Source organism: Acinetobacter sp. YH12131, assembly GCF_013418635.1.
Lineage (GTDB): Bacteria > Pseudomonadota > Gammaproteobacteria > Pseudomonadales > Moraxellaceae > Acinetobacter > Acinetobacter towneri.
The window spans coordinates 1-50070 of sequence record NZ_VPBQ01000016.1; the positions used below are offsets into that span (position 1 = coordinate 1).

Consider the following 50070-nt stretch of genomic DNA (forward strand, 5'->3'; position numbering starts at 1 on the left):
CACCATCGTGAATAAGACCAATGCAAGTCTCCGTAAACAGTTGTGCTGGCGACCATAGCAAGAGTGAACCACCTGATCCCTTCCCGAACTCAGAAGTGAAACCTCTTCGCGCTGATGGTAGTGTGGGATTACCCATGTGAGAGTAAGTCATCGCCAGCTCATTATTCGAACACCCTCAACTCACGTTGAGGGTGTTTTTTATGGGAGAAAGAAAATATTAAGAAGAAAAGTAGAAAAAGAAAGGAAAATAAAACCATCTGAGGATGGCTTTAATTCAACGGGTATTGGCTACTTTATTAAGCTAGTAAGTCAAAATTAAAGTGCATCTTTTAAGTTTTTTTGGTGCTGTTTGACTTGTTTCGCGTAGCGTTTACCTTGCTTTTTCTTTTTTCGATTACTATTGTAGCCAGTAGGTCCCACATTGTAATAGGCCAAAGCTTTAGGCCATTTACCCGACTGATTTTTATAATGATTTAAAATAAATGTACCACAGTTGATATTGGTATGTTCATGGAATAAATCGCCAGGACAAGTCTGCTGCCAATAACGTGGAATAATTTGTGTGAACCCAACTGCACCTGAAGGTGAAACAGCATAGGCACGATAATTCGATTCTTGTCTAATAACTGCAGCGACAAGCAGAGGATCAACATTATGTTGTTCTGCACTTTGTACAATGATTGGTGCTACACGATTTGCTGTATCAGGATGCACAGCATAAGCCTTTTGGATCCCTGTAGAAAGTTTAGCTGAGCGTTTTGCAAGAGAACCACCTCCTAGTGGAGAGCAAGCTGCTAGCGTTAAAACAGTACAACCAATACTGAATATTTTTATAGATGGATATTTTCTAAAAGTATTAAAAATCATATTAAAACTATATCTGTCATTTTGGCGTATGTGAGTATATATACTGATTTTGAGGTGAGCGATTGACCTAGTCAAGCCATTCACAGATTTGAATTGTATCGTGTCAGCATAATACAGAGGTTTCGTTTTGTTTTATCGAATGATTGGATAAACCAATGGAGTCCGATCTATCCTTAGGTTTAATAATATGTCAAATTGATGACAAGTTTTTTATTTAATATAAACTATTGGAATAGAACAAATAAACTGCAATTTTAAGATAAAAGTACGTACAATATCGGCTTTTTAGCACTTTGAAAATTGCTTATTGCACAGGGAGTAAGTGTGTTAGAAGTCTTTGTACAATTATGTGGTGGTATTGGCCTATTTTTGATTGGTATGACCATGATGACGGACAGCTTAAAAGATATGGCAGGGGAAACCTTGCGTATTTGGTTGTCTAAGTTCACAGGTTCACCCATTAAAGCTGTGCTTTCAGGCATCGGTTTAACTTTAATTGTACAGTCTTCTACGGCAACAACTTTAGCCACGATTGGTTTTGTTAGTGCGGGGATTCTTACTTTTGCTCAGGCAATTGGTGTCATTATTGGTGCGAATATTGGCACAACCAGTACGGGTTGGATGGTGGCATTTTTAGGTGTTAAATTTTCCATCACCAGTTTTGCATTACCTTTGCTGGGTTTGGGTGCAATGCTCAAATTATTTAGTCAGGGGCGAGTTGCATTATTTGGAATGACATTGGCAGGTTTTAGTCTGATTTTCCTTGGCATTGATATGTTGCAAGTTGCCATGTCAGGTTTTGCTGAACGTGTCGATTTATCAGTATTTTCAAGTAGATCTTTGATTGCGCAACTCAGTTTGGTTTTGGTCGGTATTATCATGACCATTCTGTTGCAATCTTCAAGTGCTGCAATTACCGCGACCTTAGCAGCATTGGCCAGTGGTGCGATTGATTTGCAACAGGCTTTAGGTTTGGTGATTGGACAGAATATTGGTACGGTGGCGACAGCCATTATTGCTGCAATTGGTTCAACTGCAAATGCCAAACGTACTGCAGCGGTTCATGTGATTTTTAACATCATTTCATCCATTTTTGCTTTTATTATTTTAAAACCGTTATTTCTTGAGCTAACACAAAATCAACGTCTTATGGCAACATGGGACAATGTGGTGATTGTTGCTGCATTTCATACAGCATTCAGTATTTCTGGTACTTTGATTATTTTGCCTTTTATCCGTCAGTTCGAAAAACTGATTATGAAAATTATCCCCGATCAAACTCAATCGGTTTTATGTTATCTCGATCAAGCGAGTTTATCTGTGCCCGCCTTGGCTATTCATGCTGCATCAAAGGTGATTTACCATAGTTTGTATGACGTTTTGGTGATGCTAAAACTGGCTATCCAAGAGGGAAGATTACCTTCAAAAGTACGTTTATTACAGCTAGATGAAGTACTCATTCAAGTCCAACGCTATTTGGAAGAAATGTCGATTTCAGAAAATGAAGCCGATCAACAGCGTTTAATGGCGATGCTTCGTTTGATGGTGTATTTACGTGTTTTACGAAGTGATTTGGAAAATATTACTTTAGCAAAAGAAATACGCACCCAACCTGCAATTTATCAAGTTGGCTTAGATTTTGTACAAATTCTTGATGAACATCTAAAAGAAATGGATGATTTTGATGTGCATAAACATGTACTAAGTCTAAATACCGAATTATCTAATTTGAAAAAATGGACAGAAGATCAACGTGCCGAAAACCGTGAAAAAATGCTGCAATATATTGCCGTGAATCAGCTCAATGCTGCGACAGGTTTAGAGTTGTTGGCGGCACAACGTTGGTTGGATCGCGTGATTGCGCATGCACAGCGCTTAGCTAACGTGTTGGTTGAAAATTCACGTAAACCAAGTTAATGATTTTAGGCTATTTTTTCGATAGTTACTTTTATATTTAAAAATGGCCTAAGCGAATTCACTTTTAATCTCAATCAAGCGTATAATTTGAGCATCGTTTTTTACAGTATTTTTTCAATGACTCCAGCAGCTAAACTTTTAAAAGCCAAGAAAATTCAATTTTCTATGCATGAATATGAACATGATCATAATGCTAAAAGTTTTGGTTTAGAAGCTGCGGAGAAGTTAGGCTTAGATGTCACAGAAGTATTTAAAACTTTATTGGTCAGTGATGATAAGCATTATTTTGTGGCGATTTTACCTGTCCATTACCAATTAAATCTTAAAAAAGTTGCGGCTGCTTTTCAGTGTAAAAAAGTACACATGGCTGATCCTAAAGATGCTGAGCGTTTGACAGGTTATTTGGTTGGGGGCATTAGTCCAATTGGGCAGAAGAAACAACTGAAAACAGTGATTGATGCATCCGCTCAACAGCTTGCAACTATGTATGTGAGTGGAGGGAAGCGGGGATTAGATATTGGTTTAACACCAAGCGATTTGGCAAAAGTTTTAAATGCTAATTTTGTAGATATCGTAGATGCATGATATGTTGCAATTTACATTGAATGGCGTCCAAATTAAGCAATAAATAGGGTAATTAAAAACTCGTATTGATGATTTTTTAACAAACTAAATTTTATGTTATATTAGTGAAAGTCAAGAAATTCTGAGAGGTGCAGTATGGGTAAGCGTCTTAAAGACTACACAATCGAAGATCGAAAAGCTCGTCCAATGTGTCCAGCTAAACCTATTGACTTTGGTGATGATGAGACTACCAATCGCATTATGTTAGATGCTGCTAAACGTGTAATTCGTCGGCATAAAAAAGAACTTATTGCGCTTGCTCACAAATGAGTCTAATGCCCTCAACTTTTGTCGTTGCTGTCTATTTTGATATATCTTTATTACGTTATGAGGCAGTCATTTAGAATGACTAAATTTTCTGCCTTATGACTTAATATCAGCCAAAAACTTGCGAAATCTCTCTCACATCGCAAACATAGACGAATAGTCAGATGAAGTTTACAAAACTTACAAGAGAATAGTTGAATAATAATTACAATAATATATTATAAAAACATATATTGTTTTGGGTGTTCAAAATGCATGATTATCTGCTGGCATTAATCGGTGGTGGATTGCTTGGTCTTGCAGTCGTGGGCTATTTATATGTTCATGGTCGTATTGCAGGCATTAGTGGTTTACTGGCTCAAGTATTAAATCCGCAAACGCTGTTCAAAACGCCTGCATTGTGGTTTGTGTTAGGTATTTTCATTGTGCCTTTTTTCTATGGCATCGTGGCTCAACCTAAAGTTGAATTGAATGCAAGCCCATTGATGATGATTGTGGCGGGATTGTTGGTTGGTTTCGGTACTCGTTTGGGTTCGGGTTGTACCAGTGGACATGGTATTTGTGGCATGAGTCGTTTATCTAAGCGCTCCATTGCAGCAACAGGTACCTTTATGTTAGCTGGCTTTATTACCGTTTATGTTATCCGCCATATCACAGGAGCATTCTAAATGAAAAATTTCTTAGCCTTTGTTTTTGGTGGTATTTTTTCAGTTGGATTGATTCTTTCTGGTATGTCGAATCCTGAAAAAGTTTTAAACTTCCTCGATCTTTTCGGTACATGGGATGCAAGTCTGGCATTTGTTATGATGGGGGCAATTGCAGTTGCCTTTATTCCATTCCAAAGAATTATGCGTCAAGCTGAACCAAAAACCATTTTAAATGAACCAATTGATTTGCCTAAACAAACTCAAATTGACTCTAAACTGATCACAGGTAGTTTTATCTTTGGTATCGGTTGGGGCGTTGCAGGAATTTGTCCTGCGCCAAGTTTAACCTTGATTGGTTTAGGTTATTATCAAGCAATCTATTTTATTGTTGCGATGTTGGTGGGGATTCTCATTCATCGTAAGATTGCAGGAGCATAAGATGCACGCAGATATTCAGCATTTTTTTGATGAAAATACCAATACATTCAGTTATGTGGTGAGTGATCCTGCAACACGTCAATGTGCCATCATTGACAGCGTGTTGGATTATGACCCTGCATCTGCGACTACTTCAACAATTCATGCCGATGAAATCATTGCTTACATCCAAAAAAATGAATTAACGGTTGAATGGATTTTAGAAACGCATGTGCATGCCGACCACCTGACAGCTTCTCAATATTTAAAAGAGCAGCTGGGTGGTAAAATTGCCATGAGCCATAAAATTTCGATTGTGCAAGAAACATTTAGTGCCATCTATAACTTGGATATTAAATATTTCAATTCACACCAATCATTTGATTATCTGTTTGACGATCATGAAACTTTTATGATTGGTGAATTACAAGCCTATAACATCCCTACACCGGGGCATACGCCTGCTTGTTTAAGCTATGTGATCGGTGATGCTGTATTTGTAGGTGATACTTTGTTTATGCCTGATTATGGTACGGCGCGTTGTGATTTCCCGAAAGGCAGTGCAGGGCAGTTGTACGATTCTGTGCAAACACTATATGCATTGCCTGAAGAAACACGTGTGTTCTTATGCCATGATTATCTACCAGAATCACGTGAAAAATATGAACACGAAACGCTGCTCAAAACTCAAAAAGAGCAGAATATTCATATTCATACAGGGGTAAGCAAAGCTGAGTTTATTGAAATGCGAACCCAACGTGACGCCACTTTAACGATGCCTAAATTGATTCTGCCATCCATTCAAATCAATATGGACGCAGGTAAGTTCCCACAACCTGAGGCCAACGGCATTCGTTATTTGAAGTTGCCTTTGAATTATTTTAAATAAAATTTTAAGAAAAGTTCATCTTGTATGTTATTGCTTAGGTTTATACAAATAGCCTAAGCAATATTATAAGTTTCACGATAAAAAGCACATATAAAATTTGATTTATAAACTCAAAACTCATTAAATAGATTAATCATTTGTATTCAAGTTTAGAGTCTATTTTATGTTATTAAATTATCAAATCACGCAAAATCAGCCTGAATCTACATTGCCATCTTTGGTTTTTATTCATGGTTTATTTGGTAGTTTGAGTAATTTAGGCATGCTCGCACGTGCATTTCAAGAACAGCGCACCGTAATTCAATTAGATGTGCGCAATCATGGTAAGTCTGCGCATTGTGATGACATGAATTATGCAGCAATGGCACAAGATGTTTTAGAAACACTGAACAGCTTGAATATCAAACAGTTTTCTATGGTTGGGCATTCAATGGGCGGTAAGGTTGCAATGACTTTGGCGCCTTTGGCTGCCGAGCGTTTACAGCAATTGGTTTTATTGGATATCTGTCCTTTTGCTTATCCTGAAAATCGTCACGATCAAATTTTTACAGCTTTGTTTGCTGTGCAAGATGCACAAGTTGAAAGTCGCCAAGCGGCGATGGAAATTATGCGTGAGCATCTTCAAGAAGAAATGGTCGTGCAATTTTTGATGAAGTCATTTAGCAAAGGGCAATGGTTATTTAACTTAAATGCATTACGTGAACATTATGCAGAAATTTTGTCATGGCAGACGGTGCAGAGTAATGTAGATACTTTGTTTATTCGTGGTGGTAATTCGCCTTACATTGAAGCGCCTGAGCATTATGCCGCTATTCAAGCACAGTTTCCTCACGCAAAAGTTGAAACAGTTGCTCATGCAGGGCATTGGTTGCATGCTGAAAAAACCGCAGAAGTATTGGCATTAATGATTGAGTTTTTAGATTAATCTTGTCTAGTATTTTGCATCATTCGATGATCTAAAATGATCTCAGTTTTTAAATCAATTTTTAAACCAATACTCCATTTGGAGTATTGGTTTTTTATTCATACTGATCTGCATAGATGAACGGTTTAGCTTTTATTCTCAACAATAAAAAAGAGCTGACGTTGAATCATCAGCTCTTTATTTTAAACTTAAGCAACCTTAATTACTTATGCTTTTTCTTCTTCATTGCCAGCAAGTTGCTTTAGCAAATGCTTTTCAAGATAGTGAATATCCATTGCTTGTTTGCAGAAGTTTTTATCTTGCAGAATCAAGTCTTTGTGCAAAGGAATGTTGGTTTTAATTCCTGTTAAGATAGTTTCATCCAAGGCTTGACGCATACGCGCAATACTGGTTTCACGATCTTTACCATGCACAATCAGTTTAGCAATCATTGAGTCGTAATACGGCGGAATGCTATAACCTTCGTAGATGTGTGAATCTACACGAACACCTGCACCACCTGGGGCATAGAAGTGTTCAATTTTACCCGGTGAAGGTACGAAGGTGGTTGGGTCTTCTGCGTTAATACGACATTCGATTGCGTGACCACGAATTTCAACCTGATCTTGCTCAATGTCTAAACCTAGACCTGCAGCAATACGCAATTGTTGTTCAATGATGTCGATACCTGTCACCATTTCAGTTACAGGGTGCTCAACTTGAACACGGGTATTCATTTCAATGAAGAAGTATTCGTCATCTTCAAATAAGAATTCGAAAGTACCTGCACCACGGTATTGCATTAACTTACATGCATTAACACACGCTTCTAAAATATCGGCACGTGCTTGTTCTGGTAAGTTAGGTGCTGGCGCTTCTTCAAGCACTTTTTGGTGACGGCGTTGTAATGAACAGTCGCGGTCATAAAGGTGAATCGCGTGACCATTACCATCAGCCAATACTTGTACTTCTACGTGGCGTGGCTTTTGTAAGAAACGCTCCATATAGACCGTGTCATCACCAAACCACATTTCTGCATCACGTTGAGCTGCTTGAACTGATTCAAGCAAGGTGTCTACGCGCTCTACAATACGCATACCACGACCACCACCACCAGCAGCAGCTTTTACAATGAGCGGGAAACCAATTTCTTTGGCTTCAGCTAAAGCATTGTGCGGTGTAACGGCGTGTGCTGAACCTGGTACAGTTGGTACGCCAGCTTTACGCATTGCAGTAATTGCAGAAACTTTGTTACCCATTAAGCGAATATGCTCAGGGCGTGGACCAATGAAAATGAAACCTGAACTTTCTACAATTTCAGCAAATTCGGCATTTTCGGCAAGGAAACCATAACCAGGGTGAATGGCATCTGCACCTGTAATTTCTGCTGCAGTAATAATTGCAGGAATATTCAGGTAACTTTCACTGCTCGCACCCGGACCAATACACACGGCTTCATCACAAAAGCGTAAGTGCATCAGGTCTTTATCGGCATCTGAATAGATACCCACGGTTTTGATCCCTAAAGTTTTGCAAGCTCGGGTGATGCGCAGGGCAATCTCACCACGGTTTGCAATTAAAACTTTTTGCAACATTGTGAATCCCCGAGGTCTTAAGCGCGGTAGCGGAAGAGTGGTTGACCAAATTGAATCACTTCGCCATTTTTAACTAGAATTTCTTCAATCACGCCACTTTGAGTTGCTTCAATTGGGTTCATGATTTTCATTGCTTCGATAATGCCAAGCGTTTCACCAGCAGAAACAGTTTGACCCACTTTAATAAATGGTGCTTCACCTGGGCTTGGTGCTGCATAGAACACGCCAACCATTGGAGAAGTTTCAACAGCACCACGTGGTGAAGATTTAGGTGCAGATGGTACTTCTGCAGAAGGTGCAGGCATTGCAGGAACTGCTGCCGCTACTACTGGACTGCGACGAGTTAATGCAATCGACTGATCGCCTTCTTTAACTTCAATCGCTTGTAAGTCAGATTCAATCATCAAGTCGATGAGTTTCTTGATTTTACGAATATCCATGGACAGTATTCCTAGTTTAAGATTGTGTAGTAGGTTGAATTTTTTCAAGAACAAAGTCGAGTGCTGCGGCATAGCCTTTTGCGCCTAAACCGCAAATCACACCAATGGCTTTGTCTGATAAATATGAATGATGTCTAAACGCCTCACGTGCATGCACATTCGACAAATGGACTTCAAGAAATGGAATAGCGACCCCTAACAAGGCATCACGTACCGCAACAGAGGTATGCGTTAATGCAGCAGGGTTAATAATGATATATTGTGTGCCATCTAACGCGGCTTGATGAATTCGGTCTACAATTGCGCCTTCCCAATTACTTTGGAAAGTATCTATAGAAATTGATGCTTTTTGCGCTTGTGAAATGAGCTGTTGATTTATATCCTCAAGAGTGAGGTAACCATAAACTTCGGGTTCACGCTTTCCTAGCAAATTTAGATTCGGTCCATGAATAACCAAAATGGTCGAACTCATTCCGCTTGCTCCAATAAATAATTGCAATAATACTTTGCAAGATGTCTGCAAAGTTTGCTAATTATGGCATAAAATTCCACATTTTTTTTGTAATTTGTTTAATTTGACGTAGAAAGCGTGTGCCAAAATGAGGCTCTATAATGAAAACTTTGCAGGGAATTCGCAATGTTAAAAAATTACATTTTTAGTTTTTTTTGCTGATTTTTATATTCTAAAACAACTGACCAAATCTATTCATTTGTTTTCTGTAACGACTGATCAATCGAGTGACTTGAACTGGTTTGATTCGGAATGTCAAAGCCAGAAAACAACCAACATCAATATCGCATTTCTTTATAGCATGATATTTCGTTGCTGTTTATAAAAAATGGCGATTCCATTTTTTCAGTTCATTCAAAGTAGATGACCACACAAACTGCAGTGGATCATCTAATACGTTTTGTGATCATCGTTCAAGTGGTTATGGATTCGATAGAAAGATCATTTCGATAATAAGATATTTTAAAAATTCAACTTTATTTAAATAAAACATGAGCTTAAATGGAATGCTTTGATTGATATATTTATCTATATTTTAGTCTGGAATAGATGCTCCTACGCTGCGTATTATATTTTGAGTGGGGTGCTGTTGGTTTTATGTACACTTTAATTAAGTTGTAGATTGATCACAAGACCAAGCACATGCACGATCTGCACGGATATCTACCTCATTTAAAAATATGACGTGGTATCGAACAAAAAAACGGTGATGAAAGTTTCAGCAATTTTTTTCTAGCCAATGTTCTTCTACTCAATAGCCCGCAGCATCTACATCATAGATAAAATTTTAGAACGCATTGACCTTTTATTTCAAAAATCACCTTAAAAATGGCGTTATCGTAAAGTAGAGCAATATGTTCGGTATTGGCAAAAGTTAAGTGATCTTGTTCTGAATCTTGCTTTATTTGCTGTTAAAGCTCAGAAAAGCTTAATCCGTCTGTTGTTTCTCTGTTGCAGAAGGTGCTGCATCAAAACTGACAATCACTTTTAAACCTTGCGGTTGGTTAGCCTGAAATTGAAGTAGGTAGCCATATTGCTCTAATAATACTTTGACTAGAGTTAGACCTAAGCCATAGCCTTGTTTATGCGCAGATTTACGCCAAAAACGCTGAGTCAGAATGGTAAAATCATCTTCATTCAGGCTTTTGCCTTGGTCTGCAATGATCAATTGCAGGTCTTGCATATAAATTTGAATGTTTGGCGCATCCTCTGCATGCAAATAAGCATTTTGAATCAAGTTTTTCAGTACCATGTGCAACGCAGGCGCTGGAATATTAATGTGTTGTGCTACCAAACTCGCCCAATCAATCTGTAATTTCGCTGATAAATTGGGATATTCCACAGTCAGTTCCGACAAGACTGTTTCTAATACGCTACGCATATCTGCATGGCTATGTGCCGCTTGAATACCTGCTTCAGTTTGACTGAGCAATAACAGTTGTTCCAAAAGTTGTTGATAACGTTGGATGCTGCGTTCTGCGTGTTTTAAATTGTCGATGACTTTGGCTGTATCTTGGGCAGATGCGGTTTGATTCAACATCAATTGGCTCAGTTGCACATGCGTTTTAATAGCCGTTAACGGCGTGCGCAGTTCATGCGCAGCAAATGCACTAAAGTTTTTTTCGTGTTCCAGACTTTTATGTAGGCGTTCAATCAGCATCAATAAGTTATCGACAAAAGGCTGAATTTCTTTAGGAATTTTTTGTGATCTCAGTTCAATTAAATAACGAGAAGCTTCATCTAAAGATTGTTTTTTCTGAATTAAGTGGCGGGTGATGTGATCGAGCGGTAAAAACTCCAGACGGATAATCCACAAAATTAGCAAAATACAAATAATCAAAGTAAGCAGTAAAGGAATCAGTACCGACTGTAAAATTTGTTTAAGTAGGTTTTGCCGTAACTGAATTTTTTCAGCCACCACCACCTGAACTTCACCTTCACGCAGTACATAACTACGCCATTGCAGTCCATTTTCTGTCCATGTGCTGAAACCGACTTGTTGGTTTTTTAAATTTTTCGGTGCGCCTTGAGTGCGTGCAATCACATGCTGTGGTAATGAAACATCGGCACGGAAAATAGAGACTTCACAAGCAATTAAACTATGTAGCAAGGCATTTTCTGATTCGGCATGCAAACTTTCTGTGAGTTGTTCTAGGGGCAGTTGCTGAATCAGGCGGGCGACCATACGGGCTGAGGTAGAAAGTCGTTCATCCAGCGTATTTTGTAAGCGTTGTTCCAAGTCATGGTAGAGCCATGCAAAGACAATCACCCACAGCAAAATAAATGCACAGCTGATGGTCGATACCAAACGCCATTTCAGACTGTAGTTTTTCATGTCAGCAGCTCAGGTTTAAAGATGTAGCCGACACCACGCACCGTTTGAATAAAATCGGGGTGGATTTTATGCCGTAAATGGTAGATATGCACATTTAAGGCATTGCTTTCGATACTGTCTTGAAAGCCATACACTTTATCTATCAGTTCTTCATTTTTTAAGATTTGGTTCGGGTGCCGTAAAAAGGTTTCCAATAGGCTATATTCACGGCGTGAAAGCTGAATGTTTTGTGAATGCCAACTGACTTCTTGTGTATCGAGGTTCATGTGTAACTGACCACTTTGCAGTTGGTTCGATGAATAACCACGATGACGGCGGCTTAATGCATATACACGGGCAATCAGTTCATTTAATTCAAAAGGTTTAGTTAGGTAGTCATCTGCTCCTAAGTTGAGCGCCTGTACGCAGTCTTGAGTATGATTCCGCGCGGTTAATACCAATACTGGAATATGAATGGCATCTTTACGCCAGTTTTCGAGTAACTGTAAACCATCTTGGTCAGGCAGACCTAAATCGAGCAGGCACAGATCTACCGCACTATGACGTATGAAGTAATCGGCATCGCGCGCGTTATTCACGTGTTCGACTGAAATACTTAAAAATTCGAGTGCTGCCACAATACTTTGGGCAATATAAGGATCATCTTCCACCAAAACGACGAACATATTTGCTCCTATACCACAGTCAGCCCAATATATGACACATCTCGATCACGCCACAAATTTAGATTAGGCACCTACAATGCTCAAGTTTACAAAGAAAAATCTTTATTAATGTTCTCTTAATTTACACTTACCGATAATACAGTCAGTTTTTTAATTTTTAGTATAAATACATGATTTTTATTCGCGTCATTGCTTATTTTGTGTTGAGTCTGTGTGCGGTGTGGGTCAATGCTGCCAATGAATTTTTAGCGTCCGATCAAGCTTTTAAGTTTCAGACGACGTCATTGTCTGAACAAACGGTTGAACTGAAATGGGATGTCGCACCGCATTACTATTTATATCACGATCAATTCAAAGTCAGTCAGGCTCAAAAGCCGCTTGCTTTTAAATTGCCTGCAGGGCAGGAAAAAGATGATCCGACTTTCGGGCTGACACGTGTGCATTATGGGCAAGTGACAACACAGATTCAGGTGAAGCCTAATCAGCAATATCAAATTACTTGGCAAGGCTGCGCTGAAGATGGTTTGTGTTATCCCGTACAGCGTAAAACGATTCAAACCGATGCCGATGGTTTATTGCCACAGCATAATTTAAGTGCGGGCAAAGGTAATTTACTTCAGCAACTCAATCAGAATAATCAGGCTGCTTTAAACACTAACTTAAATGATGCAGATAAGCATCAAGCCAATGGTTCTAGTACACAAAAACAAGTTACGACAACTGCAAATACTGTATCGACAAAAGAACTCAAACTTGAACAGCAAACGCTAGAAAACAAAGCACAGCTTGCTGAAAATGCGGTTGCTGTAACACAAGCTGATCCTAAACTTACCCCTGAACCAGTAGAAAACGTTGATTTAGCAAATTCCTTAGAGATTGAAAATACAGATACGGCATTGACAGACAATACATTCGCTGCATCAGCCAATTCAAGCAATACGGAAACAGCCAGTAGTACGAGTCTGAATCAGCAATGGAACAATGATCAATTTTTCCTGAATTTATTGTCTGGGCAAGGGTTGTTACTGAATGCGTTTATCTTTTTAGGTTTTGGGGTATTACTGGCTTTTTTACCGTGTTCATTGCCGCTGATTCCAATTCTTTCTGGCATTTTGGTGCAGCGCAATACAGGCTATAAAGCGGCAGCAATTGCGATCACCTTTATCGTCAGTATGGCGCTAGTCTATGGCTTGATGGGCGTTGTTGCGTCACACATTGGTTATAGCGTACAGCGTTGGTTCCAAAATCCCGTAGTGATTGCAGTTTTTGCTATGTTATTTGTGCTCTTTGCTTTAAACCTGTTTGGACTGTATCAGTTGTCATTACCACAAGCAGTGTTACAGCGTTTAGATCGTATTCAGCAATATCAAAAAGGCGGTACTTTATTGGGTGCGGGCGTTATGGGGGTGATTTCTGCACTGATTGTCGGGCCATGTATGAGTGCGCCTTTAGCGGGAGCATTGCTGTACGTCTCACATTTGGATCAAGCAGCATTGGGTGGTTTATATTTGTTCCTGCTCGGTTTAGGTATGGGAATTCCTTTACTTATTGCCAGCGTGTTTGGCGCGAAATATTTGCCAAAGCCAGGTTTGTGGATGGAACGGCTAAAATTTAGCTTTGGTTTTATCATGTTGGCAATGGCTTTGTATTTTGCTCGTCCGCTATTTTCTGTGACTTGGTACTATGTTGCTTTTGCTGTGGTGTTATTTGCCTTCGCTGCATATTTAATTGCAATTTTGCGCCACGTGTTACATCGTCCACAGCGTTTTTCGTTATTGGCTTTGGTGGCAGTAATCGCCAGTAGTGGAATTTGGCATGTCAATCAGAGTATTGCCAGTGTCAATGCGCAGGTACAAGCAGACCAATTACAGCCATGGATCAAAGTACGCACAGAACAAGAGTTGAATGCAGCTTTGGCCGCACATGCTCATCAAAAGATTGTGATTGATGTCTATGCCGATTGGTGTGTGGCGTGTCAGCCGATTGAGCGTGATGTGATTCCTCGTACCGATGTGCAAGATGCTTTAAAGCATGTGGTGCGGATTAAACTCGACTTAACCGAACAGCATCCTTCACAAGATGCCTTATTGAAAAAATGGCAGATTTTAGGGCCGCCAACGTTGTTATTTTTGGCAGATCCACAACGGGAACAACGTGAATTGCGTCTAACAGGTGCTTATAACGCAGCGCAATTGATTCAAAATATTCATCAACTGCAAGAGGCTGCGCCATGATTCAATCCGCAGTCTTGCAGTTAGGCATGTTGATGATTCCATGGCCATTGGTGTTTTTATTGCTAGGACTGATTGTCGTCTTTGCAATGGGTAAATTTTTTCAGCGTCGTTATACATGGAATGCACAGACTTGGACAGGTTATCAGGATGCATTATGGAATGCGCTGTGGATTGGTGCTTTAGTTGGGCGGGCAGTTTTTGTGTTGCAGCATTATGAGCTGTACTTTGCCAACCCGATTGATATTTTAAAAATTCAGGACAAAGGCTTTCATCTGATTGCCGCAGTTATGGCAGGTGTGGCGTGGTTTGTCTGGAAAAATCGCGCTATTCAACGTGTTGTTCTGGCATGGGCAGTTGCGCTCTTTATTACAGTACAAGTTGTAGGTTGGAGTCTTATCCAACCTTTGCAGACGCAGCATGCCTATCCCAATCTAGTATTGCACAACCTAGCGCAACAACCTCAAGATTTAGCTCAATTTTCAGGTCAGCCCACCGTGATTAATCTCTGGGCGACTTGGTGTCCAGTTTGTCACCGTGAAATGCCTGTTATGCAACAAGCACAGCAAGATTTCCCTGAGGTCAATTTTGTATTTGCCAATCAAGGCGAATTTGCAGCAGAGATTCAAGCCTATTTACAGAAACATCGATTTCAGTTTGAACACGTGTTATTAGACCCTGCAGCTCGTTTAGGACAACACTTCAATATGTTCGGTTTGCCAAGTACTTTGTTTTTTAATGCACAAGGAGAATTGGTCGATCATCACATGGGTGAATTGACCAAGCCGATGCTGCAGCATTATCTGAAAAAAATACAAGCGAATCCATAAACGCGCTCTTAACGATTTGAAAGAAAACCCGCCGTGAAGCCAAAATTAAGGACAATCAATATGACATCTAACATCAAAAATAACATGCTGAAACTGGCGATAGGTATGAGTCTTGCCAGTAGTGTGAGTATGCTGCAAGCACAGGACAGCTTAAAACAGCACATTGAAAAAGAAGGTTTTAAGTTTGTGCAGCAAATTCAGGCACCTGCACAAATGACAGGTTGGGCAGGGCATATTGAACAAAGTCCTGCGACAGTGTTTATTTCCAATGATCAGAAATACTATATTGTAGGCACTTTGTTTGATGCACAAGGCAATAATTTAACCGTCGATGCTTTAGACCGTTATGTGAAAAAGTCGGTACTTGAAGATGTGTGGCAAAGTCTGGAACACGCTACTTGGATTCAGGATGGGCAAACCAGTGCTGAAAAAATTGTCTACGTGTTTTCAGACCCGAATTGTCCGTATTGCCATACCTTTTGGAAGCAGGCACGTCCGTGGGTAGAATCTGGCAAAGTTCAGTTAAGACATATTATTGTGGCGGTGATCCGACCTGAAAGCAAAGGGCAGGCCGCGACTTTATTAATGGCGAAAAACCCACAGCAGACCTTTAATGCGTTCCATCGTCAATACGGACAAAAAAAGCTGATCGAGCAAAAAACTGTGCCTGTACATGTAGAAAAAACCTTAGAACAGAATCAGGCACTGATGGATAAATACGAGTTCTTTGCCACACCTGTTGTGCTTTGGAAAAATAAACAGGGCGAATTACAGTCGGTACAAGGAATGCCAAAATCTATGAAAGATGTGTTTGAGTGATTTTAAAAATTTCCGAGCAAATATCTAACTGAATATTCAAATCTAAAGCGCAAAAAAGCTTGCTCTAATTGCATTGGAGCAAGCTTTTTGATGTAAAAGATTCAGTCTTTTATTTCTGAATACGAATCGCAAATTGAATCACATGAGATTTGCCCTGATGCAGTTTGCCTTCTGAACGCTCTACATCGCCCACAAAGAAATGAATCAGATGATCATGTTTGAAATGGCTTAAAAACTGGATAGGGTCGTACAGCATTTCTAATGCACGAGGTCCACCCGTTTTATATTCCAGCTGATTGGTCGAGTACAGTTCACCTACAAATAAACCGCCGTTGACCAATGTTTCACGCACGCCATTTAACACTTTTTGCTGTGTATCAGGGTTAAAGTGACCAAATACACATATCACGTTGTCATATTGATTGGTTTGCCAATTCACCTGACTTAAATCTTGCTTCTGGGTATTCAGACTTAGGCCACGTTGCTGGGCATAGCCTTGGGCTTTATCTAAAGCAACTTGGGAATAGTCCCACAAATCTGCTTTAAAAACTTGTCCCTTCGTTTGTGCTAACGCAGCCAAATATAACAAGTTACGGCCTTCACCTTCGGCTAAGCCTAAAGTTTTGCCTTGAATTGGCAGCTTTTGTGTAATCTCCTGAATGTAGGCATTGGCTTGTTCACCATAAATATGATCATGTTGGCTGTAGCGTTCATCCCATTCATTATGGATATTTGACATAGTTTTAACTCAGCTTAAATACTTAGATAAGGTTACTCGGCAGTAGATGGGGAAAACTCTTTAAAAGCAGCCACAGCGTTCGCAGCATACATCAGCGATGGACCACCACCCATATAAACAGCAATACCTAAAATTTCATTCAGTTCTTCAAAAGTCATGCCCATTTTGACCAAGGTTCTGACGTGAAAACCAATGCAACCATCACAGCGTTGCGCAACCCCAATGGCAAGGGCAATAAATTCTTTGGTTTTGGCATCAATTACGCCGTCTTTCATCGCAACTTGTGATAGGGCATTAAAGCTTTTAAGTAAATCGGGAGATTGTTCTTTAATGGATTTGATATTAGACGAAATTTCAGCAGTGAGTTCGGTATATTTCATGTTGTTTCACCATCAAGCAGATTAGAACCTAAAGACAATATACCATACATTTAAATATATTATGTTTGTATATATTAATTAGCAACTTTGCTTAAATTCAGTAAATCTGTATTTATAGCATTATCAATTCACCCAAATCACTTTATAATGTTGCCGCATATTCTGGAGTCGCTATTATACCGTTGCGATGACTTCAAACCTCATTTTTAAGTCTTATTCTCCCTCTTGATTCGGCTTATAAATCAATATTTTATAATTTTGTGTCTGAGTAGGCACATACAATAGGTGCCTGCATGGAAATTAAAGTCAATTATTTAGACAACTTGCGTCTTGAAGCTAAATTTGACGATTTTACCGTCATTGCCGATCAGCCCATCCGTTATAAAGGCGATGGTTCTGCGCCAGGCCCATTTGATTATTTCCTTGCGTCATCTGCATTGTGTGCTGCGTATTTCGTGAAGGTTTATTGCCAATCACGTGATATTCCAACCGATAATATCCGCTTATCTCAAAACAATATTGTCGATCCTGAAAACCGTTATAAACAGATTTTTAAAATTCAGGTGGAATTGCCTGCAGATATTTCTGAAAAAGACCGTCAGGGGATTTTACGTTCTATTGACCGTTGTACCGTAAAGAAAGTCGTGCAAACAGGCCCTGAGTTTGTGATTGAGCAAGTCGAAAGCATTGATGCCGATGCACAAGCTTTGCTGATGCCGAACTTGACTTCATCTCAAGCGACTTTTATTGCTGGTAAAGATTTACCGCTTGAAGAAACTATTGCCAATATGTCGGGTATTTTGGCAGGTTTGGGCATGAAAATTGAGATTGCCTCATGGCGTAATATCGTGCCAAATGTCTGGTCATTACATATTCGTGATGCGCAATCGCCAATGTGTTTTACCAATGGTAAAGGCGCAACCAAAGAAAGTGCATTAGCATCTGCTTTGGGTGAATTCATTGAACGTTTGAACTGTAACTTCTTCTATAACGATCAGTTCTGGGGTGAAGAGATTGCCAATGCCGAATTTGTGCATTATCCAAATGAAAAATGGTTTAAGCCTGGCCCAAATGGTGAATTGCCTAAAGAAATTTTAGATGAATATTGCTTAGAAATTTATGATCCTGAAGATGAGTTGCTGGGCACACATTTATATGACACCAACTCAGGCAATACTGAACGTGGTATTTGTTCATTGCCATTTGTGCGTCAATCCGATGGTGAAACGGTATATTTCCCATCAAATTTAATTGAAAACTTATATTTAAGTAACGGGATGAGTGCAGGTAACACGCTTGCAGAAGCGCAAGTGCAGTGTTTATCTGAAATTTTTGAACGTGCAGTGAAGCGTGAAATTATTCAGGAAGAAATGAGCCTGCCTGATGTACCGCAAGAAGTTTTGGCAAAATATCCAAGTATTGTGGCAGGTATTCAGGCTTTAGAAGAACAAGGTTTCCCAGTATTGGTGAAAGATGCGTCTTTAGGCGGTCAATTCCCTGTCATGTGTGTGACCTTAATGAACCCGCGTACAGGCGGTGTTTTTGCTTCGTTTGGTGCACATCCAAACTTTAAAGTCGCTTTAGAGCGCAGCTTAACTGAACTATTGCAAGGGCGTAGTTTTGAAGGTTTAAATGATTTACCACAGCCGACCTTTAGCACGAATGCGGTAACTGAGCCGAATAACTATGTTGAACACTTTATTGATTCTAGTGGTGTGGTGTCTTGGCGTTTCTTTAGTGCGCAGGCAGACCATGAATTTGTAGAGTGGGATTTCACCAACAATGGTCAATATAGCAATGTCGAAGAAGCTGAGGCTTTATTTGCGATTTTAGAAGAAATGGGCAAAGAATCCTATATGGCGATTTATGAACATTTAGGTGCAACTGCTTGCCGAATTTTAGTCCCTGATTATTCAGAAGTGTATTTGGTAGAAGACCTGATTTGGGATAATACCAATAAAGCTTTGCTGTACCGTGAAGACATTTTAAATCTGCACCGTTTGGATGATGAGCAACTTGAAGCTTTAGTTGAGCGTTTGGAAGAATGTGAGCTAGATGACTATACCGAAATCAAAACCTTAATTGGCATTGAATTTGATGACAATACCGTTTGGGGGCAGCTCACCATCCTCGAATTAAAATTGTTGATTTATTTGGCATTAGAACAGTTTGAAGAAGCTAAAGATTTAGTCGAAGCATTCTTACAATACAACACCAATACCGTAGAACGTGGCTTGTTCTATCAATGTATGAATGTCGTGCTTGAAGTTATTTTAGATGATGAAATGGATATTGCCGATTATGCTGTCAATTTCCGCCGTATGTTTGGCAATGAACGTATGGATGCAGTCATGGGTTCTGTTGAAGGCACAGTACGTTTCTATGGTCTAGCCGAAACCAATATGCAGCTTGAAGGTTTAGATCGTCATTTACGTTTAATCGACAGCTACAAAAAACTGCATAAAGCACGTGCCAAGTTTGTTGGGCTGAATAAAGACTAATCTTGCAGAAGTAGAACGCTGTTCTGATTTGAATCACCGTCCAAGAAAAAGACTCGGCTTTAAAAGTCCGAGTCAGGTATTATGGCAACAACATGGTGTTGCATTTCAAATGCTATCTAAGATTTGCTGTTGCTATAGGAAAGGCAAAATAATAACCCTCGTTGTTGAGGGCTATTTCATTTAAGCGAGATGGTCACGAACAAATTGAGGATCTAAAATAAACAATTTAATCAGTGATTGAGCTGCTCCTGAAGGTCTTCTAACACCTTGCTCCCAAGATTCCAATGTACGTTTAGAGATACCTAAAATTTTAGCAAATTGATCTTGAGTGAGTTCAGACTTTCTTCGTGCTAAAGCAACATCTGTTTCATTGATCACAGTTTTTCTTGCTGCGTTATTAGCAAGCATTTGTTTAACGCCTTCTAATAATTCAACATTTAAGTCTCGTTTTGCTTCTCGAGCTTCCAATTCTTTGTCACTTAATAAACGACTCATTTCAGTAACTCCGCTAATTGTCTAAGTGTCTTTTTCTCAAGTTGGGTAATTGTGTCTTTACTATATAAGGTCAATAACCAAATTTCGCCATTTGCTAAACGGTTGTAATAAATTACACGAACACCACCTTGTTTACCTTTACTCTTTCCACCCCATCGAATTTTACGAACGCCGCCAGTACCAGGTTCTACATCTCCTGCTGTAGGGTTCTCGGCAATGAAAATTTTAAAGTCATTGTATTGTTCTTCAGTCCAATAGTAGGGATATTCATTGGTAAAAAAGTAGTCTCACAGATGGTATACATCAAACACCTTTATACTACTTTGTAGTGTTTAATTGTATACTACTTTGTAGTACTTTTAAGCATTAAATTAGGTCTCATATTGTGAGCTTTTTTAGCCCAATCAAATAACTGCTAATCACCAAGCGCCAATAAACCTTCCCAGCTAAAATAATTCGGGCTTAAATGGCTGCGCTGCATCGCCCAAGTTCGATCTTGCAATTTACATGCTCCAATGGCGAGTTTTTGCACACCAAATTTATTTTTCACGGTATCCAACACTTGCTGTAATTGTTCCTGTTTTTCAATGGCGTCAGTATCTGTAAGCAGGTCGTGAATATAGCTTTGTTTGGGTTCAAGTCCCGTTAAAATCACACCACATTTTTTAAAGGCAATTCCTTCCTGAAATAGCGTTGTCACATGCTTCATCATGGCTTTGTTCATGAGCAAAGCAGAATCTGTTGGCTCATTGAAAGCAATAGTGACCGATTGATTGTAAAAAACTTGGCGCGGATCAAAACGGTTAGATTGCGCAAAAATGATCATACAACCACATAAACTTTTTTCAGCTCTGAGCCTTTGCACAGCAGATTGTAAATAATCGCTCAAAGCTTCTGAAAGCGCATGAATATCTGTTACACGCTGCCCAAAAGAACGTGAGCTGATGATTTGCTGCTTACTTACGGTATTGTGCTCCAGTTCAATACATGCTGTACCTGTGAGTTCAAGAATGGTTTTTTTCATCAAAATAGAAAATTGGCGCTCCATTTGGTCTGGATTGCTTGTTGCTAGATCAAATACAGAACGGATACCCAATGATTGTAATTTTTTAGCGTTTTTGCGTCCCACACCCCAGACTTCAGCGGCATCAATGTGTTGAAACAAGGCTTCTTTGCTGCATAAATCCATATCCAGTAAATTACATACGCCGTTGAAATAGCGGTTTCGCTTAGCAAGATGATTGGCTAGTTTGGCTTCAGTTTTACTGTGACCAATACCGACACAGACAGGAAGAGCCAGCCATTGCCATAAAGTTGCTTTAATTTCTTGCGCTAATTCATTTAAGTCGGTCTGAGAATATGAATTCAGTTCAATAAATGTTTCATCAATTGAATAAATTTCAATATCTTTGGCACTAACAAATTGTTGAATCGTATTATTAAAACGTCTGGACATTTCCGCATAAAGTGCATAGTTACTTGAAAAGACAGCAACATCGTGTTGTTGAATCAATTCTTGAACTTGGTAAAAGGGCACAGCCATTTTAATGCCAAGTTGTTTGGCTTCCTCGGAACGTGATACCACGCAACCATCGTTATTGGAGAGCACTACTACAGGACGATGATTCAAATGTGGTTGAAACAGCCGCTCACAGCTCACATAACAATTATTGATGTCAATCAGCGCAAAAATTTGCTTTAAAGGTTTCATGTATATTCTGCTTATTTGACTTTTATTATGGTGTGCTGGTTTAAGCCATCAAGTTTTTTAAGTTCCACGTCACCACCGCAAAGACTTCAAACGTTTGCCCATCTTTCAGGTAAATGCTGTCATAGTCGGGACTTTCTGCTTTAAGCCAAGCTTCAGGCAAAGTGGCAGGGTCATAGTCTTCACCAAAATGTTCGGCCAATTCACTTTTGGACATTTTGGCTGTAATCATCAAGCGTTTAATAGTCAGGTCTTTTTGGTCAATTAATGCGACCACAATACTGCGGTGTTTGGCTTCTTTGCTGCGATCTACCAGTACAATATCGCCGTATTCAAGCCCAGCATTCACCATAGAGGTGGTGCGTACCACATTTAAAAAGGTCGCATTTTCATTGGAAATGAGATATTCATTCAGATCAATATTTTTATCAATATAGTCTTGAGCAGGCGAAGGAAAACCTGCAGGAATGGATTCTATTGTTACGGGAAGATGCAGCGTTTTTCTTTTAGCAAGCGCTTGAAAATCATGCTGATTCAGCAATTCAATTTGTTCAAGCAGGGCATTAAGGCTAGGGCTGGGTTTACCATCGCTGCCCATGATTTTTTGTAATGACGCCCAAGCAGCGTCAGAGAAGTAAATAGGTAACTTCTTAGACATGAGATTACTCCTACGCAACGAGGCGTGTTTGAAGTGAAATTTGATGTGTTGATAGCATAGCTGAAAACATGATTAAGATTCAATCTACGTCGATAATTGATTGCTAGATATAGATCACACTCTACGATTGCATAGCTATACAAATACAAGCCTTTCCGTTAGGATTTTTCTATCGCAGCAGCATATTTAGAGATTGGCATGCATATTGTTGAAGACATTTATTTAACGAAAGAAGAAGTTGAATCTTTACTGTTGGGATTAATCAATTCACAACTTGAACCTGAGTTTTTAATGCAGGATTTCATTAAACATCAGGTCTGGTCTTTGGCTGAATATTTTAAGCAAAATACTGAACATGAAATTGATTTTGCGCAAATCAGTTGCCCGATTAAAGTCAAAGCGGAATATCAAAATCATCGTTTAAAACGTCATTTTCTGGTTGAGTTTCATCTGACCACCACACCTTTTTTTAATTATGAGCCAGAAGAAAATAGCGTGGCTTACTCCTACATGATGAAAGATTTTTATCTGACCGATATTATTTTTTATGATGCCTATACGGGTGAAAATTTGCAGGCTTGGATGCAAAGAAGATTCGTGATTTTGCAGGGTGAACGTGAAATAGAAGTGAATTCATTGTCATGGTATGCAGATTACAATTTACCGCAAGTTACGCAAAATATGGTGTCTTTTGTGAATGAAGCCGCTTATGACACGGGTTTAGATCAGATTGTAGATGAAGTCAATTTACGTTTACGACAAGCCAAAACAGTTAATTAAATAGATAATATTCATCTAAAAAATGGTTGTTTGAGATGGATGATGGGGAATATACGATTACACAATACTGATCAAGTTAAGGAATATCTAAAATGACCACAATCACACATGATTTAGGTCATGGCATGGGGAATGACTGGGAACATAAAGATTGGGCACATCTGACTGTCTCAGAATTACACAACCTGCAACCGTATTACCCATGTTTGCAAGGGGGTATTCAAATTTTGTGGTGCAGTCCGCGCCCATTTTCATCTGCCGCAGTGATTGAAGTCACGCAGGATGCAGCCAGTACAGATAAAATAGGAAGTCGCTCGTATTTCATTAAACGCAGTCATCGTTCATTTCGTAATGCGCAAGATATTTTGCAAGAGCATGCTTTTTTGCGACATTTAGCCAGTAAAAACATTCCTGTTGCGACATTAATTGCCTCGAATTGCGGACTGACCGCTTTAGAAATGGGCGACTGGACTTATGAAGTCTACGAAAAAGCAGCAGGTTTTGACTTATATGTCGATCAGCAATCTTGGACGCCGTTTTTCTATACAGAACATGCTGCAAAAGTGGGAAGTTTGCTTGCCAAATTGCATGTCGCCATGCAGGATTTTCCTGAGTTACATGGCAGATCGGCGCGTTATTTGGTATCGAATCAGCAGCTTTTAGAAAGTGAAAATATTGTAACGGCTATTCAGCAACGTATTCAAAATAGCCCTGAATTGAGCCGTTATTTTGCCGATAAAAACTTAGACGCCGTTTTTTTAGAGCGTGTATCTCAGACGCATCATAAAATTAAGCATATATTGCAGCAGACCACTAAAATTTGGACGCATAATGATTTGCATGCTTCCAATCTGTTTTGGTCTGCGCAAAGTGTCGATGCCAATATTACAGCGGTAATTGATTTTGGTTTATCAGATCGAAATTCAGCGCTTTATGACCTTGCGGTCACGATTGAGCGTAACTTTATAGATTGGCTGGCTTTAGAACATACATCACAAATCAATATTGACGAAGCGGGTTTAAGCGCGTTTTTACAAGCGTATTTTGCAGAAATACATCCACAACAAGACTTTAGTATTTTGCCAGAGTTGCTAAAAATTGTGCATTTGGATTTCGCATTTTCAGAGCTTGAATATTTTGTCGGAATTACCCAAAACCTGAAACATGCCGATACTGCTTATTATGATTGGATTGTTGGGCATGTAAATTGGTTTTTTGCAGAGCAAGGACAGCAATTTACCCAGACTTTTACTCGATTAATTCAACGCGAATTGTCATAATCTGCACAGCTAAATGCAGGGTGCTGTCTTCAGATATCTTATTTAACATAATGTACATTATGCGCAATGGTATTGTAAGCCCAAAGTAGAAATGTCCGGTTTCTCCAAAGTAAAAATGTCCGCTTTTAGAATATGCACTTTTGCAATTTTCTTAGCGGACGGTTTGATATGTTGGTGTCTATGTCGGATAAAGAACTATCTTTCAATCAAGTAGCTTCAAAAATACGCCGTACAATCTGTTAAAGTTTTTTCCAAGTCATCGTGCTAATCGCATTCGCGCTCTTGGCTTTGCCATATACTTTCATTTGATTATTCGCCGCATTTAATTGAGCATCAATTTTATAGACATAACCATCTTTCGGGTTAATCCATTGTCCTTGCGAAAATTGTTTTGGATTTGAATTTGCTACCAAGCCTTCTAATGCCTGCATGCCTTTTATGGGCTGATTCTTTAAGTTGCCTTGGCATTTGCTACATACCTCTAATTGAGTTGTGCCTACCGACAATAAATTTCGAGTAATTACAGCACTATATTCCGAAGTTTTAGAGTTCTTACGAATCACAATTTCCGCAATATAATGCCCTGTATGATCATCAATTACTTTCCATGTACCAATCAATGGATCAAATGGCATGGCTTGAACAGGAAAAATAAATCCAAAATATAGTGCAATTGCACCTAAAAAGTTACGCATCATAAAAATATCAACTTAAAACCAATTTACAGCACGGTTGTGCTAAAAATGGGCGTGATTATAGCAATCAATGTTGAGTTTAAATAAATTTTTCATAAAAATTAAATATTTATATGCTATTGGTTCGATGAAATATCATTAAAAATGTGAACCAATACGCTTTTTATGGGTAGATGAATTTTGATGCGTTGCAGCTTTATGCATAAAAGTGAATCTGTAACGTGGTTTTGTATGCCAATTAATCATCTATATTTCTTCTTTCAACATTTGCTGTGTTATGGCGTAAACTAGACCTACAAGCTGTATCACTATAAGTTAAGAAATATTTATAGAAATAGTCTTAGCTTTATCCCAAGTTTTTGTTTTTACAGTTTTAAATCTATCTGTCTTTAAATTTAAGTTTAGTCATCAAGGTAACATCGTATGCTCAAGTGGTTCGAGAAACTTATAGATCCTTATCCAAATAAAGGTTTGACCGAACCCTTACCAACTACGTTTTTTGCCTTTGTTTGGCAAGCAGCTTCAGGTGTACGTCCATATTTATTGTTATTGGTTTTATGTACTGCAGGCGCTGCCAGCTTTGAAGCTTTGCTATATGCAAAAATTGGCGATTTAGTCACATGGCTTAGTCAAAGTCAGCCAGATACTTTCCTTGCACAACATCAACAGAACCTTACTTTGCTGTTTTGTATTTTATTGGCCAATATCTTTTTTGCCAGTGCGCAGTCAATTGTGAAGCATCAAATGTTATACAGTGGTTTTCCAATGCGTTTGCGTTGGCGTTTCCACAATTTAATGCTGCAACAAAGTCTGGATTTTTTTCATAACGATTTTGCAGGACGCTTATCTGCCAAAGTCATGCAAACCGCCTTAGCAGTACGCGAGTTTTGGGTCATTTTGGGCGATATGCTTGCCTATGTATTCATTTACTTTATTACGATTAGCCTAGTATTGGGCGCAATTTCTCCAATGCTCATTTTGCCGTTATTATTATGGTTGGCTTTATTTATTCTTGCAGCAGCTTATTTTATTCCGCGTTTGAGCAAAGTATCTAATGAACAAGCCGATGCACGTGCGGTGATGACAGGACGCGTGACCGATGCTTATACCAATATTCAAACCGTAAAATTATTTGCGCATGCAGGTCGCGAAAGCCAATATGCCAAAGCGTCGATGCAAGAATTTATGTTGACGGTTTATAAACAAATGCGTTTGGGCGCTCAATATGAAATCAGCATCAATTTATTAAGCGTGGTGTTGTATGTGGGCGTTTTAGGTACAGCAATTTGGCTCTGGTTAAATGGCCGTGCAGAATTGGGGATTATTGCTGCCACTACAGCCATGATTCTTAAACTCAACAGTATTGCCGAGTTTATGATGTGGCAGACCTCTGCCCTGTTTGAAAATGTCGGCACCATTCAAGATGGTATGAAAACTCTCGGACGTCCAATTGCGATTCAAGACAAAGCCGATGCAAAACCATTACAAGTTGCTCAGGGCGAAATTCAGTTTAAAGATGTCAGTTTTGCTTATAACAGTAAAAACGTGATTGATCAGTTTAATCTGCATATTCGTGCAGGCGAAAAAATTGGTATCGTGGGACGTTCAGGCGCAGGTAAATCGACCTTAATTCAATTGCTTTTACATTTTTATGAGCTTAAACACGGCTCAATTATGATTGATGGGCAAAATATTGAAGATGTGACCCAAGACAGTTTGCGTAAAAATATTGCACTTGTGACTCAAGATACTTCGCTATTACACCGTACTGTGGCTGAAAATATTAAATATGGTCGTCCTGACGCGACTGATGCAGAAATGTTTGAAGCTGTACGCAAAGCCAAAGCCGAAGAATTTATTCCACAATTGACCGATTTACGTGGCAAAAAAGGCTATGAAGCCTACGTGGGCGAACGGGGTGTTAAACTTTCAGGTGGACAACGTCAACGTATTGCCATTGCCCGTGTTTTCTTAAAAGATGCGCCTATTTTAATTTTAGATGAAGCCACCAGTGCGCTCGACTCTGAGGTTGAAGCGGCAATTCAATCGAGCCTCGATGAACTCATGCAAGGTAAAACTGTAATCGCGATTGCACACAGACTATCTACCATTGCACAAATGGATCGTTTAATTGTGCTCGATCAAGGACGTATTGCAGAACAAGGTACGCATGATGAACTGGTGGCTATGAACGGAATTTATGCACAACTTTGGCAGCGTCAAACAGGTGGTTTTTTAATTGAACAAGATAAAATCGTAAAACCATCGACTGATAAAAATTAGCATCTCCAGCAACTTTGCTGTAACTCAGGCTTTGATGAAATGCAGATTTATCGCATATAGTCAAAGCCTGTTTTGTCTAACAATTTCCATAGAATTTCTTTAATTTTCATGCCAAGATGCAATATGTCATCTACGTTCTTATGTCGCCGTTTGGCAAACTAAGATATGCATAGATGACAGTCGCTAAGGCAAATTAAAATAAAATTAGCAAATGCAATGGAACATGCATGAAAACAATATCAGCACGTCAGGAACAAGGTGTTCCAGGGGTTTATGGCTTATTGGTTTTGGATGTTGTATCCCGTTGGGGTTATAACGCAGATACCTTATTTGCACCATTTCAACTCAATAGCGAAATGTTGGCAGACCCAGAATGTCGTATTCCTACACCTATTGCCAATGAGTTGGTTAAACATGCTTTAAAACTTACAGGCGAATCGACGCTCGGTTATCATCTTGGTACGCAAATGCGCATTTCTATTCATGGCTTTATTGGCTATGCGATTATGACTGCGCATGAAATTAGTGATGCGCTGATTTTAGCCAATCGTTTTATTCAACTGCGTATGCCCTTTTTACAATTGTTTTTCTCGACTTTTGGCGAAAAAGCCAGTCTGCAATTGCAGTGTGATATTCACATGGAACCTTTACGCACAGAAATCGCCATCGCTTTAATTATTGGCATGATCACCATGAGTAAAGCCATGACAGGTACAGAACACTTTACGGGCGAAGTCGATTTTGACTTCCCAAAACCTGCGGGTTTTGATCAATATTTTGCGAAATTTCCTTATCATCAATTCCGTTTTGATCAGCCGTATTTAGGTTTAAGTTTTGATAAGCAATATCTGGGCTTAAAAATGATTAATGCCGATCCTATTGCCAGTCAAATTGCGATTAATCAATGTGAAGCTGAGCTTTCAGCTTTAGGTGAACGTCGCCGAATTTCTATGCGGGTGCGTGATATTTTAACTCATGCAGAACAGCATTATTTAAGCATTGAAAATGTTGCCGACTATCTACACATGTCCGACCGCACACTCAAACGTCAACTGGCTGCAGAAGGTACTTCATTTTCAAACTTGGTCGATGAAGTCCGTTATCGACATGCGACTTCCCTGCTTTCCCGTACCGACTACACGCTAGAACAAATTGCCGATGAATTGGGTTATAGCGATGTGGCTAATTTTAGTCGTGCTTTTAAACGCTGGAGTGGACGCAGTCCGAGCAATTGGCGTAAAGATCCGTATTTATAAACTTTTGTTTTTGGCAAAAAGCATGTATAAAACATGGCAAAAAGATTCGATACAATTTAAGGAGTTATCAAATGAATCACCCTGCTGAATTAAAATATGCAAGAACACATGAATGGGTGCGTATTGAAGGTGATTTGATCGTCACAGGTATTTCAGACCATGCACAAGATGCTTTAGGCGATTTGGTCTATGTAGAAGCACCTGAAGTTGGTCAAAAAGTAATTGCGGGTGAACAAGCAGGTGTGGTTGAGTCTGTTAAAACAGCTTCAGATATTCACGCCCCTGTTTCAGGCGAAGTAGTTGAAGTGAATAGCAATTTAGAAGATGACCCTGACTTTGTAAATGATGAACCGTATGGCAAAGGCTGGATTTATAAAATCAAGCCAGACAATATGGCAGATGTGGAACAGCTTTTATCAAGTGCGGACTATGAATCTGGCTTATAAGCCTTAAATTTGTAGTGTTTAATCGCTCAAATTCAAAGAAATCAGCTTCGGCTGATTTTTTTTGCATTGCAATTTGCGAAATAAATAAAATTATCTTTATTTGATAAAACAATTAAAAAAATAGAATTAAAATCTAATTTTAGTTTTAATTTTATTAAATAACTATACTTTTCACATAAATGGGTTTATTATTTTTTGCATGATCTTACTGTGTGATGACTTCCAATAACAAAGCATCTGTATAACAAAGTACACATTGCACGCTACTCCACTCACCATATATAGGTTTAAGTTATGTCAGCTATAAATGTCGAACATTTATGGAATAAGTCGTTTATTCTCTGCTTATTCAATAACTTGTTCTTATTCATATTTTATTTTGCGCAAACGACAATTTTGCCTATTTATATTGTGAATGAGTTGGGTGGTAGCTTGTCACAGGCAGGTTTAGCCATGACTTTGTTTATGTTATCTGCAATCGCGATTCGCCCATTTAGCGGTTTGATTATTGAAAAATTTGGTGTAAAGAAAACCTTATATGTTTCTGAAATCATGTTTTGTCTGTGTAGCGTGGCATACATTTTTGTAGATAGTTTACTGTTTCTACTCGTACTGCGTTTTTTACATGGGATTTGGTTCAGCATTGTCACCACAGTTACCGTCCCTATTGCCAATAACTTTATTCCAGACAGTCGCAAAGGTGAAGGTATGGGCTATTTTTTGGTGTCAGTAAATTTAGGGATTGTATTGGGACCTTTAATTGGTTTAAGTCTGATTCAAAGTGTTTCTTATGCCAGTATTTCTACCTTACTATCCGTCAGTGTTTGGGTAGGTTTCGCCTTCTGTTTAATGATTCCAATTGCGACCCAAAAAGTAAAAACTGAAACAACACCTAAACGTAAATTAGGGCTTCAAGATTTTGTAGAGAAAAAAGCAATTCCTGTATCACTCATGGCGATGATGGTTTCTTTCGCGTATGCCAGTATTATGTCATTTATTTCCACCTTTGCAGAATCACGCAATATGCTGTCTTATGCGAGTTTATTCTTCGTGATATTTGCAGTTTCGATGATGATTTTGCGCCCAATTACAGGCAAAATTTATGATCGTAAAGGGGCGAGTTATGTGATTTATCCTGCAATTATATTATTTGCTTTAGGATTAATTGTCTTGAGTCAGGTACACAGTGTATTCGGTTTTATGTTGGCTGCTGCATTAATTGGTGTAGGGTTCGGGTCTGCCCAACCTTGCCTGCAAACCATTTCAATTCAACGCTCCCCTAAAGATCGTATTGGTCATGCCACATCTACGTATTTTTGTTGTTACGATATTGGTATCGCCTTAGGCGCGTTAATTCTAGGTTGGATTATTGCGGGTTATGACTATACCGCAGCGTATTTGCTCTGTGCTGTTGTGACCTTAATCAGTTTAATTTTCTATAAATTTGTTGTGGCTAAACAACCTAATGTAGATATTCAGGCTTAGTTTTTAATAGCAGCAAAAGAATTGTTATTTTAAAAACTAATCTAAGAAGAGTTGATTTTTAAATACTCTCCCACCCAAAAAACCTGAAATTTCAGGTTTTTTGGGTTTCTGGAGTTTTATTTTTTATGCAGTTTTAGCCAAAACCTGACGATTTAAGCTTTCAGCGACCTCAATAAGCAGTTGTTCAGTCTTATCCCAACCCAAGCAGCCATCGGTAACAGATTGACCATAAGTCATCTCGCAAGAAATCTTTTGATTTCCATCCACCAAATGACTTTCTAACATGATGCCACGGACTTGCGTCTGTTCACGTTCTGCCACAATGGTACGCAAGACTTGCGGTTGTTGTTGTGGGTCTTTATGGCTGTTACCGTGACTACAGTCAATAATCAATGCAGGCAACTGCCCTTTGGCTTTGTGCTGAATTTTCTCAATTTCTGCCAATTGATAATTTGGCCCTGAATTTGCGCCACGTAAAATTAAATGCGCGTGTGGATTACCTTGTGATGACAAAATAGCAGGTAAACCCGACTGGCTCATTCCCATGAATTGATGTGGATGACTTGCCGATTGAATTGCATCTAATGCAATTTGAATTGAGCCATCAGTTCCGTTTTTGAAACCAATGCTATACGGCATGGCGCTAGAAATTTCACGGTGAATTTGTGATTCACTGGTACGTGCGCCAATTGCACCCCAAGCCAGTACATCATCAAAATATCCCGTTGCCATTGGGCTTAAAATTTCAGAAGCAATTGGTAAACCCATTTCTATAATTTGTAGATACAGTTCACGTGATTTTTCTAAGCCTAATTGCATGTTTGCAGAGCCATCTAAGTCTGGGTCATACAAAAAGCCTTTCCAGCCTACCGTAGTACGTGGCTTTTCGATATAGGCGCGCATCACCAAGAAAATTTGATCTGAAACTTGGCTTTGTAATTGTTTTAATTTTTCTGCGTATTCGAGTGCTGCTTGCGGATCATGAATTGAACAAGGTCCTGTAATGACCAATAAGCGAGGGTCTGTGCCCGCTAAAATGTTCTGAATAATCTGTCGATGTTGTGCGATTTGTTGTTTTAGCGCAGATGAAAGTGGGAGTTGCGCTTTGAGTTGATGCGGTAAACTTAAACTAATTTCAGTATTGTTGGTCTGTTGTTGTAAAGCAGTATTTAAAGCATTCATTGGTCTGTTCCTTTGGACTGTTTCTCTTTTTTACAGTCCGATCATTTATTTCAGCGTTATGGGTCTAATGGATTGCAAGGTTTGAGTCATAGATTGACTAAAGTAAAACCAATAAAAGTTGCTAAAGTATGAATAATTAACGTTGTACATGATTAAATCTCCGAAAAACCTATAAAATTCAAAACACCAGACATAAAAAAACCTGATCAGGGTTGCCGATCAGGTATCAACTGGTGGGCAACCTTTTGCCCGAACGCGACTCAGGCAATCATTGAAACTGCCAAAAGTAATAGTAAGCGTTTGCGATTAAAGGTTGCTTTAACATCTTGTTTTCATCAAAAAATGAGCTGTTAAAATTAAAATACGCTGTATTGTTCCGTTTGGCAATCCTTTTTGTAAAATAATTTTTATTGGATGTATTTATTAAAATTAAGCTGCTGTTTTAGCGAATCCAGGGGTTAAAAAAACCAAGCCGAAGCTTGGTTTTTGTTGGGTCTTTATTTAAGCGCGTTACTCATCATTGATCAAAATGAATCACACTACGAATAGATTTACCCTCATGCATTAAATCAAAGGCTTCATTAATTTGGTCTAGCCCCATGGTGTGCGTTACAAATGGTTCGAGTTGAATATCACCCTTCATAGCTTCTTCAACCATGCCTGGCAATTGCGAACGCCCTTTTACACCGCCAAATGCAGTTCCTTTCCAAGTACGACCTGTCACCAATTGGAATGGACGAGTTGAAATTTCCTGACCTGCACCTGCAACACCAATAATAATGGATTGTCCCCAACCACGATGCGCACATTCCAAAGCGGAACGCATCACATTGGTATTTCCAATACATTCAAAAGAATGATCTACGCCCCAACCTGTTTTTTCCACAATGACTTCCTGAATTGGGCGGTCATAATCTTTTGGATTTAAGAATTCGGTTGCACCAAATTGTTCTGCCAATTTGAATTTCTCTGGGTTGGTATCAATGGCGATAATACGGCTGGCTTTGGCTTTATGCGCACCTTGCACAACTGCTAAACCAATACCACCTAAGCCAAATACCGCAACGGTATCGCCTTCTTGGACTTTTGCAGTATTTTTAACTGCACCTAAACCAGTTGTAACACCGCAACCTAATAAGCAAACTTGCTCATGATTGGCTTCAGGATTAATTTTTGCTAAAGATACTTCAGCAACTACCGTATATTCACTAAAGGTTGAACAGCCCATGTAGTGATAAATCGGTTGTCCATTATAAGAAAAACGTGTCGTGCCATCAGGCATTAAACCTTTACCTTGTGTCGCACGTACGGAAACGCATAGGTTGGTTTTACCAGATTTACAGAATAAACATTCGCCACATTCTGCTGTGTAAAGCGGAATCACATGATCGCCTGGTTGAACACTGGTCACACCCTCACCAACTTCAACCACAATACCTGCACCTTCATGGCCAAGAACTGCAGGGAAAACACCTTCAGGATCTTCACCCGATAAGGTAAATGCATCGGTATGGCATACCCCTGTGTGGGTAATTTTGACCAAGACTTCTCCAGCCTGCGGCGGTGCAACATCAATTTCAACAATTTCAAGCGGCTGACCTGGGCCGAATGCGACGGCTGCACGTGATTTCATGAGCAAATTATCCCTAAAAAATACATTAACAGATGATAAGGGGCTGCTGACAATTCGTCTATGTTTGCGATGTGAGAGAGATATCTCGCAAGCTATTTATAAAATATCAACAGACTCTCACAATACCCTCTTTCTATTCAGAGTTTCAAGCATTAACATGAGGATAATCTCCATGTATAAATACAGAATGACTTAAGAATAATCATGAAGATCCAAAGACCTTGTTACTGGCTTGGAATGTTGGCTTTTTTCGCTATTTTACTGACAGGATGCAGTTTACCGATGAATCAAGCGAGCAAAGATAGCCCTGTTGAGCATTATGTAGATCATTGGCTGAATGGTCAGGAAATTGATGCACATTTATCCCAAAATTTAACAGCGTATCTTTCTCTAAATGATGCCTTTAGTAGCATCGCCTCGCGTTTATATTTGATTCAAAAAGCACAGCACCATTTAGATTTACAATATTACATTTGGGAAGATGATTTAATTGGTCAGTTGATGTTGGCTGAACTGCTCAAAGCTGCAGATCGTGGTGTAAAAGTTCGTTTATTAAATGATGATCAAAATGGTACGCAACTTGATCCAACCTTAAAACGGCTTGCTCAGCATCCTAATTTTGAAATAAAAATTTTCAATCCGTACAAATATCGGCATTTTCGTGTGATGGATTATTTGTTTCGTTTTAAACAAATCAATCGCCGTATGCACAATAAACTAATTATTGCCGATGGGGCGATTGCCGTGACAGGTGGGCGTAATATTAGCCGTGAATATTTTGATGCCAGTGAAAATTTTCAATTTACTGATATGGATATTCTATTCTATGGCAGTGCTGTCCCCCAAGCCAATGCCGTGTTTTTAGAGTTTTGGAATGACGAACTAAGCTATTCAGTAAAGCAATTATTAGGCACAGGCAACGCGTTGCAATTGAGAGAATTGCGTAATCGCTATGAATTAAATGCCAAATATAAAGATAAAATTCGTGAACGTGTGGCTAACGCGCAAGAAGAAGTCAGCATCAAATTAGAACAACATCCTGTACAGTGGGTATGTGCGCATTTTGTGGCAGATTCTCCGAATAAAATTCGGGGTACAGCTCAAGGCGAGCAACTGATTTACAAACAAATGTTAAAGTTAATGGGTGAGCCCAAACAACATTTAGAACTGGTTTCTGCCTATTTTGTCCCAACAGAAGATGGTCTTAAAACACTCACTCAACTGGCTGAAAAAGGAATACAGATACGTGTATTGACCAATTCATTTTTAGCCAATGATGTGCCTTTGGTACATGCATTTTATCAGCAGTATCGCGTAGATTTACTTAAATCAGGTATTCGTTTATATGAATTTAAGCCTTATATTGAACGAAAAAAGCGTACTTGGTATGAAGTTGCAACGGGTAACGTAAATCCTGCCAAAGGCAAAAACGCCTCGAGTTTACATGCCAAATTCTTTGATATAGATGGCATGGTCTTTGTAGGTTCTTTTAACCTTGATCCTCGTTCTGCAAAATTAAATACCGAAGTTGGCTTGGTGTTAGAGTCTGAACAATTGCAAAACGATGTTTCTCAATCTTTAGACCGCTATTTGCCACAAATTGCGTATGAACTGCAATTAGACGAAAACGGTCAAATTATTTGGTTAGATCATCAGGCAGATGGCAGTATTCAAACGTATCATCATGATCCTGAAACCACACAGTTTCAGCGTTTTATGATGAAAACAGTTTCATTATTCCCTATTGAATGGATGATGTAATGACAATAGATAGACATTAATTATGGAAGCGTATTTTTCTTTCTCTGCCATCACTGTCTACAATTATTTAAAGTTACTTATAGTAAGCCTATTTCTTTAAATAAGTTAAAATACGCTTCTGCCTTTTTCTCTAAAGCTAAAGGATAGGCTCGTGAAGATGAAGGCATCCGATATAAATGCAGCTCACGCTTGGCAAAATAGCAATGTGTCGCCTGCCCAATTTGAGGTTTTTCGGCAGATTCAGGCATAGATAACATGAGTGTATCAGTCGCTTTATCGCCTGTGGTCATAATGCTTTGACATAAAGGTATCTTGCTTAAAAGTGCTGCAATATCCATTGGTTTTTCAATCTGTAAAAATTTGTCTGATGCATTGCCTTTTAAGCGAATCACCTGCTGCGCCGTATCTGAAATAGCAATGCCAGTGGTGTTTAAAAAATCAATAATTTTATGAAGATGAAAATTTTTAGCTTCTAAATCTAAAAAGTAGTTTTTATCTTGAAAAAAGCATAAGCCCAAAATTCGCCACATATCATTTTGATAATTCGGATAATAAAAATCCATTTTCCAACGGCTTTTAGGTGGTGGAAAACTCCCAAGCATTAACAGCTTGGCATTGGCTGGTAAAAAGGGTTCGAGTGGATGGGTTTCTATTTTAGAATCAGACATTTATAGATTGAACCTTTGGTCTTTAAATTAAGCTAAGACATTGCAGTACGAGCAACTTCATAATGATTTTTATGTAACTTCCCTTGATTGAATAACCATGTCGCAACTTCTGGCCAAAAATACATTGCAGATCTAGATGCAAGTCCATACATCGGACGTGGAAAGTTTCCGTCACCACGTTTATTTTGCGCATATAAAGATAATGCTTGACGAGTCATTCCAGCACGTTCAGCCATTACTGCCAAAGTTGAATAACCTTGCTCTTCTACTATCAGATCATGAAATCCTAATGAGCGAATATTGTCTAATGTTGAGTGAATCGCTTGTTCTGCATTTTCAGCTTCACGGTCAAACTCAAGATAAATTGTATCGTTATAACTGCAAACTAATGCATCATCACAACCCGCTTCAAAGAACTTATCTTCTAGCACAGACAGATCAGAACGTGCGTCACGTACCACAACAGTAAAGTGATAGTTATTCATAGTTCATCTCTATGACATTGCTTTACTTTACGCAAGATTTGTTTTGCATGTGCTGATTTACCTGAATCGACAACATCCCAGCCGTTTTCAATCGCATATTCAATTGCTTCGCGAATATGTTTATTGGGATGTTTCTTCATATTTTCATTCTGCTTGATGATTTAATTATAATTTAGTGTTGACGATTGTTAACACTATACCATTATTTAAGTTAATTTACCTAAAACCACTCCAAAATCCTATCCGAGACTTCTTTCCCCCAAATCTGGTAAATTTCTTTACTTGGATGAAAACCATCTTTTGCCATTTCTAAATTCATGGATTGATATTTTCGAATATCATATTCAATCCACTGCATATCTTCTTGTTGTGCAATCATTTTTTCTAATTGTAAGTTCATTTGTTTGGCGTATTGTCCAAATAGCCAAGACAAGGGATTGGGCAATGCGGGAAATAAATGCATTGGTGGAACCCCCGTAGCAATGATTAATTCAGGTTGGAATTTCGCTTGAATAAGTTGATAAAAATGTTGCTGTTGTTTAATCCAAGTCTGTGCCGACATTAAGCGTGTTACATCGTTGACACCAACAGAAGTAACCACAACATCATATTTTTGATTTACCAGTTTTTTCGTTTTTTGAATGACTTGTGAGGTAGTATCTCCAGACTGCGCCTCTAAACGCCAATGTACTTGGTACTGATGCTGCAAAGCAGAAATCACCGCACCTAAAAGCGCATCATTTTGATGTGCTACCCCAACGCCTGCAGCGGCAGAATCGCCTAAAATCAATAATGACAGCGTTTGCCCTTGCCCTGTAATACCTTCTCGTGCGCCTTCGGCTTCAGGCAATCGGATCGTGTTCTTTTTAACACGACTTCCCTGAATCACCAAAGCGGGAATTAAGGCAAGGGTTGCTGTTCTAAGCCACATCACATTTCACTCTTAAATACGAAAACCGAAAATACAAATTTTAAACCCAAACAAAAGTAGAGACTCAAATATAAAAATAGCATCGTGTCATTTAAAGTGATTGCATTCATCATCAGCTTTAAATTTCAGGATGCTATTCAAATACTATGATATCGCTGCTATTTAGCCGAGTTTATTGACCAATTTTAATGGTAAAACTTTCATAGCTAAGCCCAATGGCAACCATGGCCATTTAGGTACATAGGCTTTAATTGGCGCTTTTTCAATTTCTGCAGCAAGTAAGCGTGAACCTGTTTTTTCATCAACTTCAAAAGGCAGTTTTTTTGCACCTTCGTTGATTTCGGTACGAATATAACCAGGGAAAATAGTCGTAACTTGAATAGGTGTATCAATTAATTCTGCACGAATTCCTTCTGCTAAATGTGCTACTGCAGCTTTACTTGCACCGTAAGCAGTAAGATGTTTTGGCATACCACGAATGGCACTCATAGATGAAATCATCACCAAATGCCCTGAGTTTTGCTCACGGAAAATTTCAACCGCGGCTTCACACTGCGCCAAAGCTGAAATAAAGTTGGTTTCTACTGTGGCTTTGTTGATGGCAAAATTACCTTTACCAATGCGACGTCCTTCGCCCACGCCTGCATTGACAATAATGCGGTCAATTTGTCCAAAATCTTGTTTAAATTCACGAAACACCTGAAACACCTGATCATAATTGGTGACATCCAGCGTTTTTGCAATAACACGAATACCAAACTGGCTTTCCAGTTCTTGTTTCAGCGTTTCCAAACGCTCTAAACGTCGGGCGCAAATTGCAAGGTTATAACCCATTTGAGCAAATTCACGTGCCATACCCGCACCAATACCTGAACTTGCACCTGTAATTAGAATTGTTTTTGTCATGGTTTGATCCTTAAATCCAAGTCAATAAATTTGAGTTTTCAGCTTTAATAAAATGATGTTCATTCAAGCTTAACAGTTGTGGTTCACTGCCGACCAAACGTAAAGTGGTGATACTTGAGTTAGTAATTGCCCAGTTCAATGCAAAGGTTTTATTGGGCGTTAAGCCTAAAATTTTACCTGCAGCTACAGAAATCACACCACCAGAAGTAAATACCACAGCATATCGTGGTTGTTTTTGGGCTAAGTCATCACATAAATGCTGCAATGCATCTTCGACACGCTGTTTAAAATGCGGCCAAGATTCTTCATATTCATGGTGATATTCACCGCCCGTCCAGCGTTCTATCGCACCTTCAAAAATTTTTGCCAAATATGCACGAGGATTGACCTCTTTGGCGACATCTTCTTTCATCAATTCAGGTTGATTAAAACGCGGTTCATACTGCGCGAAAACCTGTTGATGATTAAACTCGTTCCATGCACTGTCGGTATGAATTTCGACCTCAGGAAAACATTCTGCCAAAGCCAGTTGTGCAGTTTGCTGATGGCGCTGCATTGAACCAGCCACCACATAGGGTGCTTCTTTTAAAATGCGATCAAAATAACGTCCGAGCAATTTGGCTTGTAACTCACCATTAGGCGAAAGTTGATCATAACTTTCTGCCCCAAAAGATGCTTGCCCATGACGAATTAAATAAATGGTGGTCATTTCGGCATCAATTCCTTAAATTTGGCGATATATTTTTGTGCTAGTTCATTTGCTTCCAGTTTTTGTAAACCAATTAACTTTAAGGCACGAATATGCAAAGCATGAATGACAATCCAGAAATCCTTAAATGCAGGATTATTGGTTTGCTTGTGGAAATAACGATAATAAATTTGCTGGGCGATCACCGCTAAACGGAAAATTCCAAACACTTCATAGAATGTCCAGTTATCGGTGCTCAAGCCTGTTTTTTGCAAATAATAGTCCACCACTTGCTGACGTGTGAACATGCCTTTTAAGTGCGTTGGTTGACGACGGGTGGCTTTAAAAATTTGATTATCGGTATCTTCAACCCAATATGCCAAAGCCGAGCCTAAATCCATGAGTGGATCGCCCAGTGTTGCCATTTCCCAGTCCAAAACGCCAATCACTTGAGTCGGATGTTTCAGGTCTAAAATCACATTATCAAAACGCCAGTCGTTATGAATAATGCAGGTTTTTGAATCTGCAGGAATATGGTCTAACAACCATTTACGCACATATTTAAAAGATGGCACGTTGATGGTATGTGCTTTGGCATAGCGTGCATCCCAACCTTCTACCTGACGTCGGCAATAACCATCACCTTTCCCTAATTTTTCTAGCTCAGTTCCTGCATAAGGTACTTGATGCAGCTCAATCAGTTTATCAATGACATTTACACAAAGTTCATGTACTTGAGTTTCGCTAAAATCAAGCTCTGGTGGCAATTTTGCACGTGGGATAATGCCTTCAATACGTTGCATCACGTAAAAATCGCAGCCAATTACAGCTTCATCCTGACACAACGCCACCATTTCAGGTAACACAGGATAAAACGGAGCTAAATTCTTTTGCACATGATATTCACGCGCCATGTCATGTGCAGATTTAGCTTTAGTACCTTTGGGCGGACGACGCAAAATTAAATCAGCATTGCTGTACTTAAGGCGATATGTCCAGTTCGATGCACCGCCTGAATATTGTGTGACTTCTACAGGTTCTACGACATCGACATTTTGTTGTTTTAACCATGCTGTCACTGCCTGAATATCGAGTTCTTCGCCTTCGCGTACTGTGCCGCCTACATCAATAACTGACATTATTTTTCCCTAATTTTCCAATTTTTTTAATCTAACATAGATTTTCTGTGTTCTCTTGAGATGTTTCGGCAATATCAGAAATATTGCCGAATACACTACCAAGCGACACAATAAAAAATTCGCAACTGACTTATTTTTTGCGGCTGCTACGATAACCACGTTTAGCCAACTCAAGTTTGGCAATCATGCCTTTGTGTACTTCGTCTGGTCCATCGGCAAGACGTAAACTACGCGCTTGGGCAAAGAAACCTGTCAACGGTGTATCTCTAGATACGCCTGCACCACCATGAATCTGCATCGCCATATCAACTACTTTTTCCAAGACACTTGGTGCAACCACTTTAATGGCAGAAATTTCGGTAAGTGCTGCCATATTGCCTAAAGTATCCATTTTATAGGCTGCATAGAGAGTTAATAAACGTGCTTGGTCAATCGCCACACGTGCTTCCGCTACACGCTCCAAATTGCCACCGAGTTTCAGAATTTCCTTGCCAAATGCGGTACGACTCATGCCACGGTCAATCATCAACTCCAAAGATTTTTCGGCTGCACCAATACAACGCATACAATGGTGAATACGCCCCGGACCTAAACGACCTTGTGCAATTTCAAAACCTTGTCCTGCACCGCCAATAAAGTTGGCAACAGGCACACGCACGTTATCAAAACTGACTTCGCCATGACCGTGTGGCGCGTCGTAATCACCAAATACAGGTAACATGCGTTGAATTTTAACGCCCGCAGTATCCACAGGGACTAAAACCATAGAGTGTTGATGATGACGGTCTTTGGTTTCATCGGGTGTATGCGCCATAAAAATAATAATTTTGGCATTTGGATCGCCCAAACCTGAAGACCACCATTTACGACCATTCAAGACAATTTCATCGCCGTCTACGACTGCTGTTGCCTGCATATTGGTCGCATCACTTGAAGCCACTGCAGGTTCAGTCATACAAAACACAGAACGAATTTTACCTTCAAGCAGCGGTGTCAGCCATTCTGCCTTTTGTGCTTCAGAACCATAGCGCCATAAAACTTCCATGTTGCCGCTGTCGGGTGCATTACAGTTAAATACGGTTGGCGCAATCAAACTGCGTCCACTCAACTCTGCAATGTGTGCATATTCTTGTACCGACAAACCTTGTCCTAATTCTGGACAAGGTAAAAACATATTCCATAAACCTGCAGCTTTGGCTTTGGCTTTTAATTGTTCTAATTGTGCTGGCCATTGCCATTTAGTCCAGTCACCACCCTGATTTAATTCGTGAACTTCTGCCCAGAATTCAGCTTCAATCGGCTCAATTTCTTTGGCAATAAAGGCTTTGGTACGTTCTATATAGTCTTTGGCGCGTGCAGATAGCTCAAACATGGTTCAAATCCCTTAAAATATTGTATTCATTGCTTTACAACACCTTAACTTGAAAAGTAATATGAACAAAATGATTTAATTCAATAAAACACTATGAATCATGTTCATAACAATGCAAAAGTTGATCTTACCGTTTTTCATCGTTTAGACATCAATTTATACCCGATGTTTGTTGCAATTTATGAGCAGCGCAGTATTTCCAAAGCTGCACAAATTTTGTGTATTAGCCAATCTGCCGCCAGTCATGCTTTGCAGCGTTTAAGACAACATTTACAAGATGATTTACTGGTGCGAAGTGGCAATAAAATGCTGCCTACGCCTTTTGCCGAGCAAATTTATCCGACTATTAAAAATGCCTTGTTGGCGATTCAAAGTATTGCAATACAGAAACAGCAATTTGAGCCGAATATGTTGCAATCGCTCAAAATTGCTATCCATGATGAAATTGAACCGATTATTTTTCCTAAATTGGTGGCACATTTTCAAAAGTTGAACTTGGATATTCAATTTCTGAGCCACAAATTAGACCGCAAAACGGTTTTGGCAGATTTAGCAACACAACAAATTGATTTTGTAATTGATTTAGAACAAAACTTTGGCGATAAAATTCAGTTTCAATCCTTAGTTCAAGACCAATTTGTGGTCTGTAGTTCACAACAAGAAATGAATACTGCACTTTATTTATCTTCTGCACATATTGGGGTTTCATCACGGCGTACAGGTATGTTGCTAGAAGATATTTATTTGCATCAAAAGCAATTATCACGGCAGGTTTTTTTACGTTGTCAGCACTATTCTACGGCGTTACAGATTTTACAGCAGCATCCTCAAGCCATACTAACTATTCCTAAAATGATTTTAAAGCATTTGAATATGAGCCAAAAATTGAATATTTTTGATGTGCCTGTAGACTTGCCTGTAATTAATATGGGGATGTATTGGCATAAAGATTTACAGGAAAATTCAAGGCATTATTTCTTAAGAGAGGAAATTTCTAAAATCTTTGCTTAGGCTATTTTGAATTAATCTTGAATTTGCAAGTGGTTGCTAATCGTCTTGTATGATTCTATAAAAAATAAAAGCCGCCGAGACAGCTTTTTAATATGGGTTTGTTCTTAAAACTTCGCTTCCAATACTTTTGTAGATACTTTGCCTTTCCATAAATCACGCAAAATTGGCAAATAGAACTTTTCACCTACTTCTACCAATTCAGCATCAATTAAGGCATGTGTTTCATGCATAAATAAGTAATCTAGCTCCACAGTTTGTAATTGTTGTTGTGCTTTGGCGAAATCTTTACGTTTTTGTTGGGCTTGTTTCACTAACTGATCTGCAAATGTCTTGCCCTTGAACTGACTGAGCGCATTTAAACGTAATTCAATCACGCCCCACCCACTGAGCAGCAATTTAAATAACTCTAAATCTGCAGTGGTTGATTCCCACGTCATTTCTTCCAGATTTTCATTTTCAGGCAATACAGGTAGTAAAAGCTCCATTACACTTGGAAAAATCTTTTTAAAATTCAAGATAAATTTAACAGGCTGCTCACCCGGGTAATCTTTAAATTGCACGTGTTGCTGAACATCTGTTAAATAAATTGAGAGCATTGAAAATTTCCGTAGTTAAGATATTGAGTTGCTTATATAAAAATTAAATTTTGCAAAATAAATGCAAAACTTTAGCAAAACAGTATTTTGAAGTATTGCGTATTCTAGCAATTATGGCAGCTTAATCAATGTAAGTTGAATAAGGAACGGACATAAAAGAAAGCTTCTAAAAGTGGTTAATGCGACTAAATGACGGGTTTTGAACTATTACATTTAGATAGCACCTTGTAGCAGCCTATTCTGCCGTTATGCAAATTATGTCTTTACACCAACACATAAATTTAAAATCGTATTAGGATGAATTACCCCTCTACATTCAAATTAGGTGCAATAGAAAACCCAGCATTTAGGCTGGGTTTAGTATATTTTACTTGATTAATGCAACGCCATTTCCGCGCTTTTAGCTAAGAATGCCGAACGGCTTAAATGTTGTTTTTTTGCAACAGCATCAATACGTTTCACTAAAGCTTCTGGCATGCTGATATTAATACGAATAGACTTTGTATTTACTTTTGTTGTATCAATATCAACTAACAACCAAAACCCCCCCTCAAATCGCTCATCACCTAACCATTGCTCTGGGCTTGATGGTTCTGGTAACGGAATATCTTCACCATCAAAGTGAACTTCAACCGCTTCCTGTGCCATGCGCTGAATATCTTGCATCTCATCTGCTGCGCTAAAGCATCCATCAAAGTCAGGAAAGGTTAAACCGTATGCGCTATCTTCATCTTTGTGAACATATACTGGATATAACATTTTTACCTCCACTCCCAACCAGCCTGTTTATATATATTGCGTAGAGTTCCTATTGGCATATCTTTACGTGGATGTGGTACCACAACATGCCCAGGCTTTTCAGGATGCTTATACTTTTCATGGTCGCCTTTACCACCCACTTTGTACCAGCCTTCCTGCTCAAGACGCTTAATAATGTCTTTGCTGTTCATTGTGTAATTATACACAACATAATTTTAATAAGGAAGGATGCCCAAAATTTTCCCTGATTTTCATAAACAAAGTCTGTGTCTACCTCGCATCATGTGCAGACAAACACAGACCTTGAATTTGTTTAAAACTGATTACTTGGTATTCGGTGCAATCATTTGTTCAGGACGTACCACTTCATCAAACTGCTCTGCTGTGACCAAATTCAGCTCTACTGCAACTTGCTTTAAGGTTTTATTTTCCTTATAAGCTGTTTTAGCCACCTTCGCTGCATTCTCATAACCAATTACAGGATTCAAAGCGGTCACTAACATGAGTGAATCATGCAAAAAGTGATCTATTTTTTCACGGTTTGCTTGAATGCCAACGGCACAATGCTCATTAAAGCTATTGCAGGCATCACCCAAGAGTTGAATAGATTGCAATAAGTTATATGCGATCACTGGCATAAATACATTCAGCTCAAAATTGCCCGATGCACCTGCCACGTTAATCGTGGTGTCATTGCCCAATACCTGTGCAACTACCATGGTCATCGCTTCGCTTTGTGTTGGATTAACCTTACCCGGCATAATACTTGAACCAGGTTCATTTTCTGGAATACGCAACTCACCAAAACCACAACGCGGGCCACTGGCTAACCAGCGAATATCATTGGCAATTTTATTTAAACTCACCGCCAAAGTTTTTAATGCACCCGAAGCAAATACTGCAGCATCACGCCCTGCCAAAGCCTCAAACTTATTTGGTGCAGTCACAAAAGCTAAGCCTGTAAGCTGTGCCAATTGCTCCGCTGCCTGTACCGCATAATCAGGATGTGCATTTAAGCCTGTACCGACTGCTGTACCACCAAGCGGCAACTCATACAAGCCTGTTAAAGCCTGTTCCAAACGCTTTAAACTATGATCTAATTGAGATACATAGCCACTAAATTCCTGCCCTAAAGTTAATGGCGTTGCATCTTGTAAATGTGTACGTCCAATTTTGACAATTTCAGAAAATTCTTCACTTTTGGCATGCAACGTATCACGCAAACCCTTTACTGCAGGAATGAGCAGTTCATTAATTTGCAAACTCGCTGCCACATGAATTGCAGTTGGAAAAGAATCATTGGTCGATTGGGCGCGGTTGACATGATCATTCGGATGTACAGGCTTTTGTGCACCTAAAGGATTCCCCAGTTTTTGATTGGCGATATTGGCAATCACTTCATTACAGTTCATGTTACTTTGCGTACCCGAACCTGTTTGCCACACCACCAAAGGAAATTGACTGTCCCACTGCCCTGCAATGACTTCATCTGCTGCACCGACAATGTACTGCGCCAACTCTTGAGGGATTTGCCCTAAGTTTGCATTGGTTATTGCCGCAGCTTTTTTAACCAAACCCATAGCGCGAATCATGGCGCGTGGTAAACGCTCATTGCCGATTTTAAAATTTTGTAAGCTGCGCTGAGTTTGTGCGCCCCAAAGCGCGTCATTCGGAACTTCAACCTCACCCATGGTGTCATGTTCAATACGTGTTTGCATGTTCAGCCTCATTCCTTCGTGATTTCAATGATGTCATGTGCTCTTATCTCGATCTTATAAAAAACAGACAGCCTAGTAAATGATAATTATTATCAATAATTCCGTTGCATTGTATCTGTTTCAGCTATGAGGCTTCGTGAATCGCATCTCAACGAATTTTATAGCGCTTACTTTTAATGCTTAAGCGTATTTTGATAAAAACACCATTCATCCTCTAGCATTTTTTCCAGACTACGTTTTGGCTGCCAGTGTAAATATTGTTGTGCCTTATCTACGACTGCACCTAACTGATCTAACTCAGGATATTCATAATGAATTGCAGGAACTGTAGCAATTTCAGTGTCAGTGACTTCACTAATACGTGCAAGTAATTGTTGAATTGAAACCACTTCTCCCGCAATATTAAAAGCTTCACAGCTATGCGTTTGCTCAAATAACCAATGCAGGCTTGCAATCACAGCATCACAGGCATCGAGTACGTGCACAAAGCTACGTTCTACAGTTTGATCTGCAGTATTAGCTTGCTGACGTAATTCAATCGCTTCACGCTGCTGTACTGCGACTTGCATCGCCAAAGGAATAATATTTTTAGGTAACGGAGCAACGACTTCACCTAAAATGCCGTGTTCAAATGCACCTGCTATATTACTCAAGCGCAAAATAGCAATATTCCATTCATTATCGGTTCTAAAAGTATCTTGGATGATTTCTTCAACCATCTGCTGAGATTTCACATACGGATTGGCATAGGTGTAATTAAAACTCTGGCTTTCTTCCAGATTCAATCCTGACTTGCCATAGACCGCTATACTTGAAAGATGCACTAAACGACGCACACCTGTACGTTGCATGGAACGCAATAAACTCATAATACAACTGACGTTATCGTTATAATATTCCAGTGGTTTAAGCACCGATTCTTCTAAAGATTTAAACCCTGCACAATGCACCACCGCAATAATCGAATATTGTTCAAAAACTTTGTTCAGCGCAGGCGTATTTCTTACATCCAGTTTGGCAAAAGGCACATAACGCCCTGCAATATATTCAAGTCGCTCTAAAGTCTGCATACTTGCATTGGATAAATTATCTACAATAATGACCTCTTGCCCTTGAGCCATTAGGCTTAATGCAATGTGTGAGCCTATAAAGCCTAAACCACCAGTCACTAAAATCATTTATACTACCTTTTTTTATAAAGTCTGAATGCGCCTTGGCACATTGCATTAGTGAATTTTGATGAGCACCTTATTACTAATAACCTCCGCACCAACCTCTATTCATGCATGGCATGCACTCGGTCTTGCTCAAGCCTTACAACAGAAAAATGAGGCTTTTCGTGTGTTTTTTTATCAAGATGGCGTTGCTGTAGCGAATGAGTTGCAATGGGTACCCGATGATCAACGCAACCTCAAAACAGAATGGCAAAAATTGTCTATTCGTTTACCCGTATGTGTAAGTGCCGCACTGGCACGTGGTATTAGCGATGCAGACAATGCCAAACGCCATCAACTGAGCCAACACAATTTAGCCGCAGGCTTTGAATTGGTTGGCTTGGGCGAACTGGCCGATGCAGTGCAAAGCACAGAACGCCTGATTCAATTTTAAGCGATTCATTTTGTAAATCTGTTGCATTTAAAAGGTAAATTGTGTGAAAACTGTACTCGTGGTTTTACGTCAGGCCAATTTAAACAGCTTACAAGTGCATGAAAGCTTGTCTGCAACAATGGTACTGGCAACTTTTGGTTGTGAAGTCAAAGTATTATTACAAGATGCGGCATTAAGCCTATTACAGTCAGAACTGGCTTTTGATTCACTAAAACATGCCTTTAAAGTGGCATCCAACTTGGTTGATAGCTTTGAGTTTTATGACCTCAGCCCAATTTTGATTGAAAATAAACATGCTAACTCGCCGTTTATCAAAAATACGGTACATGAGATTGAATGGGTGGAACTGAATCGGGAGCTGATTCAAACCTTTGATCGAGTTTTATATTGGTAGGCTGATCGGTGGTTTAACAATCTGATTGATCATTTGACCATATCTAAACATCTAAAGAGAAAAACATGTCTGACGCAAATTTATATTTAATCCAAGCGAGCTTTGATAGCACCGCAACAATTTTAGCAGAGCTAAATGCCCTGTACGCTCCGCAAGATAGCGTTGTACTTATGGGTGATGCGGTATTGCACCAGCAACATCCACTCTGCGCCCAGCTAGACAAAATATATGTACTGGAAAATGATGCAGAAATATTGAATGGTCATTTGGCAAAAAACGTACAGCCGATTGATTATGCAGCTTTTGCAGCGCTGTGTTTAGCACATCAGCGCTGTATCAGCTTTAAATAACAAGCCGTAATGATATGAAGCCAATGCAAAGTATTTTTAAGGGTGAATGAAACAAGAGATGGCACTAGAATTAGATCAAGATGGGCATTTACTGGATTACACTGTCTGGAATGAGCAAGTGGCGCAAGAACTGGCACAAAGTTTAGAGCTTGAACTCACAGCTTGGCATTTTGAAGTTTTGCATGCTGTACGCCAATTTTATCAGCAATTTGGACACTCACCTGCAACTCGTCCTTTAATCAAATTTTTAATGAAAACTGTAAGTCAAGAGATTAACAATGCTGTTTTGCAGGAAAAATTTAATACAGGTTTGGTGGCACGGCATTTAAGTCGTTTAGCGGGTATTCCCAAACCAGCCAACTGCTTATAGACAAACTGTTGCTGATTAATACAGCACTGATTTAGGCTTGTTTTAAATTCTGCTGTGCTTGGATGTACTGATAATACACTGGGGTAAAATGTGGTTTTACTTGCTTGGCATGCAGTTCTTCACCACATTCCGAACATACCACGACAGGTTGAAACGTCTTAGCACAATTTTTATGGATGTATTCCACAGGCTTACCTAAACCTTGATCCATCCATTTATCTGCCCAATTTGCCATAGACAGCATTAAGGGATAAAGCTCCAAGCCCTTCTCTGTCAATTTATATTCAAAACGTTCTTGGCGCTCTACATAAGGCACTTTGACTAAAATTTCATGTTCCACCAAACGCTTTAAACGATCTGACAATACATGCCGCGTTACGCCCAAATGTTGTTGAAAATCATCAAAGCGACGCATGCCCATAAAGGCATTACGAATAATCAGCATCGTCCAACGGTCACCAATCACCGACAAGGTTCGTGCAATCGAACAAGGCTGCTCACCAATTTCATCCCATTTCATCTATGTCGCCTATCCCTCAGTTCACTACCTGCAAGTTAAAAGATTCTACAGTCTTTGCAAAGTTAGTTTTGCATGAAAATTGATAAAAAATGAAGTATGACTTCACAATCTGCTTAAAAGGAATCCCCAGTTTTTGGGGTTTTATACGCCTGCATCTTCAATCTTTAAATTTGCTATTCACTTATAAGGCAGATCACACTATTTAGATGTAGCTCCTGCACAAAAAACTTGTTCAGTCATACCTGAAGCCGTGAAACTGTTGTGCTGCTGTTCTAAATAACGCTTTGCCACCATTAACATCACAGGTGCAGGATACAAGTTTGGATTGTACTCGGAAATTTCAGCAATATTTTTATAGGCGTGATAGCGTGCACAAAATGCCTGTTTTTGTTGTTCTGCCGTTGCTTGGCTCGTAGGATCATCCAATATTTTTTTGCTGTCATTCACAATTTGCGTGTATTGATTTAACAAATCTTGATATTGTGTTTGGGTCAACCCATTGGCTGTATGTGGAATTGTAATAGGTGTAGATGATGCTTCAAGTGCCAACTGCTGCGCTTGAATACCTTGTGCCATTACGCTCAGACTTTGCAGTCCAAGCATAATGCTCACCGATATTTTTGCCATGTTCGACATGCGCATAGGCTTAAGACTCATCGCCTTCTTTCCAGACATCTTCATAGTCATCAGCATCAATCATAAAGCGGTAGCCTTGTTCTAAAGCCAAGTATGGAAGCACATCGGGCAAAATATCTTGTAGCTCGCGTACAGGCATGGTTTCAAAGTTCACTTCATCTTCACCCAATTCACCGCCATAAATGTACCACGCGACTTTTTCTTCACCTTCTGGCGCTTTACGCAAGCCCACAATTGGGTCTTTATTTAAGGTCTGGACTGCAACTGCGACAACATCATCGCCACTCACTGCAATATAGGCTGAACCAAATTCTTCACAGAGCAGTTTTTGTTCTTCTATCAATTCTGCCAAGGCTGAGTTTTTTTGCTTTTGCTGTGGTTTAGACATGACAATTCTCTAAGATAAGCTGTGAGTATTCTAACGAGATTGTACAGATAGAAAATCTTTATTTTTATCCACTGGAGCGAATAACCTCGTGGTTCAGCACGAGGATATAAGCGATTGGAGTAAACCATATAAACGACACGAAATGTCGTTTTAAATACTTGTAATATAGTCACTATTAAGAAAAATACTGTTAAAATAATTGGATGAAGACACTCAAATTACGCATAAAAGACAAACATTGCAAGGTGCTAAATCAGTTAGCATCCGAAGTAAATTTTGTCTGGAATTATG

Annotated in this window: 53 protein-coding genes and 1 rRNA gene; 24 read left to right on the plus strand and 30 right to left on the minus strand. The window is 39.3% G+C overall.

From position 1 onward, the window contains the following. Nucleotides 1-44: 44 nt before the first annotated feature. Nucleotides 45-159: ribosomal RNA gene (gene rrf, locus FTU66_RS10850) — 5S ribosomal RNA — on the plus strand. A gap of 156 nt (nucleotides 160-315) precedes the next feature. On the opposite strand, the gene FTU66_RS10855 is transcribed toward rrf, so the two are convergent. Then, nucleotides 316-867: a lytic transglycosylase domain-containing protein gene (locus FTU66_RS10855; RefSeq protein WP_179991597.1), complete on the minus strand. Its 552-nt coding sequence runs from the start codon at nucleotides 865-867 to the stop codon at nucleotides 316-318. Nucleotides 868-1191: 324 nt separating this feature from the next. Here FTU66_RS10855 and FTU66_RS10860 point away from each other — a divergent pair, with 324 nt between their 5' ends. From FTU66_RS10860 to FTU66_RS10890, 7 genes are all read left to right on the plus strand, one after another. Continuing rightward, entirely contained in the window at nucleotides 1192-2784 is a 1593-nt protein-coding gene (locus FTU66_RS10860; RefSeq protein ID WP_180112794.1) for a Na/Pi symporter, read from the plus strand. A gap of 117 nt (nucleotides 2785-2901) precedes the next feature. Beyond that, entirely contained in the window at nucleotides 2902-3369 is a 468-nt protein-coding gene (gene ybaK / locus FTU66_RS10865; protein ID WP_004973860.1) for a Cys-tRNA(Pro) deacylase, read from the plus strand. A gap of 135 nt (nucleotides 3370-3504) precedes the next feature. After that, a complete protein-coding gene (locus FTU66_RS10870) occupies nucleotides 3505-3678 on the plus strand; it encodes a hypothetical protein (RefSeq protein ID WP_004973856.1) in 174 nt (57 codons plus the stop codon). Between the two features lie 248 nt (nucleotides 3679-3926). Next, nucleotides 3927-4343, plus strand: coding sequence for a YeeE/YedE family protein (locus FTU66_RS10875; RefSeq protein ID WP_167845995.1), 417 nt, complete (start codon nucleotides 3927-3929; stop codon nucleotides 4341-4343). Beyond that, on the plus strand, nucleotides 4344-4760 hold the full coding sequence (locus FTU66_RS10880; RefSeq protein WP_167845996.1) for a DUF6691 family protein: 417 nt from the start codon (nucleotides 4344-4346) through the stop codon (nucleotides 4758-4760). It begins immediately after the preceding gene. A gap of 1 nt (nucleotide 4761) precedes the next feature. Further along, nucleotides 4762-5628 (plus strand): MBL fold metallo-hydrolase, encoded by an 867-nt coding sequence (locus FTU66_RS10885; protein ID WP_167845997.1) that lies wholly within the window; start codon nucleotides 4762-4764, stop codon nucleotides 5626-5628. Nucleotides 5629-5791: 163 nt separating this feature from the next. Next, complete coding sequence (locus FTU66_RS10890; RefSeq protein ID WP_167845998.1) at nucleotides 5792-6553, plus strand: alpha/beta fold hydrolase; 762 nt, start codon at nucleotides 5792-5794, stop codon at nucleotides 6551-6553. Nucleotides 6554-6759: 206 nt separating this feature from the next. Here the strand turns inward: FTU66_RS10890 and accC are convergent, their stop codons facing one another. The 5 genes from accC to FTU66_RS10915 all read right to left on the minus strand — a co-directional run bounded on the left by accC (nucleotide 6760) and on the right by FTU66_RS10915 (nucleotide 12078). After that, a complete protein-coding gene (gene accC / locus FTU66_RS10895) occupies nucleotides 6760-8127 on the minus strand; it encodes an acetyl-CoA carboxylase biotin carboxylase subunit (RefSeq protein ID WP_004973841.1) in 1368 nt (455 codons plus the stop codon). Between the two features lie 17 nt (nucleotides 8128-8144). Next, nucleotides 8145-8567 carry an acetyl-CoA carboxylase biotin carboxyl carrier protein gene (gene accB, locus FTU66_RS10900; protein WP_004973838.1) on the minus strand — a complete coding sequence of 141 codons (423 nt, stop codon included), beginning with the start codon at nucleotides 8565-8567 and terminating at the stop codon, nucleotides 8145-8147. A 16-nt stretch (nucleotides 8568-8583) separates the two neighbouring features. After that, the gene (gene aroQ, locus FTU66_RS10905) at nucleotides 8584-9039 is read right to left on the minus strand and encodes a type II 3-dehydroquinate dehydratase (protein ID WP_096902340.1); all 456 of its coding nucleotides are present in this window, start codon (nucleotides 9037-9039) and stop codon (nucleotides 8584-8586) included. 967 nt (nucleotides 9040-10006) lie between these two features. After that, nucleotides 10007-11413 carry an ATP-binding protein gene (locus tag FTU66_RS10910; RefSeq protein WP_104851943.1) on the minus strand — a complete coding sequence of 469 codons (1407 nt, stop codon included), beginning with the start codon at nucleotides 11411-11413 and terminating at the stop codon, nucleotides 10007-10009. Continuing rightward, nucleotides 11410-12078, minus strand: a complete 669-nt coding sequence (locus FTU66_RS10915; protein ID WP_104851944.1) for a response regulator transcription factor — start codon at nucleotides 12076-12078, stop codon at nucleotides 11410-11412. The genes FTU66_RS10910 and FTU66_RS10915 overlap by 4 nt, the downstream gene beginning before the upstream one ends. Nucleotides 12079-12248: 170 nt before the next feature. Here FTU66_RS10915 and dsbD point away from each other — a divergent pair, with 170 nt between their 5' ends. Genes dsbD through dsbG form a run of 3 tightly spaced genes read left to right on the plus strand, consistent with a single transcriptional unit; the run spans nucleotide 12249 to nucleotide 15958 of the window. Beyond that, on the plus strand, nucleotides 12249-14312 hold the full coding sequence (gene dsbD, locus FTU66_RS10920; protein ID WP_180112795.1) for a protein-disulfide reductase DsbD: 2064 nt from the start codon (nucleotides 12249-12251) through the stop codon (nucleotides 14310-14312). After that, a complete protein-coding gene (locus tag FTU66_RS10925; RefSeq protein ID WP_104851946.1) occupies nucleotides 14309-15139 on the plus strand; it encodes a TlpA disulfide reductase family protein in 831 nt (276 codons plus the stop codon). The genes dsbD and FTU66_RS10925 overlap by 4 nt, the downstream gene beginning before the upstream one ends. Before the next feature lie 60 nt (nucleotides 15140-15199). Beyond that, nucleotides 15200-15958 carry a thiol:disulfide interchange protein DsbG gene (gene dsbG / locus FTU66_RS10930; RefSeq protein ID WP_180112796.1) on the plus strand — a complete coding sequence of 253 codons (759 nt, stop codon included), beginning with the start codon at nucleotides 15200-15202 and terminating at the stop codon, nucleotides 15956-15958. A gap of 109 nt (nucleotides 15959-16067) precedes the next feature. On the opposite strand, the gene FTU66_RS10935 is transcribed toward dsbG, so the two are convergent. Then, nucleotides 16068-16697: a class I SAM-dependent methyltransferase gene (locus tag FTU66_RS10935; RefSeq protein ID WP_180112797.1), complete on the minus strand. Its 630-nt coding sequence runs from the start codon at nucleotides 16695-16697 to the stop codon at nucleotides 16068-16070. A gap of 32 nt (nucleotides 16698-16729) precedes the next feature. Continuing rightward, a complete protein-coding gene (locus FTU66_RS10940; RefSeq protein WP_004973824.1) occupies nucleotides 16730-17077 on the minus strand; it encodes a carboxymuconolactone decarboxylase family protein in 348 nt (115 codons plus the stop codon). Between the two features lie 293 nt (nucleotides 17078-17370). Here FTU66_RS10940 and FTU66_RS10945 point away from each other — a divergent pair, with 293 nt between their 5' ends. Beyond that, nucleotides 17371-19578, plus strand: a complete 2208-nt coding sequence (locus FTU66_RS10945) for an OsmC domain/YcaO domain-containing protein (RefSeq protein WP_180112798.1) — start codon at nucleotides 17371-17373, stop codon at nucleotides 19576-19578. Between the two features lie 180 nt (nucleotides 19579-19758). Here the strand turns inward: FTU66_RS10945 and FTU66_RS10950 are convergent, their stop codons facing one another. The 3 genes from FTU66_RS10950 to FTU66_RS10960 all read right to left on the minus strand — a co-directional run bounded on the left by FTU66_RS10950 (nucleotide 19759) and on the right by FTU66_RS10960 (nucleotide 22439). Further along, on the minus strand, nucleotides 19759-20073 hold the full coding sequence (locus tag FTU66_RS10950; protein ID WP_004973819.1) for a DNA-binding transcriptional regulator: 315 nt from the start codon (nucleotides 20071-20073) through the stop codon (nucleotides 19759-19761). A 415-nt stretch (nucleotides 20074-20488) separates the two neighbouring features. Further along, nucleotides 20489-21784: a Y-family DNA polymerase gene (locus FTU66_RS10955; protein WP_180112799.1), complete on the minus strand. Its 1296-nt coding sequence runs from the start codon at nucleotides 21782-21784 to the stop codon at nucleotides 20489-20491. 40 nt (nucleotides 21785-21824) lie between these two features. Further along, nucleotides 21825-22439, minus strand: a complete 615-nt coding sequence (locus FTU66_RS10960) for a LexA family transcriptional regulator (protein WP_180112800.1) — start codon at nucleotides 22437-22439, stop codon at nucleotides 21825-21827. Between the two features lie 198 nt (nucleotides 22440-22637). On the opposite strand from FTU66_RS10960, the gene FTU66_RS10965 reads away from it, so the two are divergent. Continuing rightward, nucleotides 22638-23219: a hypothetical protein gene (locus FTU66_RS10965; RefSeq protein WP_180112801.1), complete on the plus strand. Its 582-nt coding sequence runs from the start codon at nucleotides 22638-22640 to the stop codon at nucleotides 23217-23219. A gap of 92 nt (nucleotides 23220-23311) precedes the next feature. Next, the gene (locus FTU66_RS10970) at nucleotides 23312-24499 is read left to right on the plus strand and encodes a phosphotransferase enzyme family protein (protein WP_180112802.1); all 1188 of its coding nucleotides are present in this window, start codon (nucleotides 23312-23314) and stop codon (nucleotides 24497-24499) included. A gap of 239 nt (nucleotides 24500-24738) precedes the next feature. Here the strand turns inward: FTU66_RS10970 and FTU66_RS10975 are convergent, their stop codons facing one another. Next, a complete protein-coding gene (locus tag FTU66_RS10975) occupies nucleotides 24739-25197 on the minus strand; it encodes a DUF2147 domain-containing protein (protein ID WP_180112803.1) in 459 nt (152 codons plus the stop codon). Nucleotides 25198-25617: 420 nt separating this feature from the next. Between FTU66_RS10975 and FTU66_RS10980 the strand changes: the two genes are divergently transcribed. From FTU66_RS10980 to FTU66_RS10995, 4 genes are all read left to right on the plus strand, one after another. After that, on the plus strand, nucleotides 25618-27477 hold the full coding sequence (locus FTU66_RS10980; RefSeq protein WP_167846013.1) for an ABC transporter ATP-binding protein: 1860 nt from the start codon (nucleotides 25618-25620) through the stop codon (nucleotides 27475-27477). Between the two features lie 227 nt (nucleotides 27478-27704). Continuing rightward, nucleotides 27705-28733, plus strand: coding sequence for an AraC family transcriptional regulator (locus FTU66_RS10985; RefSeq protein ID WP_096902549.1), 1029 nt, complete (start codon nucleotides 27705-27707; stop codon nucleotides 28731-28733). Nucleotides 28734-28804: 71 nt separating this feature from the next. Further along, nucleotides 28805-29179: a glycine cleavage system protein GcvH gene (gene gcvH / locus FTU66_RS10990; protein WP_104851960.1), complete on the plus strand. Its 375-nt coding sequence runs from the start codon at nucleotides 28805-28807 to the stop codon at nucleotides 29177-29179. 294 nt (nucleotides 29180-29473) lie between these two features. Beyond that, the gene (locus FTU66_RS10995) at nucleotides 29474-30664 is read left to right on the plus strand and encodes an MFS transporter (protein ID WP_180112804.1); all 1191 of its coding nucleotides are present in this window, start codon (nucleotides 29474-29476) and stop codon (nucleotides 30662-30664) included. A 123-nt stretch (nucleotides 30665-30787) separates the two neighbouring features. Here the strand turns inward: FTU66_RS10995 and FTU66_RS11000 are convergent, their stop codons facing one another. Both FTU66_RS11000 and FTU66_RS11005 read right to left on the minus strand, forming a co-directional pair. Continuing rightward, entirely contained in the window at nucleotides 30788-31846 is a 1059-nt protein-coding gene (locus FTU66_RS11000) for a 3-deoxy-7-phosphoheptulonate synthase (RefSeq protein ID WP_104851962.1), read from the minus strand. A gap of 517 nt (nucleotides 31847-32363) precedes the next feature. After that, a complete protein-coding gene (locus FTU66_RS11005) occupies nucleotides 32364-33479 on the minus strand; it encodes an S-(hydroxymethyl)glutathione dehydrogenase/class III alcohol dehydrogenase (protein ID WP_004973720.1) in 1116 nt (371 codons plus the stop codon). A 237-nt stretch (nucleotides 33480-33716) separates the two neighbouring features. Between FTU66_RS11005 and FTU66_RS11010 the strand changes: the two genes are divergently transcribed. Continuing rightward, a complete protein-coding gene (locus FTU66_RS11010; RefSeq protein WP_180112808.1) occupies nucleotides 33717-35240 on the plus strand; it encodes a phospholipase D family protein in 1524 nt (507 codons plus the stop codon). Between the two features lie 77 nt (nucleotides 35241-35317). Here the strand turns inward: FTU66_RS11010 and FTU66_RS11015 are convergent, their stop codons facing one another. The 8 genes from FTU66_RS11015 to FTU66_RS11050 all read right to left on the minus strand — a co-directional run bounded on the left by FTU66_RS11015 (nucleotide 35318) and on the right by FTU66_RS11050 (nucleotide 41429). Beyond that, nucleotides 35318-35908: a uracil-DNA glycosylase family protein gene (locus FTU66_RS11015; RefSeq protein ID WP_104851964.1), complete on the minus strand. Its 591-nt coding sequence runs from the start codon at nucleotides 35906-35908 to the stop codon at nucleotides 35318-35320. A 32-nt stretch (nucleotides 35909-35940) separates the two neighbouring features. Next, nucleotides 35941-36393, minus strand: coding sequence for an XRE family transcriptional regulator (locus tag FTU66_RS11020; protein WP_180112805.1), 453 nt, complete (start codon nucleotides 36391-36393; stop codon nucleotides 35941-35943). Further along, the gene (locus FTU66_RS11025; RefSeq protein ID WP_179994187.1) at nucleotides 36390-36533 is read right to left on the minus strand and encodes a hypothetical protein; all 144 of its coding nucleotides are present in this window, start codon (nucleotides 36531-36533) and stop codon (nucleotides 36390-36392) included. The genes FTU66_RS11020 and FTU66_RS11025 overlap by 4 nt, the downstream gene beginning before the upstream one ends. 80 nt (nucleotides 36534-36613) lie before the next feature. Then, nucleotides 36614-37324, minus strand: a complete 711-nt coding sequence (locus FTU66_RS11030) for an SGNH/GDSL hydrolase family protein (protein ID WP_004973578.1) — start codon at nucleotides 37322-37324, stop codon at nucleotides 36614-36616. Between the two features lie 162 nt (nucleotides 37325-37486). Continuing rightward, nucleotides 37487-38230 carry an SDR family oxidoreductase gene (locus tag FTU66_RS11035; protein ID WP_004973576.1) on the minus strand — a complete coding sequence of 248 codons (744 nt, stop codon included), beginning with the start codon at nucleotides 38228-38230 and terminating at the stop codon, nucleotides 37487-37489. Nucleotides 38231-38240: 10 nt separating this feature from the next. Next, on the minus strand, nucleotides 38241-38939 hold the full coding sequence (locus FTU66_RS11040) for a histidine phosphatase family protein (RefSeq protein ID WP_004973573.1): 699 nt from the start codon (nucleotides 38937-38939) through the stop codon (nucleotides 38241-38243). Next, nucleotides 38936-40057, minus strand: coding sequence for a phosphotransferase family protein (locus FTU66_RS11045; RefSeq protein ID WP_180112806.1), 1122 nt, complete (start codon nucleotides 40055-40057; stop codon nucleotides 38936-38938). Before FTU66_RS11045 ends, FTU66_RS11040 begins: the two co-directional genes overlap by 4 nt. Nucleotides 40058-40187: 130 nt before the next feature. After that, nucleotides 40188-41429 (minus strand): acyl-CoA dehydrogenase family protein, encoded by a 1242-nt coding sequence (locus FTU66_RS11050; protein ID WP_004973568.1) that lies wholly within the window; start codon nucleotides 41427-41429, stop codon nucleotides 40188-40190. Nucleotides 41430-41522: 93 nt separating this feature from the next. Here FTU66_RS11050 and FTU66_RS11055 point away from each other — a divergent pair, with 93 nt between their 5' ends. Then, nucleotides 41523-42440, plus strand: a complete 918-nt coding sequence (locus tag FTU66_RS11055; protein ID WP_104851971.1) for a LysR family transcriptional regulator — start codon at nucleotides 41523-41525, stop codon at nucleotides 42438-42440. Between the two features lie 104 nt (nucleotides 42441-42544). Here FTU66_RS11055 and FTU66_RS11060 read toward each other — a convergent pair whose 3' ends face one another. From FTU66_RS11060 to FTU66_RS11080, 5 genes are all read right to left on the minus strand, one after another. Then, nucleotides 42545-43036, minus strand: a complete 492-nt coding sequence (locus FTU66_RS11060) for a hypothetical protein (protein ID WP_004973565.1) — start codon at nucleotides 43034-43036, stop codon at nucleotides 42545-42547. Nucleotides 43037-43411: 375 nt separating this feature from the next. Further along, entirely contained in the window at nucleotides 43412-43795 is a 384-nt protein-coding gene (locus tag FTU66_RS11065) for a type II toxin-antitoxin system HicB family antitoxin (RefSeq protein ID WP_004973564.1), read from the minus strand. Nucleotides 43796-43797: 2 nt separating this feature from the next. Continuing rightward, the gene (locus FTU66_RS11070; RefSeq protein ID WP_004973562.1) at nucleotides 43798-43986 is read right to left on the minus strand and encodes a type II toxin-antitoxin system HicA family toxin; all 189 of its coding nucleotides are present in this window, start codon (nucleotides 43984-43986) and stop codon (nucleotides 43798-43800) included. Between the two features lie 132 nt (nucleotides 43987-44118). After that, the gene (fumC, locus tag FTU66_RS11075) at nucleotides 44119-45513 is read right to left on the minus strand and encodes a class II fumarate hydratase (RefSeq protein ID WP_179995488.1); all 1395 of its coding nucleotides are present in this window, start codon (nucleotides 45511-45513) and stop codon (nucleotides 44119-44121) included. 173 nt (nucleotides 45514-45686) lie between these two features. Further along, complete coding sequence (locus FTU66_RS11080) at nucleotides 45687-46691, minus strand: SDR family NAD(P)-dependent oxidoreductase (RefSeq protein ID WP_180112807.1); 1005 nt, start codon at nucleotides 46689-46691, stop codon at nucleotides 45687-45689. Nucleotides 46692-46752: 61 nt separating this feature from the next. On the opposite strand from FTU66_RS11080, the gene tusD reads away from it, so the two are divergent. From tusD to FTU66_RS11100, 4 genes are all read left to right on the plus strand, one after another. After that, nucleotides 46753-47121: a sulfurtransferase complex subunit TusD gene (gene tusD, locus FTU66_RS11085; protein ID WP_154320742.1), complete on the plus strand. Its 369-nt coding sequence runs from the start codon at nucleotides 46753-46755 to the stop codon at nucleotides 47119-47121. 43 nt (nucleotides 47122-47164) lie between these two features. Further along, on the plus strand, nucleotides 47165-47515 hold the full coding sequence (locus tag FTU66_RS11090) for a hypothetical protein (RefSeq protein WP_004973555.1): 351 nt from the start codon (nucleotides 47165-47167) through the stop codon (nucleotides 47513-47515). Nucleotides 47516-47580: 65 nt separating this feature from the next. After that, nucleotides 47581-47865: a DsrH/TusB family sulfur metabolism protein gene (locus FTU66_RS11095; RefSeq protein ID WP_180005946.1), complete on the plus strand. Its 285-nt coding sequence runs from the start codon at nucleotides 47581-47583 to the stop codon at nucleotides 47863-47865. A 58-nt stretch (nucleotides 47866-47923) separates the two neighbouring features. Further along, entirely contained in the window at nucleotides 47924-48235 is a 312-nt protein-coding gene (locus FTU66_RS11100; protein WP_180005947.1) for a TusE/DsrC/DsvC family sulfur relay protein, read from the plus strand. Between the two features lie 31 nt (nucleotides 48236-48266). On the opposite strand, the gene FTU66_RS11105 is transcribed toward FTU66_RS11100, so the two are convergent. From FTU66_RS11105 to FTU66_RS11115, 3 genes are all read right to left on the minus strand, one after another. Then, nucleotides 48267-48755: a helix-turn-helix domain-containing protein gene (locus FTU66_RS11105; RefSeq protein ID WP_004973550.1), complete on the minus strand. Its 489-nt coding sequence runs from the start codon at nucleotides 48753-48755 to the stop codon at nucleotides 48267-48269. Between the two features lie 198 nt (nucleotides 48756-48953). Further along, entirely contained in the window at nucleotides 48954-49412 is a 459-nt protein-coding gene (locus FTU66_RS11110) for a hypothetical protein (RefSeq protein WP_179997487.1), read from the minus strand. After that, a complete protein-coding gene (locus FTU66_RS11115) occupies nucleotides 49402-49779 on the minus strand; it encodes a hypothetical protein (RefSeq protein WP_096902818.1) in 378 nt (125 codons plus the stop codon). Before FTU66_RS11115 ends, FTU66_RS11110 begins: the two co-directional genes overlap by 11 nt. Nucleotides 49780-50070: the final 291 nt, after the last annotated feature.

Coding starts and splice junctions, on each gene's coding strand:
- FTU66_RS10855 (WP_179991597.1), bottom strand. CDS start 867: ATGATTTTTAATACTTTTAGAAAATATCCATCTATAAAAATATTCAGT.
- ybaK (WP_004973860.1), top strand. CDS start 2,902: ATGACTCCAGCAGCTAAACTTTTAAAAGCCAAGAAAATTCAATTTTCT.
- FTU66_RS10870 (WP_004973856.1), top strand. CDS start 3,505: ATGGGTAAGCGTCTTAAAGACTACACAATCGAAGATCGAAAAGCTCGT.
- FTU66_RS10875 (WP_167845995.1), top strand. CDS start 3,927: ATGCATGATTATCTGCTGGCATTAATCGGTGGTGGATTGCTTGGTCTT.
- FTU66_RS10880 (WP_167845996.1), top strand. CDS start 4,344: ATGAAAAATTTCTTAGCCTTTGTTTTTGGTGGTATTTTTTCAGTTGGA.
- FTU66_RS10885 (WP_167845997.1), top strand. CDS start 4,762: ATGCACGCAGATATTCAGCATTTTTTTGATGAAAATACCAATACATTC.
- FTU66_RS10890 (WP_167845998.1), top strand. CDS start 5,792: ATGTTATTAAATTATCAAATCACGCAAAATCAGCCTGAATCTACATTG.
- accC (WP_004973841.1), bottom strand. CDS start 8,127: ATGTTGCAAAAAGTTTTAATTGCAAACCGTGGTGAGATTGCCCTGCGC.
- accB (WP_004973838.1), bottom strand. CDS start 8,567: ATGGATATTCGTAAAATCAAGAAACTCATCGACTTGATGATTGAATCT.
- aroQ (WP_096902340.1), bottom strand. CDS start 9,039: ATGAGTTCGACCATTTTGGTTATTCATGGACCGAATCTAAATTTGCTA.
- FTU66_RS10910 (WP_104851943.1), bottom strand. CDS start 11,413: ATGAAAAACTACAGTCTGAAATGGCGTTTGGTATCGACCATCAGCTGT.
- FTU66_RS10915 (WP_104851944.1), bottom strand. CDS start 12,078: ATGTTCGTCGTTTTGGTGGAAGATGATCCTTATATTGCCCAAAGTATT.
- dsbD (WP_180112795.1), top strand. CDS start 12,249: ATGATTTTTATTCGCGTCATTGCTTATTTTGTGTTGAGTCTGTGTGCG.
- FTU66_RS10925 (WP_104851946.1), top strand. CDS start 14,309: ATGATTCAATCCGCAGTCTTGCAGTTAGGCATGTTGATGATTCCATGG.
- dsbG (WP_180112796.1), top strand. CDS start 15,200: ATGACATCTAACATCAAAAATAACATGCTGAAACTGGCGATAGGTATG.
- FTU66_RS10935 (WP_180112797.1), bottom strand. CDS start 16,697: ATGTCAAATATCCATAATGAATGGGATGAACGCTACAGCCAACATGAT.
- FTU66_RS10940 (WP_004973824.1), bottom strand. CDS start 17,077: ATGAAATATACCGAACTCACTGCTGAAATTTCGTCTAATATCAAATCC.
- FTU66_RS10945 (WP_180112798.1), top strand. CDS start 17,371: ATGGAAATTAAAGTCAATTATTTAGACAACTTGCGTCTTGAAGCTAAA.
- FTU66_RS10950 (WP_004973819.1), bottom strand. CDS start 20,073: ATGAGTCGTTTATTAAGTGACAAAGAATTGGAAGCTCGAGAAGCAAAA.
- FTU66_RS10955 (WP_180112799.1), bottom strand. CDS start 21,784: ATGAAACCTTTAAAGCAAATTTTTGCGCTGATTGACATCAATAATTGT.
- FTU66_RS10960 (WP_180112800.1), bottom strand. CDS start 22,439: ATGTCTAAGAAGTTACCTATTTACTTCTCTGACGCTGCTTGGGCGTCA.
- FTU66_RS10965 (WP_180112801.1), top strand. CDS start 22,638: ATGCATATTGTTGAAGACATTTATTTAACGAAAGAAGAAGTTGAATCT.
- FTU66_RS10970 (WP_180112802.1), top strand. CDS start 23,312: ATGACCACAATCACACATGATTTAGGTCATGGCATGGGGAATGACTGG.
- FTU66_RS10975 (WP_180112803.1), bottom strand. CDS start 25,197: ATGATGCGTAACTTTTTAGGTGCAATTGCACTATATTTTGGATTTATT.
- FTU66_RS10980 (WP_167846013.1), top strand. CDS start 25,618: ATGCTCAAGTGGTTCGAGAAACTTATAGATCCTTATCCAAATAAAGGT.
- FTU66_RS10985 (WP_096902549.1), top strand. CDS start 27,705: ATGAAAACAATATCAGCACGTCAGGAACAAGGTGTTCCAGGGGTTTAT.
- gcvH (WP_104851960.1), top strand. CDS start 28,805: ATGAATCACCCTGCTGAATTAAAATATGCAAGAACACATGAATGGGTG.
- FTU66_RS10995 (WP_180112804.1), top strand. CDS start 29,474: ATGTCAGCTATAAATGTCGAACATTTATGGAATAAGTCGTTTATTCTC.
- FTU66_RS11000 (WP_104851962.1), bottom strand. CDS start 31,846: ATGAATGCTTTAAATACTGCTTTACAACAACAGACCAACAATACTGAA.
- FTU66_RS11005 (WP_004973720.1), bottom strand. CDS start 33,479: ATGAAATCACGTGCAGCCGTCGCATTCGGCCCAGGTCAGCCGCTTGAA.
- FTU66_RS11010 (WP_180112808.1), top strand. CDS start 33,717: ATGTTGGCTTTTTTCGCTATTTTACTGACAGGATGCAGTTTACCGATG.
- FTU66_RS11015 (WP_104851964.1), bottom strand. CDS start 35,908: ATGTCTGATTCTAAAATAGAAACCCATCCACTCGAACCCTTTTTACCA.
- FTU66_RS11020 (WP_180112805.1), bottom strand. CDS start 36,393: ATGAATAACTATCACTTTACTGTTGTGGTACGTGACGCACGTTCTGAT.
- FTU66_RS11025 (WP_179994187.1), bottom strand. CDS start 36,533: ATGAAGAAACATCCCAATAAACATATTCGCGAAGCAATTGAATATGCG.
- FTU66_RS11030 (WP_004973578.1), bottom strand. CDS start 37,324: ATGTGGCTTAGAACAGCAACCCTTGCCTTAATTCCCGCTTTGGTGATT.
- FTU66_RS11035 (WP_004973576.1), bottom strand. CDS start 38,230: ATGACAAAAACAATTCTAATTACAGGTGCAAGTTCAGGTATTGGTGCG.
- FTU66_RS11040 (WP_004973573.1), bottom strand. CDS start 38,939: ATGACCACCATTTATTTAATTCGTCATGGGCAAGCATCTTTTGGGGCA.
- FTU66_RS11045 (WP_180112806.1), bottom strand. CDS start 40,057: ATGTCAGTTATTGATGTAGGCGGCACAGTACGCGAAGGCGAAGAACTC.
- FTU66_RS11050 (WP_004973568.1), bottom strand. CDS start 41,429: ATGTTTGAGCTATCTGCACGCGCCAAAGACTATATAGAACGTACCAAA.
- FTU66_RS11055 (WP_104851971.1), top strand. CDS start 41,523: ATGAATCATGTTCATAACAATGCAAAAGTTGATCTTACCGTTTTTCAT.
- FTU66_RS11060 (WP_004973565.1), bottom strand. CDS start 43,036: ATGCTCTCAATTTATTTAACAGATGTTCAGCAACACGTGCAATTTAAA.
- FTU66_RS11065 (WP_004973564.1), bottom strand. CDS start 43,795: ATGTTATATCCAGTATATGTTCACAAAGATGAAGATAGCGCATACGGT.
- FTU66_RS11070 (WP_004973562.1), bottom strand. CDS start 43,986: ATGAACAGCAAAGACATTATTAAGCGTCTTGAGCAGGAAGGCTGGTAC.
- fumC (WP_179995488.1), bottom strand. CDS start 45,513: ATGCAAACACGTATTGAACATGACACCATGGGTGAGGTTGAAGTTCCG.
- FTU66_RS11080 (WP_180112807.1), bottom strand. CDS start 46,691: ATGATTTTAGTGACTGGTGGTTTAGGCTTTATAGGCTCACACATTGCA.
- tusD (WP_154320742.1), top strand. CDS start 46,753: ATGAGCACCTTATTACTAATAACCTCCGCACCAACCTCTATTCATGCA.
- FTU66_RS11095 (WP_180005946.1), top strand. CDS start 47,581: ATGTCTGACGCAAATTTATATTTAATCCAAGCGAGCTTTGATAGCACC.
- FTU66_RS11100 (WP_180005947.1), top strand. CDS start 47,924: ATGGCACTAGAATTAGATCAAGATGGGCATTTACTGGATTACACTGTC.
- FTU66_RS11105 (WP_004973550.1), bottom strand. CDS start 48,755: ATGAAATGGGATGAAATTGGTGAGCAGCCTTGTTCGATTGCACGAACC.
- FTU66_RS11110 (WP_179997487.1), bottom strand. CDS start 49,412: ATGAGTCTTAAGCCTATGCGCATGTCGAACATGGCAAAAATATCGGTG.
- FTU66_RS11115 (WP_096902818.1), bottom strand. CDS start 49,779: ATGTCTAAACCACAGCAAAAGCAAAAAAACTCAGCCTTGGCAGAATTG.